This window comes from Anaerotruncus massiliensis (ex Togo et al. 2026), from assembly GCF_030825285.1.
GTDB classification, from domain to species: domain Bacteria; phylum Bacillota; class Clostridia; order Oscillospirales; family Ruminococcaceae; genus Anaerotruncus; species Anaerotruncus massiliensis.
Map to the genome: position 1 here is coordinate 1 of NZ_JAPJQF010000010.1, position 57,671 is coordinate 57,671.

Below are 57,671 nucleotides of genomic sequence, written 5' to 3' on the forward strand. Positions count from 1 at the left end.
ATGACCGCCGACATCACGACCGCCGCGCGCAGGCCCTTCCCCACCCGCCCGGGCTTCGCCGCGCCGATGTTCTGCGCGGTGAAGGAGGAGACGGCGTTGCCGACGTTGAGCATCGGCATGATCGCGATGCTGTCGATCTTGGTCGCGGCGGTGTAGCCCGCGATCACGTCGGAGCCGTAGCCGTTGACGAGCGCCTGCACGAAGAGCGCGCCGAACGAGACGATCGACTGCTGGATGATCGACGGCACCGCCACCCGGCAGATGTGCCGGAGGCGCTCGCATTCAAAGACGCGGGGCTTCCCCTCGCACGGCATCCGCCTGAGGCGGCGCAGCAGCACGAAAAACGCCAGCAGGGAGGCGAGCGCCTGCGCGATGAGGGTCGCCCACGCCACGCCCGGCACCCCCATTCCGAACCGGATGACGAAGAGCAGGTCGAGGAAGATGTTGGTCACCGACGAGAGCATCAGCAGCCAGAGGGGGGTGCGGCTGTCCCCGAGGGCGTTGAAGGCGGCCGTCGAGGTGTTGTAGAGAAATAGGAAGGGCACCGCCGCCACATAGATGCGCAGGTAGGCGTCCGCGTCGGAAAAGATGTCGCCCGGCGTGCGCATGAGCAAAAGCAGCGGGCGCGCGAGCAGCAGCCCGGCGAGCAAAAGCAGGGCGCTCAGCGTCATCATCGAGGTGAGCGCGGTAAAGACAGACGATTTCATCTCGGTGATCCGCTTGGCGCCGTAAAACTGCGAGATCACCACCGAGCAGCCGATCGAGGCGCCGGTGGCGACCGCGATGAACAGGAAGGTGACCGGATAGGAGGCCCCGACCGCCGCGAGCGCGTCGGAGCCCACGAAGTTCCCGACCACCACCGAGTCCACGATGTTGTAGAGCTGCTGGAAGACGTTGCCGAGGATCATGGGCAGCGCGAAGGTCACAAGAATCTTCGACGGGCTGCCGGCCGTCATATCCCTTACCATTTCATCGGTCCTTCCGCGCCAAAAGCCTATTCCATCTCGGTGTACATGCTGTAGAGGCGGTGGTAGAGCCCGCCCTTCGCCATCAGCTCGGCGTGGGTGCCCTGCTCGGCGATCCCCTCCTCGGTCAGCACGAGGATGAGCTGCGCGCCGCGGATGGTCGTCAGGCGGTGGGCGATCGTAAAGGTGGTCCGCCCCTTCGCAAGCGTCTCAAGCGACTGCTGGACGATCCGTTCGCTCTCGTTGTCGAGCGCGGAGGTCGCCTCGTCGAGGATGAGGATGGGCGGGTTCTTGAGGAAGACCCGCGCGATGCTGATCCGCTGCTTCTGCCCGCCCGAGAGGCGCACCCCGCGCTCCCCCACGTAGGTGTCGTACCCGTCGGGGAACTCCATGATGAAGTCGTGCGCGCCCGCGAGCTTCGCCGCCTCGACGACCTCCTCGCGGCTCGCCCCCGGGCGGCCGTAGGAGATATTTTCAAAGACGCTGCCCGCGAAGAGGTAGACCTCCTGCTGCACGACGCCGATATTCTTGCGCAGGGACTCGAGCGTGAGACCGCGGATATCCTGCCCGTCGACGAGGATGCGCCCCTCGGTCACGTCGTAAAAGCGCGGGATGAGGCTGCAAAGCGTCGTCTTGCCGCCGCCCGACGGCCCGACAAGGGCCACGCTGTCCCCCGGGCGCACGTGCAGGTTGATGTCCGAGAGCACGCAGTGGTCGTCGTCCGAATAATGGAAGGCCACATGCTCGAAGGCGATGTCGCCCGCCACGTCCCGAAGCTCCTTCGCGCCGGGCGCGTCGTGGATGTCCACCGGCGCGTCGACCACCTCAAGGAACCGCTCGATGCCCGTCATGCCGCGCTGGAACTGTTCGGTGAACTCGACGATCCTGCGGATGGTGGTGAGCAGCGTCGTCACATAGAGCAGGTAGGCCATCAGGTCGGCCGCGTTGATCTGCCCGTAGATCATGAAGAGCCCGCCCGCGATCATCACGGCGGCGTACATGATGCCGTCGAAGATGCGGGTCACGCTGCCGAAGCCCGCCATGTAGTGGTACTGCTCCCGCTTGATGTCGAGGAATTCCTCGTTGCCCTCGCGGAACTTCTCCCGCTCGATCTGCTCGTTGGCGAACGATTTGACCACCCGGATGCCGAGCAGGCTGTCCTCCACCTGCGCGTTGAGCTCGCCGATCTGGTTGCGCGACTTTTTGAAGGCGCGGCGCATCCGCTGGTTAAAATAGGTGGCGCAGAGGACCATCAGCGGGATGAGCGCGAAGATGATCAGCGTGAGCCAGAGGTTGGTGTTCGTGAGGATGATGAAGGACACGACGATCTTGAGCGCCGCGATAAAGTACTCCTCGGGGCAGTGGTGGGCGAACTCGGTCACGTCGAACAGGTCGCTCGTGATGCGCGCCATCAGCTGGCCGATCTTGGTGCTGTCGAAATAGGTGAAGGAGAGCCGCTGGAGATGCTCGAACAGGTCGCTGCGCATGTCCGTCTCGATGTGCGCGCCCATGATGTGGCCGATGTTCTGCATGTAGTAGTTGGCGGCCATGTCGATCACCCGCAGCAGCAGGTAGAGCAGCCCGATCTTCAGGATGAGCGAAACGGTGAGGCTCGCCAGGTCGTTCATGCCGAGGTCGGTGATATACCGCACCATCAGCGGCAGCACCAGCTCGCACACCGTCGTCAGCGAGGCGCAGAAGAGGTCGAGCGCCAGCACCCCGCGGTATTTCTTAAAATAAGGAGCGAACCGCCGAAGCAGCTCGCTGGTTTTGATTTGCCGGTTCATTCCGTACCCCTCTCTTTCCATCAGTCTATCTTAACACATCTTCTCCCAAAATGCCATTCCCGCAAAATCGACAAATCGCAGGCCCGTCCCCGCCCCCGCCTTTATGGATTTCGGCGCACAAAAAAGAGGCCCGCCGGACGGCGGGCCTCTGGGCTTCCGTTATTGCCGCTCGTGCAGCGGGATGTAGTCGGCGCGGGGCGCCACGCTCTGGTAGGCGGGGCGGATGATCTTGCCCGCGTTGCACAGCTCCTCGATGCGGTGGGCGCTCCAGCCCGCGATGCGCGCGATGGCGAAGATCGGGGTGAACAGCTCGGTCGGCAGGTCGAGCATGCTGTAGACGAAGCCGCTGTAGAAGTCGACGTTGGCGGAGACGCCCTTGTAGATGCGGCGCTCCTCGCCGATGACCTCGGGGGCGAGCCGCTCGACGAGGGAGTAGAGCTCGTATTCCTTGTCGAGCCCCTTCTCCTCCGACAGCGATTTGACGAACGCGCGGAAGATGTCGGCGCGCGGGTCGGAGAGGGAGTAGACCGCGTGGCCCATGCCGTAGATGAGCCCCGCGTGGTCGAACGCCTGCTTGTTGAGCAACGCCTTGAGATAGCCGCGCACGGCGTCCTCGTCGGTCCAGTCGGGCAGGGTCTTCTTCATGTCGTCGAACATCTTGACGACCTTGATGTTCGCGCCGCCGTGCCGCGGGCCCTTGAGGGAGCCGATCGCGGCCGCGATGACCGAATAGGTGTCGGTCGCGGAGGAGGAGACGACATGGGTGGTGAAGGTCGAGTTGTTGCCGCCGCCGTGCTCCGCGTGGAGCACGAGCGCCACGTCGAGCACGCGGGCCTCCAGGGCGGTGTACTTGCTGTCGGGGCGCAGGATGCGCAGGATGTTCTCCGCCGTCGAAAGCTCGGGGTCGGGCGCGTGGATATAGAGGCTCTGTCCCTCGTGGTAGTGGTTGTAGGCTTGGTAGCCGTAAACCGACAGCAACGGGAAGAGAGCGATGAGCTGGAGGCACTGGCGCAGCACGTTGGGGATGCTGATGTCGTCAGCGCGGTCGTCGTAGGAATAGAGGGTGAGCACGCTGCGCGCGAGGGTGTTCATCATGTCGCGGCTCGGCGCCTTCATGATGATGTCGCGCACAAAGCTGGTCGGGAGCGTGCGGTAACGGGCGAGCAGGGCCGAGAAATCCTTCAGCTGCCGTTCGCTGGGCAGCTGCCCGAAGAGCAGCAGGTAGACGGCTTCCTCGAAACCGAACCGCTTTTCGCGGATGAATCCGGAGACGAGGTCCTTGATGTTGATGCCGTGGTAGAAGAGCTTGCCCTCACAGGGGATGGTCGAGCCGCTCTCGTCCACCATGCTGGACTGGATTTCGGAGATCTCGGTGAGCCCCGCGAGCACGCCCTTGCCGTTGATGTCGCGCAGGCCGCGTTTCACGTCCAGTTTCTCATACAGCGCGGGGTCAATGGCGCTGCCCTTCCGGCAGAGCTCGGAAAGGTCCAGTATTTCCTGCGTAATCTCGGAATACGGGTTGTTGGACGACATGTGTCACACTCCCTTTCTGTTCCTCTTTATGTTTTTATTGATTTAATGAATCACCTTATTATACCAAAAAATTATGGACAATTCGTTTCCAAACTTTGAATAACGCAAAGCCGCCTGTCGAATCGAATCTCGGCAGACGGCCATCCGTCATGGCGCACACGGCCGCGGGGCGGGCCCGGCGGTCCCGGTTACAGCTTACAGGGGGACGAAACATTCCCCCAGTTTAGGATGGTGTTATTATAGCACATTTTCCCTGTTTCGGCAACCCCGCTTGAAAAATCTCCCTGACAAAAAGAGACCGCCCAACGGGCGGTCTCCCATCTCCGGTCGCCGGACTTCCATCGGATTTCTCCTGACGTCCGGGCGGCGTCACCCGCCCGCAGCGAGATAGGGCGCGAGGTAGGCCGAAAACGCGGAGGGCAGCGGATAGTCCTCCCGCAGCCCCCTGGGATCGATCCACTCGAGCCCCTCCCCCGCCTGCGCCTCCTCGACGGTGACGCGGTAGCCGGTCATGTGCCACTCGATGTGGGTGAAGATGTGCTTGGCCGGGCCGAGCGGCTCCACCCGCAGCGGGGCCAGCCCCAGCGTCCGCGCCTCCTCGACGGCGCCGGCGCCGTCGAGCGCGCCCGGCAGGTTGGGCAGCTCCCACAGCCCCGCCAGCAGCCCCTTCGCCGGGCGGCGGCGCAGCGCGAGCAGCTCGTCCCGCACGAGCAGGAGCACGGTGCGCTCCTCGACGCGGCGCGCCTTCTTCGCGGCCTTGACGGGATAGGCTGTTTCGTTTCCCGCCGCGTGCGCCGCGCAGAGGCCCGCGAGCGGGCAGCGCCCGCAGGCGGGCGGGCCGTTCGGCGCGCAGACGGTCGCGCCCAGTTCCATGAGCGCCTGGTTGAACGCCCCCGCGCGCCCGGAGGGGATGATCCCGCGCACCGTCCGTTCGGCGGCGCGCTTGACCGCGGGGTCCGCGATGTCGCTGTTATCCGCCGTCAGCCGGGAGAGCACCCGCAGCACGTTGCCGTCCACGGCGGGCTCGGGAAGGCCGAACGCGATCGACGCGACCGCCCCGGCCGTATAGGGGCCGACGCCCGGCAGCGTCAGCAGCGCCTCGTGGGAGGCGGGCAGTTCCCCGCCGTACGTTTCCATGATCACCCGCGCGGCCTTCCGGAGGTTGCGGGCGCGGCTGTAGTAGCCGAGTCCCTCCCACAGCTTCAGCAGCTCCCGCTCGTCGACGGCGGCCAGCTCCGCCGGGCCGGGCAGCGTGCCGATAAACCGCGCGAAATACCCCTTGACCGCCTCCACGCGGGTCTGCTGGAGCATGATCTCGGAGATCCACACGCGGTAGGGGGTGACCTCCCGCCGCCAGGGCAGGTCGCGGGCGTTTTCCGCGTACCAGCCGAGCAGTGGTTCTACGATCTCCTCCAGCCTCACGGCAGCTTTCGCATCCGTTCCACCAGCTTGCGGTAGACGGGGTACATCTCCGGTTCGCTGCTGTAGCTTTCGATCTCGCTGATCGGGATCCACTGCACCCCGCTGTTCTCGTCGCTCTTGACGGCCAGCGGCTGGTCCTCCGGCGCGGACAGCAGGTAGGAGACCGACAGGTGCAGGTGGGTGGGGACGTATTTTCCCCGTTTGACATGCCCCGGCACCGTCAGCACGTCCAGCCCCGCGATCTCCCGGGAGAGGGGCGACACCCGCAGGATGCCCGTCTCCTCGCGCGCCTCCCGCAGCGCGACCGCGAGCAGGTCGGGCACGCCGTCCGCGTGGCCGCCCGTCCACGCCCACGAGCGGTAGATGTTGTGCCACGCCATCAGCGTCTTGTCGCGCGTCTCATTGACGATAAAGCCCGACGAGGTGATGTGCCCCGCGAGGCATTCGCGTGTGAGCACCGTATCGGGAAAATGTTCGATCATCGAGAGAATGAGCGCCTGGTCGGCGGCCTCCTCCTCCCCGCGCGGCCGGTAGGCCGCGATCTCTTCACGGTAGTTCAACTTGCTGTCATTCCTTTCGATAGAGCGGTTCCCCCGCCTTGATGGTCGCCAGCACCCGCAGGTTTTTCAGCTCCTCCGCCGGGACATCCAGCGGATTGCGGTCGAGCACGACCAGATCCGCCCGCTTGCCCGCGCGGATGGTCCCCTTCCGGTCCTCCTCAAAATACTGGTAGGCCGCGTTCGCCGTGACCCCGCGCAGCGCGTCCGTTACGGAGAGCCGCTCCTCCGGGCCGAGCACAACGCCCGCCCTGGTGCGCCGGTTGACCGCGCACCAGACGGTGAAGAGCATATCCGGCTGGATGACCGGCGTGTCCTGGTGGAAGGTGTAGACGACCCCCTCCCGGAGCGCGCTCGCGGCGGGGCTGATCTTTTCGGCGCGGGCCGCGCCGAAATTCTTGAGGTGCACGTCCCCCCAGAACCAGGTGTGCGCCACGAAGAAGGAGGCGATCATGCCGAGCTTCGCCATCTCGGCGAGCTGGTCCTCCCGCACGAGCTGCGCGTGGATCATCACCGGGCGAAGCCCCAGGTCCCCGCCCGCGACCTTTTGGTAAGCGCCGATGAGCTGTCCGCAGGCCGCGTCGCCGTTGCAGTGCACGAGCTGCTGCACCCGTTCGTCCACCGCCTGCCGCACGAAGGCCTCCAGCTGTTCGTCGGTATAGGAGGGGTAGCCCCGGTAGCCGTCCGCCGCGCCCTCATAGGGCTCGCTCATCCACGCGGTGCGTCCCTGCGGCGAGCCGTCGAGGAAAATCTTATACCCGCCGATGCGCAGGTTCCCGCGGTACCGGCCGTACCACTCCGGGTTCTCCCGGAGAAGCCCGGGGCACTGCTTCTGATCGAGGTAGCTCACCACGTCGAGCCGGAGCTTCCCCGCCTCCGACATCCCCTTCAGCAGCTCCCACTCGGCCGGACGGGTCAAGCCGTCCTGCGCCGTCGTGATGCCGTACCGCAGGTAGGCGTCCTGCGCCATCTCCATCTGGCGGAACCGCTCCTCCTCCGAGGGCAGCGGGACCGCGTTGGAACGGGAGATGAACGCCGTCTCCTCGAGATAGCCGTCCGGTTCCCGGGAGCCGTCCACCCTGCCGATCCGCCCGCCGTCCGGATCGGGGGTGTCCGCGGTGATCCCCATCTCCCGGAGCGCCGCCGAATTGACCGCCCCCATATGTCCCGACGCGTGGGAGATCAGCACGGGATTGTCCGGGGCGGCGCGGTCGAGCGCCTCCCGGCCGGGGTGGCGGCGCTCCTTCAGGTCGTTGTGATCATAGCCGAACCCGCAGATCCATTCGCCCGGCTTCACCCGGCCCTTTTCCCGGTGGTCCGCGATCCGTTTGACCACCTCCGCGATCTCCCGGCACCCCTCGAGGGATACGAGCCCGAAGGTCTGCGCGCAGGAGGTGATGTGGCTGTGCGGGTCGATGAAGGAGGGCATCAGCGTGCGTCCCCGCAGGTCCGCGCGCTCCGCGCCCGGGAAGGAGGCCAGCAGCGCCTCCTTCGTCCCCAGCTCCCGGATGACCCCGTCCTCCACAAGCAACGCCTCGGCGCGTCCGCCGCCTTCGAGCGTGAGGATGTCCCCGCCGTAATAAACCGTCCGTTTCATACCGCGCCTCCTTTTTGGTTTCCCCACTATTCTACCACAGCGCGGTGGGAAAATCCAATCGAAAAGCCGCCCGGCGTCAGCCGGGCGGCCCGTCCGCTTTGGGTTATTGGAGCTGCGCCTTTCCGCCCACGGCGGCCGCGCATTTCTGAATCCGGGCGTACGCCTCCCCGTCCGAGTAGTAGTTTTTTCCGCCGAGCGAGAGCAGCGTCAGCGGCTGCGGGTCCTGCCCGTCGCGCAGGCGGTCCGTGTTGGGGTCGAGGTAGAGCTTCACCTCCGAGCCGTCCGCATAGGAGAGGGTAAGGCTCGCGCCGTCCGTCTCGGCCGCGCCGCCCAGCCGCCAGTCGCCGGGCACCGGGCGGAACCGCCCCAGCTCGCTCATCACGTAGGTGACGGGCGAGACCTCCTCATACCGGCCGCGCCGCGTCAGCGTCGCGGCGGTCATCTGCTTGCCGTTGCCGATCATGATGCCGATCTCCATCGGTTTTTCAAGCGCCAGCCGGTCGGCGGGCTCGGTGACCGTGAAGGGCGCGGACACCCGCAGGCTGCGGTTGCCGCAGCGCAGGAGCTTGACGACGCGGTACCGCGCCGGGACGAGCGTCTCCCCCACCTGGGAGAGGTCCACCTCGCAGGAGGCTTCGCTCCCGACGGGCAGGACGCCCGCCCAGTCGTCGAACGCCCCGTCGAAGGGGACCGCGGTCCATTTGTCCTTCAGGTACGCCTCGAGCGCGAACACCGCGTCGAAGCTCGCCTCGTCCCCTGTGTTGTTCCGGATCAAAACAGAGAGCTTCTCGGTCCCTTCAGGGCAGCTCTCCTCCTCCGCCGCCATCTCGATGGGGACGAACCGCGCCACCGTCAGCTTTCCTCCCGACGCGCCGGACAGGCGCAGGTAGGCGGTGCTGCCGCCCGAATCGACGCTGTGCTCCCACTCGATGGCCGCCGAGGCATAGACCCGCTCGGTGATCCCGCGCAGGTCGTCCGCAAGGCTCCCGTCGCGTGTGCGGTCGACCGTGCAGAGGATTTCCTTTCCGTCGTAGGCGAGGTCGTAGACGATCGGCCCGCCCGCTTCCCCGTAGGAAGCGACGCGCACCGAGGCCGGCGTCCTGCTCTCCACCCCCGAAAGGAAGGTGTCGAGCTTTTCGCGGTTGCCCAGCGCGGATGCGCCTTCACGCGAGACGACGTCCCCGTTGGCGAGCGCCGTCTCGGCCGGGTACTCCTCCGGCAGGTCGGAGAGCGCCATGCGGGTGCTGTCCGAAGCGAGGCCGAACTCAAAGGCATAGGAGGCGCTCCCCTGCTCCCACTCGGCCGCGACCTCATAGATATAGGACCCCGTGCCGGGGACCTCGATCCTCAGGTCGCGCAGCGTCTGCGTCTGGGGCTCCGCGCCAAAATTCCCGCGGTCGGAGAGGTCCCAGCGGCTGACGGTGACCCGGTCGGGACGCAGGCCGAAGGACAGGTCGATCCGCCCGACGCTCACGCGCCGCAGCAGGATCGGCATCCGGTAGCCCTCGTCGAGCGGGTGCGGCGCGTCCGCAATCTCCTTCGAGCCGTCCCCATAGTCCCACTCATAACCGCCGGTCGCCGCCGTGGCGCGCTCCGCGCCGTAGGCCAGCGTCAGCTCCGGGAGCTCCTGCCGCGCGGGCGACGATTTGAGCAGCGCCGACGCGGGCAGTCCCGCGGATACAAGCAGGAGCAGCGCAAGCGCTGCTCCTGAAAATTTCCGTAAAAGCTTCATCCTGTTGTCCTCCCCCGGCAAAACGCCGCTCTCTGATGTGGGAAGCCTATTTCGTCTCGTCGTAGCGGATCAGCTCCACCCGGTCGCCGGTATAGTCGTCGATGCCGTAGACGACCGTGACGCCGTCCTGTGTCTCCCTGACCAGCTTCGCGTAGGTGTAGCCGCTGTAGGTGTTCTTTTCCTGGCCCTCGGTACGGGTGTTGTCCTCGTCGCAGTGGACGCGGAAGCCGTCAAAATAGAGGTCGCGGATGATCGGGCCGCCCCGGTCGAAATCCGTCACGCGGATGATGAGCTGCGTCCACCGCGCGGGGCTGGCCTGCTGCGCGTTCAAGAGCGCCTCGAGCGCCTGCACGTTTTCGATCCCGCCGCCGCTGATCACCACGTCCCCGTTCTCCGCAGCCTCCTCGGGCGTGTAGGGGTCGGGAAGCAGCCCCTGGTCGACCGGCAGGTGGGGCGGATGGGGCGCGTCGGGCGGGTAAAGCCGGATCGACGCGGCGATCCGCACCGCCTCGTCGAGGGGCATATCGTTGGTGAGCACCATATAGGAATACTGGTTGTCGTTCCACAGCACGAACTGGCTGCCGCGGTTATCCATTTTATAGGCGGTCTCGCCGCCCAGGTCGAATTCCTCGAGCTGGGAACCCTCGGTGTTGATCGCCATCGTCCCGCTGCCGAGGATCGACTGCTGGAAGGAGATCATGTCCCCCTCCGCGTTGGTGTAGGTCGACCAGTTGATGCTGTCGGCGAGCATCTGCTCGGTGAGGCGGAATCCGTCCGGCAGGTAGGCGGGCTGGTACTCGGCGAGGGTGAACTCCGCCACGCCGGCGGCGCCGTCGACCGGCTCGTAGGTGATGCTCGAGTACTCGGGGAACTTCTCCTCCACCATCTTGAAGAGGCCCTGCTTCCACGCGTCGACGCTCAAAACGCAGGCGGAAAAGCCGACCACGGCCGCCACCACGATCACCGCGGCGCGGCGCGCGAAAGCGGTCATCCGACGCTGCCACGGGCTGTGTTTCCCCGCCCGGATCATCCGCCGCATCCGTTCCTCAAATTCCCCGGAGAACACATGATCGAGCTTTGCGTCGTCCGGAAGCCGCGCGAGCATTCGTTCGCGCGCCTCGCCGAAAGCCTTTTCCAGCAGGTCGTCATGAAGCTCTGTCATATGTTCACCTCCTCCGTCAGGAGCTCCTGCTCCAATTTCTTTTTTGCGCGCTGAAGCCGCTTTTTGACGTTTTCCTCGCTCAGGTTCAGCATCGAGGCGATTTCACCCGTCGAAAAGCCGTTGTCGTATTTCAGCATCAGCACGCTTCTGTAACCCTCCGGCAGCCGGTCGATCAGGTCCATCAGGTGCATGTAGCCCTCGCGCGACTCCACCTCGTCCACCGGGACCGCGGCGGTATCCGCCGTCCAGTTTTCGAGCTCGTCGAACGAGACCACCGCCTTTTTCTTGCGGCTGTTATAGAGGTTGATCGAAATGTTCCTTACAATTATAACCACAAAGCTTTTGGTTTGGGGACACTCCACCTCGCCAATATTTTGCATGTGGTCGAGGATGCGCAGGAAAGCCTGGTGCACCGCGTCCTCGGCGAGCTGCGGGTCGTGCAGGATGCTGTTCGCCGTATAGAACATCACCTGGCGGTAGGTCAGGTAGACCTGTTCAAACTTCGTCCGCTCCCGCTCGCTGTCGAGCGCGGCCAGATACACCAGCATTCCTTCACCGCCCTTTCCTCCCGTGGATTATACCGAAAAAAGTATACCATACCTTTTCCCCGAACAAAAGGCCCTCCGCCGAATTTCCGGGCGGCCCCGCCGCGTTCAGTGCTCCCGGATGTACTTCTTCAGCTCGGAAAGCGGGATCGCGGGGCTGAAGAGGTACCCCTGGTAATATCTGCACCCGAGCGCGCCGAGCGCCTCAAGCTGCGCGGGCGTCTCCACATACTCCGCCACCACGCGGAAGCCGAGCGATTCGGACAGCCGCACGATTGTGGAAATGATCTCCCCGGTGCGGGGATTGTCCGTCATTTCCCGCACGAGCGAGCCGTCGAGCTTGACCATGTCGAACTGGCTGTCCTGCAGGTAGAGCATCGAATTGTGCCCCATGCCGAAATCGTCCATGATGATCCGCGCGCCCGTCTCCCGCAGCGCCGCGAGCCGTTCGGTCATCTGCGGCGCGCCGGACAGCGCGTCCTGTTCGGTCAGCTCCACGCCGAGCCTCCCCGGCGGGATGTGGTAGCGTTCGATCGCCTTTTTCACGAGCTCCGGCGCGCCGGGCGCGGTCAGCTGCCCGGCGGTCAGGTTGCAGGAGATCTCCAGCTCCCGGCAGCTCCATTCGCTGAGCGCCGCCAGGTCGCGGCAGGCCGTGCCCACGACGAACGCGGCCAGCTCGTCCGCGAAGCCGCCCTCCGCCGCCAGCGCGACCGCGAGCGGCGGGTAGACGAACCCGCCCGGCCCATGCTCCCAGCGCAGCAGCGCCTCCGCGCCCCACACGCGCCCCCGCGCGTCGGTCTGGGGCTGGTAGTGGAGCCGCACGCCCCCGCTGCGCAGCGCGTAGCGCAGATCCTCCGCCAGCAGCTTCGCCATCGAGCCGAGCTGGCCGCCGCGCGCCAGCAGCGCCGGGCGTTCGCCCGCCGCCTCGCAGGCCCGGACCTCCCCGGCCAGCCGCTCCATCTGCTTTTCCAGCGACCGCAGCTGGCGGGCCTGCGCGAGGCGCACAAAGGGCAGGTAGATGCCCACGCCGACCGCGAGGTTCACCAGCTGGAGCAGGCTCCCCGCGACCGACCCGGTCGCGGCGTAGCCGCTCAAAAAGATCGGGGTCGTCCATTCGACCGTGTGGATCGCGACAGGCACCAGCCCCGCCAGCGTCGCCAGATAGCTGATGACCGTCAGCACGAGCGGCGTGCAGAGGAAGGGCACCAGGTAGATGGGGTTGAGCACGATGGGAACGCCGAACATTATCAGCTCGTTGATGTTGAAGAGCACCGGCACAAGCGCCATCTTGGAGAGCCCGCGGACGTTTTTGCGCCTGTCGCACAGGAAGATGGCGACGACCAGGCAGAGCAGCGTCCCGCAGCCGCCGAAGAGCACGAAGGTGTCGAAAAAGGTCTTGGTGGCGATCTCGGTGGGGGCCTGCCCGGCTGCAAGCCGGGCAAGGTTCACGTCCATGCCCGCGCGGAAGACCTCGTGCGCGACCCCGTCGAGCACGTTGCTCCCGTGGATGCCGAAGAACCACATCAGATGCATCAGCAGGATGAAGAGCAGCCCGCTGCCCAGCCCCCGCCCCATCCGCAGGAAGAGCCCCTCGAACCAGCCGGAAAACGCCACCGAGTAATCGGCGCCCCCCAGCGCGCGGGTGAGCAGGACGCCCAGCAGGGCGAAGAGGCCGATCACCAGGCAGGCGGGCACGATCGCGGAGATCGACCGCTGGAAGGCGGAGTCCAAGCCGTCGGTGTAGGAGCGCATCCGGATGGAGAACCGCTCGGACAGCAGGGTGAAAAGCGCGCAGCTGGCGATCGTCACCACGATCGCGCCGAACAGCCGCGAGCTTTCAAAGGCCGCGAAGGCAAAGCCCTCCGGCCCGTAGGTGAACGCGAGGTAGGCGCAAAGGCTGACGAAGGGGAGGGTCCCCCGGTGTCCGGCGGGCGTCTCCTCCTCGTAGCTGTAGCTGATCGTCAGCAGCATGATCAGCGAGATGACGCCGAGCGTCGCGTCGCGCACCACCGTCAGCAGCAGCCGGAGAGACCCGCTCCACAGCCCGTCGAGCAGCGTCTGCCAGCCGCCAACCGGGAGGCTCAGAAGCAGCAGCGCAAAGGAGCCCACCAGGATTTCCGGAATGGCGAGCACCATTCCCCGGCGGACCGACGTGAGTATTCGATTGTCCTCGATGCCCCCGTAGAGGCGTTCCAGGACGCTGGGCGACGATTTCACCGCGTTCACCGTCCGATCTCCAACGCCGCCGCTCCGGCGCGCGTCGGCCATTTAATCTGTGTGTCCGGGGGCGCCGTCCCCGGGTCCCCCGTGGTAAAAGACGACCCTTTCCCTTGAGGTTTTCGCCTCGTAGAGCGCCATATCCGCCTTTTTGAACAGCGCGTCAAAATCGGGCGTGTCCGGGGATAAAACGCGGCGCCGGCGCTGCACGAGCAGACGACGCCGTCCAGCTCGAAAACGCAGATCTTCTCAGCCTCCAGGATGATCCGCAGCCGCTGCCTGTACTGTTCCAATTCATCCACGCCGATACCGGTGCCTCCGTTTCATCTGATGGCTTCTTCCATGAAACACGGGTCAGGTCTCCGCTTTTACCAGCAGCACCACCGCCTCCACGTGCGCGGTGCGCGGGAACATGTCGACCGGCCGGCAGCGGACCGTCTCATACCCGAGGCGGGCGAACACGGCGCAGTCGCGGGCCATCGTGGCGCTGTTGCAGGAGACCATGACGACCCGCCCGGGAGCCATCCGCGCGACCGATTCGAGCACCGCCTCCTCGCAGCCCTTGCGCGGCGGGTCGAGGATGACCACACCGGGGCGGATCCCCTCCCGCGAAAGGCGCGCGGCGGCTTCCGCCGCGTCGGCGCAGAAGAAGCGCGCGTTGGAAATGCCCGCGCGGCGCGCGTTGGCGACCGCGTTTTCCACCGCCTGCGGCACGACCTCGACGCCGATCACCTCTTTGCAGCGGCCCGCCAGCGAGAGCCCGATCGTGCCCGCGCCGCAGTAGAGGTCGATCACCGTCTCCTCCCCGGTGAGCGCGGCGAAATCGGCGGCCACGCCGTAAAGCCGTTCGGCGCCGGGGCTGTTCACCTGGTAGAAGGACTGGGGGGAGAGGTCGAACTCCACCCCGCAGAGCACGTCGCTGATCTGCCCCTTCCCATAGAGGACGCGGGTCTCCCGCCCGAGGATGACGTTGGTCGGGCGGTCGTTGACGTTGAGGACGATCGATACGATCCGCGGGTCGCAGGCGCGCAGGCGCTCGACCAGCTCCCGCTCGTGCGGGAGGCGGTCGCCGTTGACGACGAGGCAGACCATCGTCTCGCCCGAACGCTGCCCGGCGCGCAGGTAGACGTGGCGCAGCAGCCCGCCGCCCGCGGCCTCGTCATAGACGGGGACGCGGCAGTCCCGCAGGTAGCCGAGCACCGTCTCCAGAATCCGCGCGAAGCCGGACGGCTGGAGGCGGCAGTCGTGGCAGTCGATCACCTCATGGGTGCGCGGCGCGAAAAAGCCCGCCGCGAGCTTCCCCTTCTGCATCCGGACGGGATACTGCGCCTTGTTGCGGTAGCCCTCCGTCCGGGGCGACGGCAGGATCGGCTCCACTTGCAGTTCGATCCCGCCGATGCGGCGCAGGTTCTGCTGGACGAAGGCCTGCTTGTAGCGCAGCTCCGCCTCGTAGGAGACGTGCCGGAAGACGCAGCCGCCGCACCGGCGGCTCACCGGGCAGTCGGGGGGGACGCGGTCGGGCGAGGGGGTCAAAACCTGCTCGATCTTCCCGAAGCAGTGGGTCTTGTTGACCTTGACCAGCCGCACCAGCAGCCGGTCCCCCACCGCCGAGGCGGGCACGAAAACCGCCATGCCGTCCAAATGCCCGACGCCGCTGCCTTCATGGGTCATATCGGTGACGTCGAGCGTCACCAGGTCGTTCTTCCGCGGCATCCGCCCACCCCTTTGCATTTCGGACAATCTATGCTATACTCATCCTGTATTTTCCGTTGCATTCGCCGGCTCTCCGGATATTGTATCACAGTTTTTGGGCGGGTACAACCGGATTCTCCCGCGCCGATTGTGTTGCCCCGGTGAGGCCGCGTTGACGGCAGTGTGAATTTGTTGCAGTAAATCGCGGAAAAAGCCGCACCTATTGATCGGTATGCCGGAAGGGGGTGGCACTTTGGAAACCGCCGCGCGGGCCAAAAACGGCCCGAAACCCATGATCAGTGTGCGCCATCTGCGCAAGGTCTACCGCATCGGCGATGAAAAAGTCGTCGCCCTCGCGGACATCAACCTGGAAATTTTAAAGGGGCAGGTCGTCTGCATCGTCGGGACCTCCGGTTCCGGTAAATCCACCCTGCTCAACCAGCTCGCGGGGCTTGAAAAGCCCACCCGCGGCTCGGTATATATTGGGAAGACCAACATTTCCCGCCTGTCGGAAAACCAGCTCGCGATCTTCCGGCAGCGGTTTTTGGGCTTTGTCTTCCAGTCCTATAACCTCCTGCCAACCATGACCGCGCTCGAAAACGTCTCCCTGCCGATGATCTTCAAGGGAGTCTCCAAATCGAAGCGCAACAAGGCGTCGATGGCGATGCTCGCCGCGGTGGGACTCAAAAAGCGCGCCCACCACAGGCCCACCCAGATGTCGGGCGGCCAGCAGCAGCGCGTGGGCATCGCGCGCGCGTTCGTCTCGCGGCCGAAGGTGGTTTTCGCGGACGAGCCGACCGGCAACCTCGACACCCGGACGACCATCGACGTCATGCGCATGATGGTCCGGTTCGCTCGCCGGTACCAGCAGACGCTCATCATCGTTACCCACGACCCCGAGATCGCCGACTACGCCGACCGGGTCATCACCCTGATCGACGGCGCGATCACCTCGGACGTCACCCATACGCCGATCTACGACGGGACCGCCGACGCGGATTCCCTGCCGCCCGAATCGGTGCTTCCCGAGGAGCCAAAGCTCCCGGAAGGGCCCATCCCGGCCGAGGAGGAGGAACTCCCCCTGCCGCCCGACGACGAGCCGCTGATCCTTCCAGACGACGGGGACGCGCCCTGTGCTCCGCCGCCCGCCCCGGCGGCCGCTGAAGAAGAAAAAGGAGAACTGCCGATATGAACCATCTTTCCAGCCGCGTGATCTCCCTCGTGCTCGCCGTGATTTTCCTCTTTTCGGCGGCGGGCATCTCCTTTGCCACGCTCTTCCGGGGCACGACCGTCTACGCAGAGGAGGGCGATACCGCCGGCACCACCACGCAGGTGGAATCCCAGGCGCCGAAGGAGGAACCCGACGCGGTGCTGAACGTGACGCCCCGTGACGGCGATGGAAGCAACAGCGACGACAAGACCGACCCCACATCGGATGCTTACAACATCCAGGGCGTGCAGTTTCTCAGGGACGGCAAGCGCCTGACCCAGCTCACCAACGGTGACCATGCCAAGATGGTCATTACCGTGGTCGACACCCGTTTCACCCACGATCAGTATGACGCGTTGGTCGCTGGAAAGGACCCCTATGACTTCTTCGCCTTTTCGATCAACACGGACGTCTTTCGCATCAACAATCTGCCGGGCGACCACCCTGATTTCTTTGTGGGTTCCAGCTCGAACGAGAAGGGCGTCTACTATACCATTACCTATCCGGATATTACATACACTGGCGAGAGCAAGACCCTGCGCCTCTCCGTCTCCTACCCGCCCGCGTGGGGCATCGGCATGACCGATTTCAGCAAGGAACTCAACGAGCTCAAGGTGAAATCCCCCTCGAGCGAGCGGGAACACAACAAGAACGACGACGATGACGACGACTCCTCCAGCCGCCCGGATATCGCGCCGCCCACTCCGACGCTGATCGTGTCGGAGTTCGACTACGGCGGCGCGAGCGTGGCCGCGGCCAGCGACTTCTCCCTCAAGCTGCGTTTTACCAACACGAGCAAAAAGCTCCCGATCGACAACATTGTCATCAAGATCACGGTGCCCGAGGCGTTCACCCTCAAGGGCTCCTCCAACACCATCTACCTTGAAAAGATGTCGCGCGAGTCGTCGATCGAGCGCACGATCGCGCTGTCGGTCAAGCCGGGCGCGGAACCGATCTCCCACGCGATCAAGCTCGACTTTGCCTATGAGGCGGTCATCGACGAGGCGCGCAAGCAGCTGACCTCCGAGCAGGAGATCAGCATCCCCGTCACCCAGCTCGACCGCTTCACCCTCAACCCCGTCGAGGTCCCCTCCGAACTCTATGTCGGGGACGACACGAGCATCGAGGTCTCCTTTGTCAACAAGGGGAAATCCCCCATCTACAACGTCTCCGCCGAAATCGCCGGCAACATCGCCCAGCCCGGCCAGCGCCAGTTCATCGGCAACATCGAGGCCGGCAAGGAGGATTCCGCCGATTTCCAGCTCGGCGCCCTGGAGGGCGGCGAGGTCAAGGGCGAGATCATCATCACCTACGAGGACGCGAACATGCACGTCACCGAGATCCGCGAGCCCTTCACGACGACCGCGATCTCCTTCTCGATGCCCTCCGACGACGGCATGGACGCGATGAACCCGATGGACGAGGTCCCCGAGGAGACGCCCTGGTACCAGACGATTCCCGTCTGGGGCTGGATGGTCGGCGGCGTGGTGCTCATGATCTTCGCGGCCTTCCTGATCAGGCTCATGCTCGCGCGCCGTAAGGAGGACGAGGCCTTCCTGGAGGACGACGATGAAGATATCTGATATGATTTCCATGTGCTTTGGAAATCTCTTCCGCCGAAAGATGCGTTCCATCCTCACCGTGGTCGGCGTGGTGGTCGGCACCTGCGCGATCGTCGTCATGATCTCCCTCGGCCTCGGCATGAACCTCCAGCTCGAAAACACCCTCGCGCAGATGGGCAGTCGCCTCACCACCATCAGCGTCTACAACTACCGCTACAGCGGGATGGGCGAGGGCGACGCCGCCGTCATGGACGACAAGGCGGTCGAGCAGATGCAGAACCTCCCCGGCGTCGAGGTCGCGACCCCCATCTATTCCCCCGGCCTCCAGGCGCGCATCTACACGGGCAAGGACGACCGCTACCAGATGGAGCTGTGGGATATCACCGGCATGTACGCCAAAGCCATGCCCAAAATGGGCTACACGCTGCTCGAGGGGGAATATCCCACGGGGCCGCAGACCGAAAAGAAAAAGCCGATCTATGTGGTGGTCGGCGAATACACCGGCTACAGCTTCCAGGACAGCAAGAAAAAGTTTGACAACTACCGCTGGCCCGAGACGGACGAGAACGGCGAGCTCAAGCAGAAGCCGTTCGTCGACATCATGAACGACGAGCTCATCCTGCGCAGCAACAAGCAGGACGAGGACGATCCCGACAGCACCCAGTTCTCCCGCGAGATCAAGCCGGTCGGGCGGGTCAAGCAGGACTACGACAAGGGTTGGGAGACCTCGCAGGGCATCATCATGGACATCGAGGACATCAAGTGGCTCGAGGCGGAATACAACCGCGTCAACAAGATCAAGACCAGCACCCGCAACAACAAGGGCTACAGCAACGTCACCGTCAAGGTCGCCACGATGGAGGATGTCGAGCCGGTTCAGGAGGCCATCAAGGCGATGGGCTTCGAGACGAACTCGGCCGAGGACGTGCGCAAGCCGATGCAGGAGCAGGCCCGCCAGCAGCAGATGTTCCTGGGCGGACTGGGCGGCATCTCCCTGCTCGTCGCGGCTATCGGCATCACCAATACGATGATCATGTCGATCTATGAGCGGACCCGCGAAATCGGCGTCATGAAGGTGCTCGGCTGCAAGGTCAAGAACATCCGCTCCGTCTTCCTGATGGAAGCCGGGGTCATCGGCTTTGTCGGCGGCATCATCGGCGTCATCCTCAGCTATTTCATCTCCTTTTTGATGAACTACTTCAACTTCTCCTTCGGCGGGGACAACAGCGGCATGTCGATGCGCTATATGGGCTACTACGGGGGCGGCGGCGAGCAGGCCGCCGCGCAGGTCTCCCTCATCCCGCCGTGGCTCGTCGTGGCGGCGATCCTCTTCGCCACCCTCATCGGCCTGATCTCCGGCATCCTGCCCGCCAACCGCGCGATGAAGATTTCCGCCCTCGAGGCGATCAAGCATGAGTAAACCGAAAAAGCGCCGCGCGCTCCCGCTTCTTCTCTTCCTGCTGGCCGCGGCGGTCCTGCTGGCCGCCCGCACACAGGCTGAGAAACAGCAGTACATCGACACGCGCCCCGACACGCCCCTGATGGCCTCCCTGCGCGCACAAAGCCCCAACCACAGCCTTGACCTCGACGAGCTGGTCGCCTCTCCCCTGCCCGCCGAACAGGACGCGGGCCCCATCCTCTATAACGCGACCTTCTATCCCGACGCGCGCACCGTCGTCTGTACGGTCAGCGTCCCCGGGGGCGGAGAGACGGCGCCCTACCTCGTCCGGTACGACCGCAGGCCGATTTCCGGCCGGTACGACCCCGGCGAGGACCGCTACGGGGTGCGCAGGCTCTATTTCGAGGAGGTCTCCGTGCCCCGGTTCGGATGGCTCGACCTTGTGGACGCCGGCTCGCTGAACGGGATGGAGTATAACCCCTATGCCGATCCCCCGCCCGGCCGGGTGCGGTTCCTGCTCGACGAGGAGTATGCTTTCCCCCGTTAGCTTTGCGCCCCGGCGGGCCTCTTCTCTTAGGTCTTCCGCCCAGCGGGCGCAGGGCCTGCCGATAGTCGACCGGCGGCGAGCTCCTTTCTTGTTCGCCCAAGAAAGGAAGCGAAGAAGGCCAGTTCCGATAAATCAATCATCAAAAAATGCGGACCGCGAAGCGGTCCGCATTTTATTTGATTTTTTCTTTTTTGTAAGGTGCGGCTATCTCATAAGAAATTTCGTGGGCCTTGAGGAACGCCTCAATCGCATCATCCATCAGGCGTGATAACGGTATCTTTGTATCGACGCTATAATTGTATATTGCCTTATATAGCCCACTATCAACCGAAGTGGACAGCCTTTTTCGATATTTTAAATCTTCCGAACCCATAAACATCACACCCTTTAACCAGATTATAATGTTTATGTCACAATATTACTATTGACATAAGTTTATTGTTTATGCTAAACTTATGTCACAACAAGTTGCTTTGGTGGGCCGAATTTGCCTCGTTACCGTTTCCCTTGGTAACTCATCGGCAGTTACTCCCTTCTATAACGGCCGCCTTTGCAAAAAGGGCGCGCAGCGATCGCTGCGCGCCCTTTTTATTTGTACCTTCCGTTCCCGGATGTTGGGAGCGTCCGCAACCCGAATTGTGCCCACAGCTGGTGTACCCGTGGGGAGCGGCTGTAACCTGCGGGTACTGGCAAGGTACTCCCGGGGATTCCAAAGGACCCGGCGGAGGGTCCTTTGGCGTCCTTCTTTGGTGACTTTCTTTGACGTAAAGAAAGTCACTCGCTGCCGGTCGACTACCGGCATATCCTCCGGGTGCAGCGCGGCAAATCAAAGCCTGGCTTCAATCGCCGCAATGATCGCCTTGAGCGTCCGAATGCGGGCGTAGCGCTTGTCGTTCGACTCGACGACAATCCACGGAGCATAGGCGGTGTTGGTGCGCAAGAGCATCTCGTCGACCGCCTTCTCGTAGTCGTCCCATTTGTCGCGGTTGCGCCAGTCCTCATCGGTGATCTTGTACTGCTTTTCAGGGGTGTTCTGGCGGTCGGTAAAGCGGGCGAGCTGTTCGTCCTTGTCGATGTGCAGCCAGAACTTGAGGATGATCGCGCCCCATTCGGCAAGCCCCCGCTCAAAGCGGTTAATCTCGTCGTAGGCGCGGCCCCACTCCTCGTCGGTGCAGAACCCCTCGATGTGCTCGACCATGACGCGGCCGTACCAGGTGCGGTCGAAGATCGCCACATGCCCGTCCTTGGGCAGCGCGTTCCAGAACCGCCAGAGGTGCGGATGGTTTTTTTCCAGGGCGGTCGGCGCGGCGATCGGGATGACCTCGTAGCCGCGCGCGTCGAGCGCCGCCGCCACCCGCTTGATGTTGCCGCCCTTGCCCGCCGCGTCCCAGCCCTCGTAGGCGAGGATCATCGGGATGCGGCGGCGGTAGAGCTCGTTGTGCAGCTCGGAGAGGCGCTTCTGGCAGTCCTTGAGCTCTTTGCGGTAGTCGTCCTCCGCGATGGTGACGCTCAGGTCGATCTCCCGCAGGCGCGGCGCGGGCAGCGTCTTGATGTCGTCCGACACGCGGATGCCGGTGAACGGCTTTTCATAGCCGTTCTCCTTGCGCTCGATCGCCTGCTCCATCGCGCCGATCACAGTGGTAAAGACCTTCCAGGTCGCATAGCGGCGGTCGGTCGACGCCACCACCGTCCAGGGGGCGTTGTGCCGGTCGGTGCGGGAGATCATCTCATCGAAAATTTCCAGATATTCGCCATACCGGCGGTTGTGGTCCCAATCGGCCTTTGTCACGCGCCAGCGGGTCGATTTCTGATCGTCCAGCAATTTGAGCCGCTTCTTCTGCTCCTTCTTGGAGATGTGGAAGAAGAATTTCACCAGCACGTACCCGTCGTCGGTAATCTGCTGCTCAAAGTCCACGATCTCGTCGAACCGGTGGTTGAGATCGCGGCGGGTGAGGCGTTCCTCATCCCGCGCCACCGAAACCGCGCGGTACCAGCTCCGGTCGAAGATCGCCGTGTCCCCGTAGGTGGGCAGCGCCTGCCAGAAGGGCCGCATCCATGGGAACCGCCGCTCGTCCGCCGTCGGCGCGAGGATGCTGTGCACCGAAAAACCGCGCGGGTCGAGGTTGGTAATCAGGCGGGAGATTTTGTCCCCCTTGCCGGAGGCGCCCCACCCTTCAAAGACAAGCACCATCGGGATCTTCAGCGCGCGGATGCGCTGCTGAAGCACGCCGAGCTTCTGTTTCAGGCCGTCGGACACCGCGTCCCACTCCTCTTTTTCCATCCGAACATCCAAATCCAGATTTTCCAGCATCGTTCATTCCTCGCTTTTCATTCCGAGCTTCCTCCTATTGTGCCCGGTGCGGAGAGGTTTTTCCGCGGGCACATGAGCGGAGGGTTGTTACTCTCGATTATACAATATTTTTCCACTTTCTTCAACCAGAATCGTGCAGGATTACAAAAACGGTCCGCCAATGGCGGACCGTTTCCTGTCAGAGCGTGGTTTCGATGAGGGAAAAGGCGGCGGGCTCGCCGCAGAAGGAGACCACATAGTCCCCGACGCGCCGGGTCACGAGGTCGTCCCGGCCGGCCGTTTCGACCTCCCGCAGCGGCAGGGTGATCCCCCGCCCATCCCGTTTGAGAAGCGCCTCCTTGCGGGTCCACACCGCGATCACCTCCTCCGGGCAGTCCGCGAGGGAACGCTCGGCGCCGGTAAAGAACCGCGCGGGGAACCAGTCGTGCAGCGTGCGGGAGGCCGGTTCCACGTCCACGCCGGCGGGGCGTTCCGAGAGTGCGACCGCCACCGCGCCGCGCGTGTGGGAGATGCTGATTTGAATTCCCGGGAAATCCGGCAGAAAGGGCTTTCCCCGCGCGTCCTTTTCGACGCGCGGGGGCTCGGGCAGGCCAAGCGCGCGCGCAAGCAGCGCGCGGGCCGCCGCCGAGAGGTCCCGCGCGCCGGTGCGCGCGACCCAGACGGCGTTTTCCATCACGCCTCCCCCTTCCCGTAGGCGACCACCCAGAAATCCGCCTCGGTCGTGAGGGTTTCCAGCGCCGCGAGCCGGGCCGCCCCCTCCGCCGGGGTCTTATAGTAATAGGGAGTCATCGAAAAGAGGCTCTCGATGAGGGCGCTCCCCTCCAGCGTAAAGGAATAGCGCACGCGGCGGCGGTCCGTGATATGGAACCCCTCCAGCTCGAAGGACTTGTCCGCGTTTTCATAGGGCGCGTCGTAGAGGACGCTTTTGAGCCCCCACAGGTGCCGGGCCGCCGGATAGGCGGCGACGAAATGCCCGCCCGGGGCGAGCACGCGGGAAAATTCCCGCGGGCAGAGGGGGGAAAAGACGTTGTAGACGAGGTCGGCGCTCCCGTCCGCGAGCGGCAGCGCGAAGAGGCTTGCGACCGCGAAGCGGCCCCCGCGGCAGCGGCGGGCCGCGTGCCGGACGGCGGGCTTCGACAGGTCGACGCCGAAGAGGGCGGGAGCCCTCCCCGCCCCTTCCAGCGCTTCAAAGAGGCGGGCGGCGTAATAGCCCTCTCCGCAGCCCGCGTCGAGGATGCGGGGCGCGTCCCCGCAGAGAGCGAGAACCGTCCCGTTCAGCGCGTCGGAGAGCGGGGCGTAGCTGCCGCTGTCGAGGAACCGGGTGCGCCCCGCGACCATCTCCGCGTTGTCCCCCGGGTTGGGGCTGCTCTTTTGGTTGGCGAGCAGAAGGTTGACATAGCCCTGCGCGGCGATGTCGAAGGAGTGCCCCTCCGGGCACCGGCAGGCGTGCTCCCCCCACGCGAGTCTCCCGCCGCATACCGGACAACTGTACAAATCCATGTCCCTCCCGGTCAAGCTGTTTTATTCATTGTACCAGCCTTGCGCCGCCCCGTCAATTTCCGGTTGTGTCCGGCTTCCCATGCGTGTATAATGATAGCTGGAATAGAATTGGAAGGGAAGAACCGCATGAAGATCAAACTCCTCGCCCTGGATATGGACGGCACGACGCTCAAAAGCGACCATGTGACCGTCTCCCCCGCAAACCGCGCGGCCATCGAGGCCGCCAACGCGCGCGGCGTGTTCGTTGTGACCGCCACCGGCCGGATGCGCCACCGCCTGCCCGAGGCCATCGAGCAGACGCCGGGGCTCCATTACGCCGTCACCTGCAACGGCGCCTCCGTCTTCGACCTGCGCAGGGAGGCCCCCCTCTACGCCAACCCCATCCCCATGGACACGGCGCTGCGCGTCTTCGACACGCTCGCGCCCTTTCCCGTCTTTATCGAAATCTACAGCGGCGGCTTCGACTACGTCGAACGGGGCCGCATCCCCTATATCGAAGCCTCCGGCTTTTCCGAGAGCCGGATGAAAAACCTCCTGCGCGGCCGCCGCACCGTCGAGGACCAGCGGGAATACCTGCTGCATCCCGCCGCGCCGGTCGAGAAATTCAACGTCCCCTACCTGCCGCCCGAACACCAGCGGGCGGTTTGGGAAGCGATGCGCGGGGTGGAGGGGGTCGCCCTCACCTCGTCGGTCGCGCAGAACATCGAAATCAACGCCGCCGGCACAGACAAGGGGGACGGCCTGCGCTTCCTCTGCGAATACCTGGGCGTCGCGCCCGACGAGGTCATGGCCGTCGGGGACAGCCGCAACGACCTGGAGATGCTCACCTTCGCCGGGCTGGCCGCCGCCCCCGCCAACGCCGACGACGACATCAAGGCGGTCGCGGACTGGGTCGGCCCCTCCAACGACGACGACTGCGTCGCCCGGGCGATCGAACGGTTCCTGCTCTGAGCTTCGCCCGCAAAAGAAAAATGCCCGCGCCGCGGGTATTTTTGCGCGCCGAAGGCGCGCGGCCCTTTTGCGGGCGGGCGGCGGGGAGTCCAAAAAGACGAAACGGCGCCCCGCCGGCGCCGGGAACAAAATACGGCGCGGCGTCCGGCCGCGGCGGGAGGAAGGTTATGGCACCAAAAATCAAGAAGTTCCTGCTGATCACCGTCAGCACCCTGATTATTGTGGCGGGCACCTATTTCTTTAAATTCCCCAATAACTTCTCCTTCGGCGGCGTGACCGGCATCGCGGTCGTGCTCGCGCGCGTCATGCCCTTTTCCGCCGCGTCGATCAACTTCGTCATCAGCATGGCGCTGCTTGCCGTCGGCTTCTGCTTCCTCGGCAGGGGGTTCGGCCTCATGACCGCCTACTCGAGCGTGCTCCTGTCGGTCGGGCTGTCGCTGCTCCAGCGGTTCTGCCCCATGTCCGCCCCGCTCACCGACCAGCCGCTGCTCGAGCTCTGCTACGCGATCGCGCTGCCCGCCTTCGGGTCGGCCATCCTCTTCAACATCGGCGCGTCGAGCGGCGGCACCGACATCGTCGCCATGATCTTAAAAAAGCACACGAGCACCGACATCGGCGCCGCTCTTTTCTTTACCGACCTGATCGTGGCGCTCTCCGCCTGCTTCGTCTTCGACATCAAGACCGGCCTCTTCTCCTTCGTCGGCCTCATGGTCAAATCCCTCGTCATCGACAACGTCATCGAGTCGATCAACCTCTGCAAATACTTCAACATCATCTGCGACAACCCCGAGCCCATCTGCGATTTCATCGTGCATGTGCTCAAGCGCAGCGCGACCGTCTGCGAGGCGCAGGGCGCCTTCACCCACGGCAAAAAGGCGATCGTCTTCACCGCGCTCAAGCGTCCCCAGGCCATGGCGCTGCGCCAGTTCGTCCGCGCCACCGAGCCGAACGCCTTCATCCTGATCTCCAACACGTCGGAGATCATCGGCAAGGGCTTCCTCAACAGCTGACCCATTACGCCCGACAAGGAGTGTCCGACCATGAAACCAGCCTATCCGGCGCGCGAATTCATCCTGCGGGTCCTCTACTTCTGCCTCGGCACCGCCGTTTGCGCGCTCGGCTGCTCGGCGTTCGTCCTGTCCGGCATCGGGACCGACCCGTTCAGCATGCTCATGCAGGGGGTGGCGCGCACCGCCCACATCTCCAACGGCGCCGCCCACATCGCCATCAACTTCACCCTGCTGGTCCTCTATTTCTTCATCGACCGCAAATATATCCGCGCGGGCACCTTCGCCGCCCTCTTTATCACCGGGCCGATGATCGACGCCGCAAGCCGCCTGCTCCGCGGCGTCATCCACGAGGGCCTGCCCTTCCCGGTGCGCGTCGTCATCGTGCTGGCGAGCTGCGCGCTCATCGCGCTTGGGCTTTCCGCCTCCATCAACGCGAGCGTCGGCGTCGGCGCGAACGACTCGCTGGCGATCCTCCTGAGCGACAAGCTGCACCTCCAGTTCCGCTGGATGCGCGTCGCGGTCGACCTCACCTTCGTCGTCAGCGGGCTCCTGCTCGGCGGCGTCATCGGGGTGGGCACCGTGATTACCGCCCTGCTCACCGGGCCGATCGTCCAGTTTTTCATGCCGCGCACCGCGCGGCTGCTCTATTCCATCCTGCGCCGCCTGACGCCGCAGGCCGAATCCGCGTGATAACGAAACCAAAAAGCCGCCTCCCGGGCCTTCCGGGAGGCGGCTTTTTTACGCGCCCGCTACTTCACAAAGGCGGGGAGCTTGGGATTTTCATTCTTGACGAGATTCGCCGTCTCGTGGTAGCCCTCCCCCTCCCGTACAAGCCGTCCCATCACGACGAAGCGCTGGTCGGGGTTCTGGGTATAGGTGCCGTATTTGTAGCTGCAGGTCGAAAGGGAGAGGATCCGGTCCTCCGGCGTCACCTCGACGTCGTAGGCATATTCCGACCGCGCCTTCACGTCGCCGATGAGGGCATTGAAACGCTCGTCGGAATACTCGGCCATGTGGTAGGGCACGGGCGAGGTCTCCGCCTCGCAGTAAAAGACCGCGAAGATTTCAAAGACGTGGGCCGCGCCCTCGGTGGTCAGGTAGACATAGGGGGTCTTTTTAGCGAGCTCGATGTCCTCGAGCTTCAAAAGCTGCGCGAATTTGGCGCCCTCGGGGTCGTCCTTCACCCCCATCGGACTGCCAAGGTTGTGACCATAAATGATCGTGTTCTGCGCCAGGTCCGCGCCGTTGTCGAACATCACGCTCTCGTAGTCCATATAGTAGCAGCCCTCGTAGGCATAGTTCTTTTTGACGTCCCGCCGCAGGTAATAGTCATTGTTGGTCGTCTGCACGACCGCCTCGTTGATCGTGGTGTTGGGCAGGGTGAGCCAGCCGACCACGTCGGAATTCTGCCTGACCGCGTCCGCCAGCTCTGCGGAGACGTTCGGAAGCGCCGGGCGGTAGTTCCCCGACTGGTCGTATTCGCCGTCCTGGGTCGTGCCCTGGCCGCCGGATTTTTTGCAGCCCGCGCAGGAGACGAGCAGCGCGGCCGCAAGCAGCAGGGCGGTCCATCGCATGGTAGTTTTCATGGGAACGCTCCTTTTCTCGCAGTTGATACCGCTAGTTTGTGCAAAAAAAGGGCGTTCTAAAAAGGGAAAGGTTGGGTTGGGCTTTTTGCCGCGGTTTTTTCATATACCTTATTATCAAACAAGTCCGTGGTGAAACTATGAAAAAAATACAGCGTTTTTTCCTCAACGCCATGATCATGACCGCGACCTCGCTGCTCATGAACGCCGTGGGCGTCTGGTTCAACCTCTATATCTCCGGTAAGATCGGCGCGGAGGGGATGGGCGTCTTCCAGCTCATCATGTCGGTCTATTCCTTCACCGTCACCTTCGCGGCGTCGGGCATCAACCTCGCGTCGACGCGGCTCGTCGCGGAGGAGGCCGCCAGCCCCAACGGCAACGTCAAGGGCGCGATGCGCCGCTGCTTCGGCTACGCGCTGCTCTTCGGCGGCGCGGCGTCCCTCTTCCTCTTTTTCGCCGCGCCCTTCATCGGGGAGACCTGCCTCGGCAGCGTCCAGACCGTCCGCCCCCTCAAGACCATGGCGCTCTCGATGCCCTTCATCGCGATGTCCTGCGCGCTGAACGGTTACTTTACCGCCGTCGGACGGGTGGCCAAATCCGCCGCCTCGCAGATCTTCGAGCAGTTTTTGAAGATCAGCCTCTCGATCGTCGGCCTCACCTTCCTGATGCCGCCCGGCCTTGAATACGCCTGCCTCGCCATCACCGGCTCGGGCGTGATCGCCGAGGGGCTCTCCTTCGTGAGTTCTCTGGTCCTCTACCTCGGGGACAGCCGGGGCTTCCGCCGGAAGGGCGCGCCCAAAAACCGCCTGACCGGACGGCTGTTCGGCATCGCGCTGCCCATGGCGATGAGCTCCTACCTGCGCTCGGGGCTCGCCACCGTCAAAAACCTGCTCGTCCCCGTCCGGCTTCAGGCGGGCGGGCTCGCGGCGGGCGCCTCCTTCGCCGTCTTCGGCGCGGTGCACGGCATCGCCCTGCCGGTCATCCTCTTCCCCGCCGCCTTCCTCAACTCCTTTTCCAGCCTCATCGTCCCCGAGATCGCCCAGCGCCACAGCCGCGGGCAGAGCATCTCCCACCTCATCCAGCGGATGTTCGCCCTTAACCTGTGCTGCTCGATCGGGGTGTGCGGCGTGCTCTTCGCCTTCTCCCATGAAATCGGCGCGGCGGTGTCGCAGAACCCCGACGTGGGCGTCTACATCCGCCTGCTCGCACCCGTCATCCCCGTCATGTACCTCGACACCGCCGTCGACTGTATGCTCAAGGGGATGGACGAACAGCTCTCGGTCATGCGCTACAACGTCGCCGACGCCGCCATCAGCATGGTGCTCGTCTACCTGCTGCTGCCCGTCCTCGGCATCAAGGGCTATATCCTCGTCATCGTTTTGAGCGAGGTCTTCAACTTCTCCCTCAGCCTCGGGAGACTCATTCGTGTCGCAAAGTTCGAGGTCGACATCACCGAGCGGGTCGTGAAGCCCCTGCTCTGCGCCGCCATCTCGGTGCTCGCCGCGCGCATCCTCTCCCGCGCGGGGCTGCCGCTGCCCGGCTCCCCCATCGGGTTCGCACTCCTGCTTGCCCTGGTTTCCACCGGGTGTTATCTCCTCCTCCTGCACCTGGCGGGCTGCGACCCGCGCCGCGTGTAAAATCGCGCATAGGGACAGGCAAGCCCGTCATATCCATGATACCGGGCGGGCTTTTCGCCCGCAGTGAAATGTGAAAACGGAAGGAGGGCTTTCCATGCCGCTGACGGACCGGGAACTGTTTGCCCGGCTGATCCAGTGCGAGGCGGGCGGAGAGGGGGACACCGGGATGAAGGCGGTGGCCAGCGTCGTGATGAACCGCGTGAACGCGCCGGGCGGGGAATACAAGCGCATCGGGCAGGGCAGCATCCGCAAAATCCTCTACCAGACGGGGCAGTTCGTCTGCATGTCCGAGACCGAACGGGGCTCCTACAACGCCCAGAACGTCTACAACATGCGGCCCGAACAGATCCACTACGACATTGCCGATTGGGCGATCGCCGGCAACCGCCTGATGGACCTGGGGCAGGCGCTCTGGTTTTTCAACCCCTTCTCCGCCAGCTGCCGGCAGAATTTCCCCAGCAGCATCGGCTATCTGGTCACGCGGATCGGCGACCACTGTTTTTACAATCCCACCGACGCTTATTACGAAACATAGAAAGAGGGGTATCATATGGCAAACGGCGACAACAACCTGAACTTCGGGCCATTCGAAAGCCAGCAGGCGGAGGAGAACCCGCAGAATAACGAGGAGGTTTTTCTCGGCTCCTTTTCCTCCATCCTGCAGGCGAACCTCGGCGCCTATGTGATCTGCGAATTCCTGATCGGCACCAACGGCCTGGAACGCAAGGAGGGCTACCTCTATTCTGGCGGCATCAACTACATCACCCTTTACCAGCCGAGCGAGGAGCAGTATACCGTCTGCGACCTCTACTCCCTCAAGTTCGTCACCTTTGTCGACACCCGTCTCAGGCCGCGGCAGGACCTGCCCGGCGCGGCCGGACAGCGCTACCTGCCCCCGCAGGCGGTCCCCGGCACCATGACCAATCCCGTCCCCGGCGGTTCGGGCGCCCCGGGCGGCGGATTCCCCGGCCCCGGCATGGGCGGCAGGGGCTATCCCCGCATGAGCCGGTAAACCAGCAAAAAAAGCGTGCGGCTTTCGCCGCACGCTTTTTACGTGTTCAGATCAGCTGGTGGTTCATCCATCTGCCGCGCAACAGGCGGGCCATAAACATGGCCGCGCGGAAGACCCAGTCGATGATCATCGCGACCCACACCCCGAGCAGCCCCATCCCGAGATAGCGGCCGAGGATATAGCTGAAGATCACCCGGAACACCCACATCGATACGACCGACGTGATCATCGTGTACTTCACGTCGTTGGCGGCGCGCAGGCCGTTCGGCAGGGCGAAGGACATCGGCCAGAAGAGGATGTTGCCGAGCGCGCAAACGAGGCAGATCTGCCAGGCCGCCTCCGCCGTCGCCGCCGAAAGCCCGAACAGCCCGATGATCGGGTGCAGCGCAAAAATCAGGATCAGGTTGAGCAGCAGGTTCATCCCGTGCGCCGCGCCGACCAGCCCCAGCATGTATTTTTTGGCCTGTGGGAACTCCCCCGCGCCCACGCACTGCCCCACGACCGTCACCATCGCCAGGCTGACCGCCGCACCCGGCATCTGGGACATCGTCATGACGCTGTTGCCCACCGCGTTCGCCGCGATCGCCACCGTTCCGAAGGTCGTAATCAGCCCCGCCACCATCAGCTTGCCGATGTGGAACATGCTGTTCTCCAGCCCGTTGGGCACCCCGATGCGCAGGATGCTTTTGATCATTGCCGGGCGCCACTCGAGCTTTTTGAGTTCGTCGAGGTAGATGCGGTTATTGTGGTGGCAGAGCACCGCCAGCAGGAACGCCGCCGACACCCCGCGCGCGATCAGCGAGCCGAGCGCCGCGCCCGCCGCGCCCAGCCGCAGCCCGTAAATGAAGAGCGCGTTGAAGGAGATGTTGACGATGTTCATGACGAGCGCCGCCATCATCGAGATCTTTGAGTTTCCCTGCGCGCGGAAGAGCGCGGCGCAGGCGTTATAGACCGCCATGAAGGGATAGGAGAGCGCCGAAAGCAGGAAATACACCTCGGCGTTCCCCATGACCGCGGCGTCCGCGCTGCCGAAGAGGGCGTGCAGGATGAATTTGCTGCCCGGCATGCAGACGGCGACCAGCCCGAAGGAGACGAGCGTCGTCACGGTCAAAAGCTGCTTGGCCGCCGCGTTCGCGCTGGGCTGGTCCTCCCGCCCGAGATACTGGGACGCCACGATCGACCCGCCCGTCGAGAGCGCCGCGAAGACGTTGAGCAGCAGCAGGTTGATCGAATCGACCAGCGAGACGCCCGAGACCGCCGCCTCCCCCACGCTCGACACCATGAAGGTATCCGCGATGCCGACCGTCGCCGCGAGCACCTGCTCGATGATCAGCGGGATGATCAGCCGCACCAAATCTCTTCTCGTAAACATCAGCAAACCGCACCTTCTCATAATCTGCAATCATTCTGCACCTTGTGCATAAAAATTGCAAGCCAATTTTTACATTTTGGCAGTTTGCCGGGGAGCGGACCGTGCCGCAATGTAAAATCTGTGTGAAATCCCGGTGGGGCGCCCGCGCCGCCTTCCAGCAAAAGGAAGGGCGGCCCTTTCCGTCGCCGGAAAGAGCCGCCCAACCCCGATTTCTGTAAGTTTGCAGAGAAATGGAGCAAAATCTCACAGACTTCTGATGGTTTTTAGAGGTCCGCATTCAGATCCTTGGTAGCCACGGTCTCGTATTCTTCCTCGTTAAAGATATAGTCGTTTCCGGGAAGAATCGCATTCAGCAGGATACCGAGGATTGCCGCGATCGCAAGGCCGCTGAGCGTGAAGCCCGCCCCGCCGATCTGGAAGGAGATGCCGCCGATGTTGTTGAAGCCGAGGCCGCTGACGAGGATGATCGCCGCAATCAGAACGTTGCGGGACTCGGTCAGGTCGACCTGGTTCTCAACCAGGTTGCGTACGCCGATGGCGGAGATCATGCCGTAGAGGATGAAGGAAACGCCGCCGATCGTCGCAGTCGGGATGGTATGGACGAACTCACCGAACTTCGGGATGAAGGAGAGCAGGATCGCCACAACGGCGGCGATTTCCATGACGATCGGGTCGTAGACCTTGGTCAGCGCCAGAACGCCGGTGTTCTCACTGTAGGTGGTATTCGCCGGGCCGCCGATGAGGCCGGCAAGGCTCGTGGCAAGACCGTCGCCGATGAGGGTGCGGTGCAGGCCGGGGTTCGCTAGGAAGTTGCGCTCGCAGGTCGCGCTGACCGCCGCGATGTCGCCGACATGCTCCATCATGGAGGCCAGCGAGATCGGGACCATGATCAGAATGGCGCTTACGTCAAACTTCGCAAGGGTGAACGGCGCGATACCGACAAAGTTCGCCGCCGCCAAGGCGGAGAAGTCAACATGCCCGGTGACCAGCGCCACAAGATAGGAAGCGATGATACCAAGCAGGATCGGGATGATTTTGACCATGCCGCGGCCAAAGACGTTTGCCACAAGGATCACGATGATCGCGACGACTGCCAGCAGCCAGTTGCCGCTCGCGTCGTTGATCGCGTTCGGAGCGAGGATCAGGCCGATGAGGATGATGATCGGGCCGGTAACGACCGGCGGGAAGAAGTGCATGATCCGCTTGATGCCGCACGCGCGGATCAGCGCCGCCAGAATAACATAGACCAGACCGGCGCAGACGATACCGCCGCAGGCGTACGGGAGCTTTTCAGCCTCCGTCAGCGCAACGCCGGCGGAATTGGTCAGCGGCAGTGCCTTGACAGCCGCGAAACCGCCGAGGAACGCGAAGGAAGAGCCCAGGAACACAGGCGCTTTCCGCTTGGTGATAAAGTGGAAAAGCAGCGTGCCGATACCGGCGCAGAAGAGCGTTACCTGTACATTCAATCCTGTGATGATCGGGACGATAACCGTTGCGCCAAACATCGCAAAGACGTGCTGCAGACCCAAAACAACCGTTTTCGGCCAGCCGAGTTCCTGCGGGGCATTATAGATTCCTCGATTGGTATTGGCCATTGACTTACCTCCTCAACATAGTATTAGCCTTGTCTCCATTTCTCTATGTATTTCAGGGCCGGGGCCCTTTATACCGTCATGCTGTCCAAAAACACACCTCCGGGCGGCCGGGCCGCATGGCTGCGGCCGCCCGGTCCTTATTTTCTTTAAGCCTACTGGGCTTTCTTCTCCTTGAGCGCCTTGAGCACGTCGTCGGCCCTGATCGGCATCCGGAAGAACCGGCACCCGATCGCGTTGGCCACCGCGTTGGCGATCGCCGGCGCGCCCGGTACCATGACCGGCTCGCCGATGCCGCGCGCTCCGTACGGGCCCGTCGGCTCCTCGTGCTCCGCGACGCGCACCGTCAGTTCGGGCATGTCGTCCGCGGTCGGGATCTTGTAGTCGACGAAGTTGCGGTTGAGGATCCGCCCGTCCTTGAGCATCAGCTCCTCAAAGAGCGCCGTGCCCAGGGCCTGCACCATCGCGCCCTCCACCTGCGCGTCGTAGAGCGCCGGGTTGATGACCTTTCCGGGGTCGAAGCAGGAGATCATCTTGAGCACGCGGATCTCGCCCGTGTCGGTGTTGACCTCGACCTCGGCGCCGTTGACGCCGACCGTCCAGAAGGCCACCGGCTTGGGGCTCTGGCCGGTCTCCTGGTCGTAGCCCACGTTGTTCGGGACCACGAAGGAGCCCTTGCCGATCAGCGGGCCGTGGATGCCCGACGCGTCGGGCAGGGTGAGCCCGAGCGCGAAGGTGCTCAGCGGGACCTTTTTGTCCTTGTGGATCTTATGCACCACATAGCCGTCCTTGAGCTCGAGGTCGCGCTTGCTGCATCCGAACTTGATCTGCGCCAGCTCGAGGATCTCGTTCTTCGCGTCCTCGGCGGCCAGTTTGACCGCGTTGCCCGCGCAGTAGGTGGTGCGGCTCGCGACCGTCTGCCACTCGTAAGGGGTGTGGTCGGTGTCGCCGGTGCGGATGGTGATCTTGCTCGGGTCGATGTCGAGCACCTCGGCGGCGATCTGGGTGAGCACCGTGTCGGAGCCCTGGCCGATGTCCTGGCCGCTCGTCATGAGCATAAAGGTGCCGTCCTCGTTCATGCGGATGATCGCGGCCGAGGCCACGTCGGTGGGCTGAGACGGCGATTTCCAGCCGCCCGCGATGCCCTTGGCACGAATGAGGTTGGGCGCGACCTGCTCGCAGGGCTTGTCGTACTCGAGTTCCTTGACAACCGTCTCGAGGCAGTCCTGATAGCCGCAGTCCTCGAGGATCTGGCCGGTCGCGGTGGCGCCGCCCGCCCGCAGTCCGTTGACCCGGCGGATGTCGACCTCCGACATGCCGATCTCGTGCGCGATCATATCGAGGTTCTGCTCGATGGCGAAGTGGATCTCACACATGCCGAAGCCCCTGTACGGGCCGCCGACCGGATGGTTGGTGTAGACGCAGTAGCTGTCGCACCAGATGTTGTCGATGTCGTAGGGGCCGGGGCAGGCGATGCCAGCCGCCTTGACGATGTTGACGCCGTACTCGGTGTAAGCGCCGCCGTCCCAGACATACTCGATCTTCTGGGCGAGGATCTTGCCGTCCGACTTGCGCACGCCGGTCTTGAGGGTCGCATAGACGCCCTGGCGGACATACGCGTCCTCGAACTCCTCCTCACGGGTGTAGGTCATCTTGACCGGGCGCCCGCAGTTGAGCATCGAGAGCGGGATGACGATGCCTTCGAGGGTGGTGCCCGCCTTGGAGCCGAAGCCGCCGCCGACGTACGGGGAGATGACCCGCACCTTGTTGAGCGGGATGTCGAAGGAGGTCGCCAGCGCCTGGCGCACCGCGAAGGGGGACTGGCAACTCGCCCACACGGTGAGCTTTCCGTCCGCCTCGTACTGCGCGACGGCCACATGCGGCTCGATGGGCACGTGCTGGACGTGCGGGATATAGAAGGTGTGCTCCGCGACGTAATCCGCCTCGGCAAAGCCCTTGTCGACGTCGCCCTTGCGGAGTTTGTAGTGGTGGGAGATGTTGGTACCCGGCACCGGGTGGAAGATCGGGGCGACCTTATAGGTGCCCAGGTCGGGATGGATGAGCGGCGCGTCCGGCTTCATGCCCTCGACCGGGTTGGTGACCGCCGGCAGCTCCTCGTACTCCACCTTGATCAGCTCGACCGCCGCCTTCGCGATGTCCAGCGTCTCCGCCGCCACCGCCGCGACGGCTTCGCCGCGGTATTTCGCGGTGCCCACCGCGAGGAAGTTTTTGTCCTCGAGGTAGAGGCCGCCGCGTTTCTTATAATAGTCGCCCGTGATGACGCTCTTCACGCCCGGCAGCTTCTCCGCCTCCGACGTGTCGATGCTCAGGATTTTCGCGTGCGCGTAGGGGCTGCGCTTCACCTGGGCGTAGAGCATCCGGGACATCCTGATGTCGTCCACGTATTTCGCCTGGCCGGTGACCTTCTTGACGCCGTCAACCCTGTCGATCGTTGTTCCGACTGTCCTCATTTGCGCTCGCCTCCTTCCGTATGTGCCGCAACGTCCTCGATGGCCTCGATGATCCGTTTGTAGCCGGTGCAGCGGCAGAGGTTGCCGCTGATGCCCGCCTTGATCTCGTCGCGGGTCGGGTGCGGATTCTCCTTCAGGAGCGCCGTGGCGGTCATCAGGAAGCCCGGCGTGCAGAAGCCGCACTGGAGCGCGGCATGCTTGATGAACGCTTCCTGCAGCGGGGAGAGGTTGCCCTTGCGGTCGGCCAGCCCCTCGACGGTGGTGATGTGCTTGCCGTCCAGCTCGGGCGCCAGCACGAGGCAGGCGTTGACCGGCTTGCCGTCCATGATGACGGTGCACGCGCCGCACTCGCCGGCGCCGCAGCCTTCCTTGGCGCCCGTGAGGTCGAGCTCCTCGCGCAGCACGGTGAGCATCGTTTTATTGGCGTCGACGTAGAGCTCGACCGGCTCCTCGTTGACGAAGAAATTGACCTGGTATTTCATATGTATCCCCTCCTTATTTCGCCAGGGCTTCGAGGCTTCTCTTGACGATCAGCCCCACGATGGTGACGCGGTATTCCTTGGAGGCGCGCACGTCGTCGATCGGCGCGACCTCGGTCTTGGCCAGCTCGGCCGCCTGCTCGATCAACGCGCCGTCCAGCTTTTTGCCGCGGAGCAGCTCCTCGGTCTTGACGAGCCGCAGAGGGGTGGGCGCGACGGAGCCGAACGCGATGCGCCAGTCGTCCCCGTCCCGCACCACGGTAGCGCAGACGGTGGAGAGGTCGACCTCGCGGCGGCGGGAGATCTTGGTGTACACGCCCTCCGAGCCCGCATGGTAGGGCACCCGGATGGCGGTGACGATCTCATCCTTTTTCAGCGCGGTCTTGCGCACGAAGATGAAGAATTCACGGATGGGAATCTCCCGCTTGCCCTCCGGGCCCTCGGCCAGGATCACCGCGTCGTTGGCGAGCAGCGGGGTGCCGGTATCGGCCAGCGGGGAGGCGTTGACGATGTTGCCGATGCAGGTCGCGCGGTTGCGCACCTGCTTGGAGCCGACCGACAGCGCCGCCTTGCCGAGGTAGGGATAGTACTTCTGGACGTACTCGTTGGCGCCGATCTCGTTCATCGTGACGCAGGCGCCGATGGTGAGGCCGGTCTTTTCGTCGAACGTGATCGTGTCCAGGCCGGGGATCTTCTTGATGTCGATCACGTACTCAGGGGCGATCAGGTTGTCGCGAAGCCGCACGACGACGTCGGTGCCGCCGTTAAAAACCACGGCGGAGTCCCCGTGCTCCGCCAGGAATGCAAGTGCTTCGGGCAAGGATTTTGGTGCTAAATAATTAAATTGTTTCACGATAAGCACTCCTTTTTAGGCATAATGTCACTACCACTAACCTTATTATACTGAGATGGGCAAATCATATCAATCGATTTTTTCCAAATTTTCTGTAATGAATAGATTTCGCAAGAGAATTTAGGCATTTTCGATCATATCGATTTATAAAAACTTCACAACATTTCATGGCGGACCGTCAGGTTTTTTGGGAATCGCACATTTGGCTTGGTCATACTTATGATTTTTGAAGGCCGCGTTTGTTTACGCACCTTATTAAAAAATCCCCGATATGCTGAAAAAATCACAATGCAGTTTGCCCGAAAAAAATTACGTTTTTTGTAATATTAGGCGTATTGCATAAATATTATTAACATTTTCTGTGATCAAAAGGCATTTTCTCCAGTTTACAAGTTGGGAATTATCCACTATAATGTAGATAACCTACAAATCGGATTTCCTCTTGAAAACGGCCGCGGTCACATCGAAAAGAAAGAATTTCCTTCTTTACCATGCAAAATCGTCCGGCCGGCGGCGGAAGGCTCCTTTCCGCCCCCTTTTCGTGACCCTGCGGGGTGGATGGGACGGATGCGCGGCATTTTGGGAAGAATCCACAAGATTCCCATGGATTTATTGCTGTAAGTATAGCACATGATATGGAGTTATTACAACAGGTAATTGATTTCGTCTCAAAAACCGCCGGCGGGGCCGGCTTTCTCATAGGGCCGGCGCGGCAAACGGCGGCCGGCCGTGGAAGATTGTATACATTATATGAAACGGGAGGAATCACACTATGACAACCAAACCACTGAGCGGCATCAAGGTGCTGGATATGACCAAGGTCCTCGCGGGCCCCTATTGCGGCATGATGCTGCGCAACCTCGGCGCCGAGGTCATCCACTGCGAGATGCCCGGTTCGGGCGACGACGCCCGCGCCTACGGCCCCTATGTGGAAGGGCAGAGCATCTACTTTTTGAGCATCAACCGCGGCAAGAAGAGCCTCGAAGTCAACGCCAAGACCCCCGAGGGCAAAAAGGTGCTGACCGACCTGGTCAAGAACGTGGACGTGTTCGTTCAGAACTTCAAGCCCGGCGCGCTCGACAAGATGGGCTTCGGCTATGAGGACGTCAAGAAGATCAATCCCCGCTGCGTGTATGTTGCGATCTCCGGCTTCGGCCAGACCGGCCCCTATTCCGGCAGGCCCGCCTACGATATGATCGTCCAGGCGATGGGCGGCGTCATGAGCATCACCGGCGAGCCGAACGGAAACCCCGTGCGCGTCGGCACCTCGATCGGCGACATCATCGCCGGCATGATGGGCGCCTACGGCGCGCTGGCCGCCCTCTATGAGCGCGAAAAGACCGGCGAGGGCCAGCTTGTCGACATCTCGATGCTCGACTGCCAGGTCGCCATCCTCGAGAACGCCATCGCCAAGTACTCCGCGACCGGCCAGGTCGCGCGGCCGCTCGGACTCAAGCACCCGTCCATCACCCCCTTCGAGGCCTACCGCACCAAGGACAGCTGGGTCATCGTCGCCGCCGGCAACAACAAGCTCTTCGCCAAGTTCTGCGAGGTCACCGGCCGCCAGGAGCTCATCAACGATCCCAAGTTCTCCACCAACCCCGAGCGCAACAAGCATATGCAGGAGCTCAGCGACCTGATGCAGGAGCGGATCAAGGACAAAACCACCGACGAGTGGCTCAAGATCTTCGTCGACAACGGCATCCCCTGCGGCCCGATCAACTCGATCGACCGGCTGTTCGAGGACCCGCAGATCAACTACCGCAACATGCTCGTCGAAGTCGAGCAGACCCACATGGGCAAGGTCAAGGTCGCGGGCAACCCGGTCAAGCTGAGCACCGTCCCGCCCGAGGATGAGCTCCCCAGCGAGCCCGCCCCGCAGGTCGGCGAACACAACGTCGAGGTCCTGCGCGACATCCTCGGCTATTCGGAGGACGACATCAAGGCCTACATCGACACGCTGCCGAAGAAGGAGTGAGCGCCATGACCGACGAGAGATGCGAGAACCACAACGGGAAACCCTTCGTGCTCGAGGAGGCGACCGTCGCCTCCGTCCATGAGGCGATGCTCGACGGGCGCCTCACCTGCCGCCGGCTCATCGAGGGCTGCCTCGCCCGCGTCGAGGCCTATGACAAAAAGGGCCCCGAGCTCAACGCGGTCATCCTCGTGAACCCCCACGCGCTCGAGGAGGCCGACCGCCTCGACGAGCGGTTCCAGGCCGACGGGCTGACCGGCCCGCTCCACGGCATCCCCGTCCTGCTCAAGGACAACTGCGAAACCTTCGACATGCCGACCACCGCGGGCTCCCTCTCCCTCGAGGGGTTCGAGACCCACAAGGACGCCTATATCACCAAAAAGCTCCGCGAGGCGGGGGCGGTCATCATCGCCAAGACGAACCTGCATGAGTTCGCCGTCTGGGGTGAGACGATCAGCTCGATCCTCGGCCAGAGCTACAACCCCTACGACCACACCCGCACCCCCGGCGGCTCGTCGGGCGGCACGGGCGCGGGGCTGGCGGCCAACTATGGCATCGTCGGCATCGGTACCGACACGATCAACTCGATCCGCTCCCCCTCCTCCGCCTGCTCCCTCGTGGGCATCCGCCCCACCATCGGGCTGGTGAGCCGGGACGGCATCGTCCCCTATTCGCTGACGCAGGACACCGCGGGCCCGCTCGCGCGCACCGTGGCGGATGCCGCCGCCGTGCTCGACGTGATCGCCGGCAGCGACCCGAAGGACCCCGTCACCGAGGCCTGCCTCGGCAAGATCCCGGCGAGCTACCTCGACTACCTCGACGACGAGGGTCTGCGCGGCAGGCGTATCGGCGTGCTGCGCAGCTTCTTCGGCCCCGACGACGACCTGCACCGCGAGGTCAACGCCTGCATGGAAAAGAGCCTTCAGATTATGCGGGACGCCGGCGCGGAGCTTGTCGACATCGCCGAAAAGATCGACTCGGGCTACCTCGTCAAGAACGTCAGCGTACATATTCACGACCTCAAGACCCACCTCGGCCAGTACCTCGAGGGCTTCGGCGACGCGGCCCCCATCCACTCGCTGGCCGACGTGCTCGCCAGCGGCAAGTACCACCCCGGCCTCAAGAGCAACCTCGACGAGGCGATGGGCTACGACGTGGGAACCCCCGCCTACAACGAGCGCCTCAAAAAGCGCGCCGAGCTCCAGAAGCAGGTGCTCGCGATCATGGACGAATACGCGATCGACGCGATCGTCTACCCGCACCAGCAGCAGCTCGTCTGCAAGACGGGCGGCAGCCAGCAGGAGCGCAACGGCGTCATCGGCTCGGTGACCGGCTATCCCGCAGTCGTCGTGCCCGCCGGCTTCTCCACCCCCTCGGACGACGCCCCCATCGGCGTGCCGGTCGGCATGGAGATTCTCGGGCGCCCCTTCGCGGAGCCGCAGCTCATTTCGATCGCCTACGGGTTCGAGCAGCACAGCCACCTGCGCCGCCCGCCCCTTTCCACGCCGCCGCTCGCGTGACGACCCCCGCCGGGCTTCCCGGCGAAACTCCCGGCCGCCGCGCCGGTACCAGACTATGAAGGGATGGAACCAAAATGAATAAGATCGAAGACCTTGTTGCCCGCAAAACAGCGATCTACCAGGGCAACGCCAAGGCGATCGAAAAGCAGCACGCCGGCGGAAAGCTGACCGCCCGCGAGCGGCTCGGGCTGCTCTTTGACCCGGGCACCTTCGTCGAGATGGACACCTTTGTCACCCACCGCTGCACCTACTTCGACATGCCCCAGAAGCACCAGCCGACCGACGGCGTCGTCTGCGGCTACGGCAAGGTCGACGGCCGCGTCGTCTTCGCCTACGCGCAGGACTTCACGATCATGGGCGGCTCGCTCGGCGAGATGCAGGCCAACAAGATCTGCCACGTGCTCGAGGCCGCCCGCAAGGTCGGCGCGCCCGTCGTCGGCATGAACGACTCGGGCGGCGCGCGCATCCAGGAGGGCATCGACGGCCTCTCCGGCTACGGCAAGATCTTCTTCCGCAACACCGCCGCCTCGGGCGTCGTCCCCCAGATCACCGCGATCATGGGGCCCTGCGCCGGCGGCGCGGTCTACTCCCCCGCGCTCACCGACTTCATCTTCATGGTCGACAAGACCAGCAAGATGTTCATCACCGGCCCCGACGTCATCAAGACGGTCACCGGCGAGGTCGTCACCGGCGAGGACCTCGGCGGCGCGACCACCCACAACAAGAAGAGCGGCGTCGCCCACTTCATGACCCAGAACGACCAGGACTGCATCGCGCAGATCAAGCGCCTGCTCTCCTTCCTGCCCTCCAACTGGAAGGCAAAGGCCCCTGAGATCGACTTCGGCGACGATCCCTACCGCCTCGTGCCCGAGCTGGCCACCATCCTGCCCGACAACGCCAACCGCGCCTACAACATGTACGACGTGATCCGCGGCATCGTCGACCGGGGCGACTACATGGACTACCAGCCGCTCTACGCAACCAACATGATCACCTGCTTCGCGCACATCAACAAGCAGGCGGTCGGCATCATCGCCAACCAGCCGAAGGTCGGCGCGGGCTGTCTCGACATCAACGCCTCCGACAAGGCCGCGCGGTTCATCCGCACCTGCGACGCGTTCGGCCTGCCGCTGCTCACCATCGTCGACGTGCCCGGCTTCCTGCCCGGCACCCACCAGGAGTACGGCGGCATCATCCGCCACGGCGCCAAGATGCTCTACGCCTACAGCGAGGCCACCGTGCCCAAGGTCACCCTCATCCTGAGGAAGGCCTACGGCGGCGCCTACCTCGCGATGTGCTGCCGGGAGCTCGGCGCGGACGTTTCCTTCGCGTGGCCTGACGCGGAGATCGCCGTCATGGGCCCCGAGGGCGCGGCCAACATCATCTTCCGCAAGGAGGGCCCCGAGCAGCGCGCCCAGTCGATCGAGCAGTACAAGGCCGAGTTCGCCACCCCCTACAAGGCGGCCGAGCACGCCTTTGTCGACGACGTCATCCACCCCGCCGAGAGCCGCCAGAAGATCGTCGCGGCGTTCGAGATGCTGCGCGGCAAGGAACAGTCGATCCCCGAGAAGAAGCACGGCAACATTCCGCTCTGATTTGCGTGTCCCTCCCCCTGTGCCGCCGTCCCGCCCGTCAGGCGGGCGGGACGGCGGCCCCTCCTGAGAAGGTTTTGTGAGGTTGTAAAAGTTCCACAGCGTTTTGCGCTCTAAAAATTGGCATTCCTTTAACAATTCGTTTATTTTTCCGACTTCTTTGGCTATTTTCACAATTTTTTGGGCCATTTATATTGAAAAACTCCTATGTCAAAGTCGATCAAAACAAAGCGAATTTTTCTACATTGTATATTTTACACAACAAATGTTGACTTCGCTTTTTTTAATAGTATGATGAAAGTAATGACAGGGTAAGCCGGTCCGTTAGGAGGTTCCCCCATGGATAAAACATACGGCATTTCTGTCAGGTCGGTGCTCGAGATGGAGGTTCTCCAGGGCGCCAAGCTGATCGCGGGCAGGGGCGGCCTCGACCGCGTCGTCACCTCGATGAACGTCATGGAGGTGCCCGACATCATCGACTGGGTGAGCGGCGGGGAGCTGATCGTCACCACCGCCTATTCGATCAAGGACGATGTGGAAAAGCTCGTCGAGCTGGTCCCCGCCCTCAACAGTCGCGGCGTCGTGGGGCTGGGCATCAAGCCCAAGCGGTATATCCGCGAAACCCCGCAGGCGGTCATCAACGCCGCCAACGCGCTTTCCTTCCCCATCTTTGAGATCCCGCCGGAGGTTTCCTTCTCCAAGATCATCACCCCCGTGCTGACCACCATCGTCAACAACCAGGCGCAGGTGCTCATGGACATCTACGACCTGCAGAAGTCGCTCACCGCGACGATGCTCAGCGGCGGGAACCTCCAGGCGATCACCCAGACGCTGCACAACCGCTACGGCAACAGCGTCGCCATCTACAACGAGTTCTTCTCCTCCTACGTCATCTCCGCCACCTACAGTCGCCGCGACGCGATCTACCGCCAGATGGAAAACTGCGTGCGGGACAATTCCGGCGAGCGGCACGGCAGCGACAACGCCCTGAGCTGGCGGGAGCTGTGCAAGGTGGACGGGCGGGAGTGCAGCAAGATCACCGTCCCCATCTACAGCGACAAGAAGCTCTACGGCTACATCTTCATGTGGGAGGACAACCGCGAGGTCACCAGCGTGGACCTGGCCGTCATCGAAGCCTCCACCTCGCTGATCGCGCTGGAGATGCTCAAAAAGATCTCCCTCTTCGAGATGGAGAACAACCACAAGGTCTCCTTCCTCGACGACCTGCTCGTCAACGACGAGCTCAGCCAGCGCAAGGCGCTGGCCAACGCCGAATACTTCGATTTCGACATCGAGGCCATCCACCAGGTGGCGGTGGTCCAGGTGATTAATTCGCACAACTCCCTCTCCCTTTCCAACGGCGCGCTCTACAAGATGAACAACAACATCGTGCGCGTCCTGCGCCGCCTGTCGCGCAGCGCCTCCTACAAGCTGCTCTTCGTCAACAAGTGCGACAACATCGTGCTCGTCTTTGAGCAGAGCTCCCGTTCTCCCGCGCTCTGCAAGCAGGAGGTCTCCCAGTTCATGGAAGTCTTCGGCAAGGCGCTCGCGGACGACGGGCTGCTCGAGTTCATCAGCATCGGGATCGGCAGGGCCTACCCCGACACCGCGGACCTGTGGAAAAGCTGCTCCGAAGCCAAGCGCGCCGCCGGGTGCGGTTCGGTGGGCGGGGTGCGGGTCCACTATTTCGAGGATATGGGCGTCTACCGCTTCCTCTCCTGCGACACCCTCCAGAACGAGCTGCAGTCCTTCTACACCGAGACCCTCAAGGTCCTCGTCGACTACGACCGCGACCACGACTCCGAGCTCGTGCGGACGCTCCAGACCTACTTCAAGTGCGGGGGCAATCTCAAAAAACTCGCGGAGGAGCTGGGCGTCCACTACAACACCGTCGCCTACCGCATCCAGCGGATCAAGGAACTTGCCGGCGTGAGCTTCGACAACGCCGACCAGCTTCTCAATCTGCAGATCGCGCTGAAGATTTATGATGTGCAGAGAGACAGATGAAGGCGCGGTCCCGGCACTGGAGGTCTGCCACAGCCTGCGCAGATCGATCCCCGCCGGGGGCTGTCCCGCAACCGTTCACTCCGTTTTTGACCGGGCGGTCAACCTTGTCACCCCCCTCGGGCTCGTGACGCTGCTTCCCAAATGCCGCCCGCTCTATCCCTTTTCGGTGCGCATCGACACCGACATCCCCTTCCCCGCCCTCGGGCTGCGGCCCGATATGAGCGCGATGCTCCTGCCGGGGGAGGCGTCCGCCGGGACGCTGCGCGTGGATCTGACGAACGCCTTGGACACCGACCTTTCGGTGCTCGAACGCAAGGAGCTGATCGTCCCGCCCGACCTGTCCGACAGGCTCGAACGCCTCGCGGGGGTCATCGGCGAGGAGGGCAAGCCGGAGGGCATGGCGCCGCTCGTCTTCCACCTGGAGGAGGGGTCTTCCGCGGATTATGCGGAGCGCTTCCCCCACAACCACTACACCGCTTTTCTGCTTCCCCGCGTCCGGCGCCTCTTCGACGCGCTGCACACGGGGCAGATCGTGGAAATCTCCGCGGCGGCCGGCGCGATGGCCGGCTGCGGGCCGGGCCTCACCCCCTCCTCCGACGACTTTCTGTGCGGGATGATGGCGGCGATGCTCGCCCGGGGCGGCGCGCGGGGCCGCGTGCTCCGCACGATGGACATCACCCAGCGCATGGGCTGCGCCGCGCGCGTCAAAACCAACGTCATCAGCGGCAGCTTCCTCATCCGCTCATCGCAGGGCCTGCTCTCCGCGGACGTGCTCGACACGGTCGGGCAGCTCTTTTCAAACGGACCCACGCAGTCGCTCGAAAGCGCTGCTTCCAGAGTCATAACCTTTGGGGAAACGTCCGGGACGGACATCCTCAGCGGTATCTATTTCGGCGCAAAAATCTAACATATTGGAGGAATCGGCATTGGTTAAGCTGGATATCAAGCAGAATACCTATTACGACTCGGTAACCCTCATGCTCATCTCCAAGGACCTCAAGAAACTCGACGGCGTCGAGGAGGCCCTCGTCGGCATGGGCACCGACCTCAACCGGGACATCGCCCACAACCTCGGCCTTGTGACGCCCGAGTTCGAGACGATCACCGCCAACGACTTCTTCGTCGCCATCAGGTGCGAAAACGACGACGTCATGTCTGCCGCCCTTGCGAAGGTCGACGAACTGCTGACCAAGAAGAAGGAGAACAGCAGCGCCAACTACTATCCGCCGACCCTCTCCTCCGCCATCAAGATGGATGACCAGCTCAACCTGGCGATCATCTCCGTCCCCGGCAAGTATGCCGCCGGCGTCGCGGACGAGTGCCTCGACCACGACATCAACGTCATGCTCTTCAGCGACAACGTCACGATCGAGGAGGAGAAGCGCCTCAAGGAGAAAGCCGTCTCCAAGGAGCTGCTCATGATGGGCCCCGACTGCGGCACCGCGATCATCAACAACGTCCCGCTCGCCTTCGCGAACGTCATCCGCCCGGGCGACATCGGCATCGTCGGCGCCTCCGGCACCGGCACCCAGGAGCTCTCCTCGCTGATCGGCCAGTTCGGCGGCGGCGTCTCGCAGGTCATCGGCACTGGCGGCCGCGACCTCAAGATCGAGATCGGCGGCCTCATGATGACCTTCGCGCTCGACGCCCTCATCCAGGACCCCAAGACCAAGGTCATCGCGCTGACCTCCAAGCCTCCGGCCGAGGAGATCGCGGATAAGATCCTCAAGCAGGCCGCCGCTTCCGGCAAGCCGGTCGTCGTCTGCTTCGTCGGCGGCGATCCCGAGCAGGTCAAAAAATACGGCCTCATCCCCGCCCTCTCCCTCGAGGACGCGGCCCGCAAGGCGGTCGCCCTCTCCAAGGGCGAGCCGGTCGTCGACTTCACCGGCTTCTCGGCCCCCGACGCCGAGATCGACGCGATCGTCAAGGCGGAGACCGCCAAGTTCGCTCCCACGCAGAAGTACGTCCGCGGCCTCTACACCGGCGGCACCCTCTGCGACGAGGCGATGAAGATGCTCACCAAGGCGTTCGGCGGCGTCTATTCCAACATCCCGCTGAAGCCCGAATTCAAGCTCGAGGACGTCAACGTGGGCGTCGAGAACACCTGCCTCGACTACGGCGACGACGACTTCACCCGCGGCCGCCCGCATCCGATGATCGACCCGTCCCTGCGCGCCGAGCGCGTGGTCAAGGAGTCGCTCGACCCGACGGTCGCCGTCATCCTCGCGGACTGTGTCATCGGCTACGGCTCCCATCCCAACCCGGCCGAGGACCTTGCCGACGCCATCCGCACCGCCAAGGCGAACGCCGAGAAGGACGGCCGCTACCTGAGCGTCATCACCTCCGTCTGCGGCACCGAGGAGGACCCGCAGTCCCTCTCCAAGACGCAGCAGCAGCTGCGCGACGCGGGCGCGGTCGTGATGCCCACCAACTCGCAGGCGACCCGCCTTGTTGAGCGGATCATCTCGAACATCAAGTAAGGGGGTCAGGAACATGAGCAAACTCAACGAACTCTTCAATAAAAAGCTGCACATCGTCAACCTTGGCATCGAGTCCTTCTACGAGGACCTCAAGACCCAGAAGCAGGAAGCGATCCACGTCGACTGGAAGCCGGTCGCCGGCGGAAACAAGAAGATGGCGTCCCTGCTCGGAATGCTCAAATAAATCTTCGCGGTTCTATTCACAAATTTCAGATAACAGGAGGAATTTACAATGACGTTGGGCGAAAAGATCAACCAAGCCAACGCGGAGGCGTTAAAACGCATCCTCGGCGCACAGCCGACGCTCGTCGGGATGGGCACTGCCGGTGAGGACATCCCCGGTATGACCAAGAAGACCATCCTTCACGCCGGCCCGCCGGTCACCTGGGATAAAATGTGCGGCCCGGTCCGCGGCGCTGTCATCGGCGGCCTCATCTACGAGGGCCTCGCCGCCAACAAGGAGGAGGCCGAAAAGCTGGCCGCCTCGGGCGAGATCACCTTTGACTCCTGCCACCACCACAACGCGGTCGGCCCGATGGCCGGTATCGTAACCTATTCGATGCCTGTCTGGAAGGTCGTCAACAAGACCTCCGGCAACTACGCGTACTGCACCGTGAATGAGGGCCTCGGCAAGGTTCTCCGCTTCGGCGCTTTCGGCGACGAGGTCATCGACCGCCTGAAATGGATCCAGAACGAGTTCTACCCGATCGTCAAGGAAGCCATCGCCATCCACGGCGAGATCAACCTCAAGACGATGATCGCGCAGGTCCTGCAGATGGGCGACGAGGGCCACAACCGCAACAAGGCCGGCACCTCCCTGCTGATCCGTGAGCTCGCTCCCGCGATCGCGCAGACCCACTTCCCGCTGGAGAAGATCGTCAAGGTCCTCGAGTTCCTCAACTCCAACGACCACACCTTCCTGAACCTCACGATGCCCGCCTGCAAATCCACCATGGACCCCGTGGGCAACATCCCCTACTGCACCATCGTCTACACGATGGCCCGCAACGGAACGGAATTCGGCATCCGCGTCTCCGGCTTCGGCAACCGCTGGTTCACCGCTCCCGCGGAGATCATCGACGGCCTCTACTTCCCCGGCTACACCCAGGCGGACGCCAACCCGGATGTCGGCGACAGCTGCATCACCGAGACCACCGGCATCGGCGGCTTCTGCATGGCGGCGGCCCCCGCGATCGTCCAGTTCGTCGGCGGCACCGTGGCCGATTCCATCAAGTACTCCACCCAGATGTATGAGATCACCGAGGGCGAGGGCAACACCTACCAGATCCCGGCCCTCAACTTCCGCGGCAGCGCCACCGGCATCGACATCCGCAAGGTCATCGAGACTGGCATCCGCCCGATCATCAACACCGGTATCGCCCACAAGGACATGGGCGTCGGCCAGGTCGGCGCCGGTATCGTCAGCCCGCCGATGAAGTGCTTCGAGGATGCGCTTGAGGCGTGCGGCGAGTGGATGGAATAATTCCTTCCCCTCTCCCGTATCCTGTCCCCATGGGGACCTGAAAACAGTCGTTTGTATACCTACATACAATTCAATCTTAAGGAGGCAATTTTATGAGCAAGTGGAGCGACGTGAAAATCTATGACCTGAGCATCCCGATTGGTATCCTCACCCCGCCGTGGCCGACCTATGAGCCCATGCAGATGAAATTCTTCAAACGCCTGGCGCCGAACGGTGCGAACGGCCAGCTGGTGACCCATTCCAACCATGTCGGCACCCATCTCGACGGCCCCCTGCATTTTGATACCGCCGGCCGCGACATCGCGTCCCTCGAGCTGACCAAGCTGTGCGCCCCCGGCGTCGTGGTCGACCTGTCCGATATGGCGCAGGATTTCGGCATCTACACCCCGAAGGACATCACCGACCGCGCCGACGTCCACAAGGGCGATATCCTGATCATCAACACCGGCTACCACAAATACGGCTTCGATCAGCCGACCGCGGATGAGAAGCGCTACATGCTGCGTCACCCCGGCCCGTCAATGGACTTCATCCAGTGGGTCCGCGACATGGAAATCAAGTGGATCGGCGTCGACTGCGGTTCCGCCGACCATCCGATGAACACCAAGATCCGTGACTGGGAGCCTATGGAGGCCGAGGCCTGCGACAAGATCTTCATGGAGCGCTATGGCAAACACCTCAACGAGATCTACGAGTGGCCGAAGAACTACCAGGCCATGCACATCCAGCTCTTCTGCCAGCCCTACGAGGCGATCCACGCCGAGTGCCTGGGCGGCCAGATCGACGAGCTGAGCAACAAGCGCTGCGTCATCGGCTGCTTCCCCTGGAAGTTCACCGAGGGCGAGAGCTGCATCAGCCGTATCGTTGCCTTCACCGGCTTCGACGATGTCTGATTGATCTCTCCGTAAATTACGGTTCGTGTCTTCCTCACGGCTGCGGCCGCCCCGCTTACGCGGGGCGGCCGCAGCTATTTTTCGTTTCCCCCGCGGATGCTCAGAGAAAGAGGGACACCGCGCAGCAGACGAGCAGGAGCGCCATCACGAGGTTGACCACGCGGGCATGTTCGGAGAAGAGGCGGTGGAAGAGGCTGCCGAAGAGCGCCCAGCAAACCGTCCCAAGGAAGCCGACAAAGGCCAGCAGGAGTGCAAAGCCGGCCACAACAAGCGGCTGGCGGAAATAAGGGAGGACATAGGCGGACAGGGAGGTGACGCCGTAGATGATCACCTTCACGTTCACGAACTGCAGCAGCATACCGTCCAGGAAGCCCGCGCCCCCCTTCCTTTCCTCGAGGCGGGAGGAGCTGCACAGCGTCCGCCACGCGAGCCAGAGCATGTAGGCCGCGCCGAGCACCAGCATGAACGGCCTGATCCGCGGGAGAAAGGTGTAGAGCGCGCCGCAGAACACCCCACAGAGCAGCATCAGCACCGAAAACCCCGCCCAGATTCCGAGATTGAAGGGGAAGCTGCGGCGAAAGCCGAGCCGTCCCGCGTTGGACATCGACAGGATCGTGTTGGGGCCGGGCGTAAAGGCGGTGACGAAGATATAGGCCAGAAAAGATGCAGGATGGAACATGGCGGTTGACCTCCTCGGCAAACAGATGTATAATATAGTCATCTTTTTGTGCAGGATATGATATGCACTATATTGTATATCATGTGCATTATATTGTCAAGCTCGGACTGGGAGGACGCCATGGATGTAAAAGAAACCGTCGCCTGCAACCTCAGGCGGCTCCGGGACGACCGGAAGCTGAGTCTGGACGCCGCCGCGCAGCTCACCGGCGTCTCAAAAAGCATGCTCGGGCAGATCGAGCGCGGGGATGTCAACCCCACCATCTCGGTTCTGTGGAAGATCGCGAACGGCCTGAAAATTTCCTTCTCCGCCCTGCTCGAGCGCGCGGAGGGGGGCACCTCCGTCGTGCGCGCGGCGGAGGCCTCCCCGCTTCTGGAGGACGCGGGCAACTACCGCAAATACCCCGTTTTCCCCTTCGACGAAACGCATCCCTTCGAGCTCTATCGCATCGAAATCGAACCGGGCGGACATCTTGAGGCGGCTCCCCACCTGCCCGGCACCGAGGAGAGCATCACCGTCTTTTCCGGGGATGCGGCCGTTTCGGTCGACGGCACGGACTACCCGCTCGGCCCCAGGGACTCCATCCGCTTCGCCGCGGACCGTCCCCACGGCTACCGCAACGCCGGAACCGGAACCGTGGAGTTGAGCATGGTCATCTTTTACGGAAGATAACAAAGGCGGGACCCATAAATGGGTCCCGCCTTTTGCAGTTCTTACCGGACGACATTTTCCGGCGCGCCGTCCAGCCACGCCGCGAGGTTCTCGAAGACGATCACCGCGCGCTTTTCAAGCGCCTCCTTCGTGGCGAACGCGACGTGCGGCGTCGCGACCAGGTTGGGGGCGGAAAAGAGCGGATGGTCCCGCGGGATGGGCGGCTCGGTCTCGAAGACGTCGATCCCCGCGCCCGCGATCACCCCATCGGACAGCGCCTTCGCGAGCGCCGCGCTGTCCACCACCGGGCCGCGCGCCGTGTTGATGAGGAAGGCGGTTTTCTTCATGAGGCCCAGCTCCCGCGCGCCGATGAGCCCGCGCGTCCCGTCGTTGAGCGGCACATGCAGCGACACGACGTCGCAGCCGGAGAGCAACTCGTCGAGGCCGACATAGCGCAGCCCCGTCTCCGGCTTTTGGGTACGGCTGTAGGCGACCACCTCGCATCCGAACGCCTCGGCGATGCGCGCGACGCGCAGGCCGATCGCCCCGGCGCCGACGATCCCGAACTTCTTGCCCTCCAGCTCGGTTCCGATAAGCCCCGCCTTGGTGCCGCCCTCCCGCACCGCCCGGTCGCAGGGAAGGATGCTGCGGCAGAGGGCGATCAGCAGCCCGAACACGAGATCGGCCACCGCGACGGTGGAATAGCCCGCGCAGTTGCAGACGGTGACGCCGCGTTCCCGGCAGGCGTCCATCGCGACATGGTCGACGCCGGTAAACGCCACCAGGATCAGCTTGAGGGCGGGGCACCGCTCGATCACCTCGCGCGGATAGGGCAGGTTGGAGAGCACGACCGCGTCCGCGTCCCGGCTGCGCTCGATGAGCGTGGGCACGTCCTCGGCGCGGGTGTCATAAGAAACGATTTCGATCCGCCCGGCGGCGGCCTTCTCCGCCATCGCCAGCAGTTTTTCCTTTTCCACGCCCAGCGGCTCCAGAATCACCAGTTTCATGGGAATCCTCCTTGCAGCGGCCCGGGGGCCGGTATTCTCATGGATATCATAGCATGTCCCGGCGTGTATTGCATCCCCGGGAAGAAAATTTTACCGGTCGGGCAGCGTCACCGTGCAGGTCGTCCCCGCGCCCGGCGCGCTCTCGTATTTGATCGCGCCGCCGTGCAGGTCGAGGATCCGTTTGACGATCGAAAGCCCGAGGCCGTTGCCCTCGCGGGAGTGGGAGCCGTCCCCCTGGTAAAACTTCTCAAAGATGCGCTGCTGCGTCTCGGGGGACATGCCGATCCCGTCGTCGGCGATCTCCACCCGCAGCCCGCCGACGACCCGGCGCAGCTTGACCGAGATATTGCCCCCCTCGCCGGTAAACTTGATCGCGTTGGAGAGCAGGTTCAGCCAGAGCTGCTGCACGAGCTCCTCGTCCCCCCGGTAGTCCGCCCGGTCGAGCTGGATGTCGAGGTCGATGTGCCTGGCGTGCCACTGGTTTTCCAGCAGCAGGATGCAGCGCCTGATCTGTTCGTCGAGGGAAAAGACGGTGGGGTTTTCCGCGGTCGACTGGTTTTCCAGCCTGGACAGGCGCAGCAGATTGGAGGAGAGGCTCGCCATGCGGTCGGTCTCGTCGGAGATCAGGCGGGTGTATTTCTGGAATTTCTCCTCGCTGAGCTTCCCATAGGGGGCCGAGGTCAGCAGCTTGACGCTCCCCTGGATTGCGGCGATCGGGGTCTTGAACTCGTGGGAGACGCTGCTCACAAAGTCCTTGCGGAGATATTCGATGTTGCGCAGCTCCCCGACCATCCAGTTGAAGTTGCGCACCACGACCCCCATTTCGTCGCGGCTCTCAAAGTCGACGTGCACGTCGAAGTTGCCGCGCGCCACCTGCCGGATGGCCTGGTTGAGCTTTTGCAACGGGCGGATGGCGCGGTGGATGGCGACCACCGCGCCGAGGCTCGCGATCGCCGCGCAGAGGAAGAGGGTCTGTAGCACCAGCTTCCGGATCCCCGTGAACTGGCCCGGCGGGGGCGTGACCGAAAGGTACAGGTAGCCGTCCGGCATCCGCACCGCCCCTTCAAAACGGCCCTCCACCGTGCGCATCTCGAGCTTTCCCGGCTCGAGCGCGGCGCCGGAAAAGGGTCCGGGCAGCTCATCCGCGCGCTCGTAGACCTCCACGACGTCGAGGCGCTTTCTCAGCTCGTCGACGATGTCCCGCGTCGTCAGGCCGGAGCGGTCCATGAACCCCGCGAAGATGTCCACGACCGATTGGATCTGCAGTTCGGCCGACTGCTGCATCCTGCCCCAGATGTTGATGAAGGTGACCAGATAGGTGATCCCGCACGCCAGGAAGATGACCACGAAGAGGGTCACCAGGTATTTGAAGCGCACCGAGTGAATCCGCAGGATGTCGGCCGTCTCGCGGCCGTCCCTTTTACCCGCGTTCATACCAGCTTCTCCGCGCGGTAGCCCAGCCCGCGCACCGTCACGAGCTTGAACTGCCGCAGGCCGCCGAATTTTTCCCGCAGGCGCTTGATGTGCACGTCCACCGTGCGCTCGTCCGCGTCGGAGTCAAGCCCCCAGATGTCGTCCATCAGCTGCTGGCGGGTAAAGGTCTTGCCGGGGGCGTTCAGGAGCTTGAAGAGGAGCTGGAACTCCTTTTTGGGCAGCACCGCGGTGCCGTGCTCGTCCGTCACCGAGAGCGCGTCGTAATCGAGCTCGATGTCCCCGATGCGCAGCTTGTGGCCGCTGGCCATCTGCGCCCGCCGCAGCAGCGCCGACACCCGCCAGAGCAGCTCCTCGAAATCGACCGGCTTGACCATATAGTCGTCGGTTCCCGCCAGAAAGCCCTGGTGCTTGTCCTCCAGCGTCTCCCGGGCGGTCACCATGATGACCGGCAGCGTGTACCCCGCCTGCCGCAGCTCCTGCGTCAGCCGGTAGCCGTCCAGCTCCGCCATCATGATGTCGCAGATCAGCAGGTCGATGTGCGCGTCCTCCATGACCGCGAGCGCCTCCGCGCCGTTTTTCGCCTGATAGACCTGGTATCCGTTTTCCGCCAGGTAGTCGCTCATCAATTCCCGCAGACTGTAATCGTCCTCCGCCACCAGGATATGGAACATCCGCATCACGCCCCTAAGAAAGTTTCACAAGTCCATGTTGAGTATATCGGATTTTTATGAACAAAAGGTTAAATTTCCGCCAAAGTCCGCTCTACGGGTTCGGGAGTTCAAAAAAAGTTCATACAGAAGGACTATGATTAAGCCTGTTGTATTTTTGTTATATTATTTGGAGGGATATCCGCATGAACCAAAACCGCACGCGCTTCGCAGCCTGCCTGACGGCGGTCTGTCTGATGGCCGGAACCGCCGGCTGTGCCCCCAAGGCCGCGGAGACGGCCGCCCAGGAAAAAAGCATCTATGTGGAAACCGTGACCGCCGAAACGGGGGACCTCTCCCTCAGCACCGAGTTCATCGGCACCGTGGAACCGGATGAGCTCGTCAGCGTCTTCCCGAAGGTCGCCGGCACCGTGCTGGCCGTCCATAAGAACGTCGGGGACGAGGTCAAAAAGGGCGAGCTCCTCTTTGAAGTCGACCCCTCCGACATCCAGCTGTCGGTGAACATCGCGCAGGCGCAGCTCATGAGCGCGCAGGCCCAGATGGACCAGGCGCTCGGCAGCTCCTTCGACATGCAGATGATCCAGCTCGAAAGCCAGCTCAAGCAGGCGCAGAACGCCTATTCGAACGCCCGCCAGAGCCTGCGGGACTACAACGACGGCACCGAGGACTCGATGGACGACATCTCGAACGGCATGGCCGCCTTCCAGCAGTCGATGCAGAGCCTGAAGCAGCAGATCGCCGAAAAAGACGCGGCGATCAAGCAGGCGCAGGAGGCCGGGGACCCGGATGAAGTCGCACGTCTGCTGGCGCAGAAGCAGGGGCTCGAGGCCTCCTACGACCAGGCGGAAGCCCAGTACCTGATGATGCGCGCCAACTACAACGACCTCGACGACGGCGACGACGCGCAGCACAAGCAGCTCCGCACCGCCGTGCGCAACGCGCAGACCGCCTACGAGTCGGCCGAGCAGATCTACGAGCTGACCAAGGACGCGGTACATAACGACGCGATCAAGGTCGCCAAGGCCTCCCTCGGGCAGGCGACCGCCGCCTTTGAGGCGCAGGCCAAGCAGCTCGAATACACCCGCGTCACCTCCCCGATCGACGGCGTGATCGAGCAGAAAAACGTCTCCGAGCAGGGGCTGGTCTCCCAGTCGAGCCCCGCCTACACCGTCTCCAACAAATCAACCCTCATGGTCACCTTCTACGTCCCCGCCGACGCGGTCGACCAGATGGCGGCCGGCGACAAGGTCACGATCGAAAACGGCCGCAGGACCTATGAGGGCACCATCGCCGAGGTCGGCACGATGGTCGACCCCGCCACCGGACTCTTCAAGGTGAAAGCCTCCGCCGACGAGGACGACGGCGCCCTTCTGACCGGGCTTTCGGTCAAGGTCACCGCCGACACCGCCAAGGCGCGCGGCAGCCTGCTCATCCCGCAGAGCGTCGTCTACTATGAGGACGGCGCGGCGTATGTCTACCTGCTCGAGAACGGCCGCGCGGTCAAAACCTTTATCGAGACGGGCATCTCCAACGAGGAGTCGGTCGAGGTCACGTCCGGCCTGACCGCCGCCTCCCGGATCATCTCCACCTGGCACCCCAACCTCACCGACGGCGCCGCCGTCGTCCCGGCGGCCGAGGCCGCGGCCGCCTCTTCCGGCGCCGCCTCCGAAGAGGCCTCCTCCGGAGAGGACGCCGCGGAGGAGGCGTCCTCCGCAAAAGCCGCTTCCGAAGGCCAGCAGGCCGAGCCGGACGACGCCGCTTCCGACGCCGCTTTCGGCGGCGCACAGGAGGACTGACGCCCTATGAATTTAACGAAACTTGCGATCAGGCGCCCTGTGTCGATGTTCATCGTCGTGCTGGCGCTGGTGGTCTTCGGCTTTTCGGCCATGCTCGGGGCTCCGCTCGAGCTCATGCCCGACATGGAGATGCCCGCCATGATCATCCTCACCATCTATCCGGGCGCGGGGCCTGAGGAGGTCAACGACCTCGTCACCTCGGTCATCGAGGACTCGGCCGCGAGCCTCAGCGGCGTCAAGAACGTCACCTCGCAGTCCAAGGAGAACATGTCGCTCGTCATGCTCGAGATGGACTACGGCGCCAACATGGACGTGGCGCACATGGATCTGCAGGAGAAGCTCGACATGTATAAGAGCACCCTGCCGGACGACGCCCAGACCCCGACCATCATCGAGGTCAGCATGGACATGATGCCGAGCATCGTCCTCTCCGCCAACGCCACGGGCGACGTCGACCTGCTCCGTCTCATCGACGACGACGTCAAGCCCGAGTTTGAAAAGCTCTCGGGCGTGGCCACCGCCGACGTGATGGGCGGACAGAAGGACTACATCAGCGTCACCCTCAACGAGGAGCGCCTCAAGCAGTATAAGCTCGACATGAACACGATCATCGGGTTCGTGGGCGCCGCCGACTTCTCCATCCCGGCCGGCAGCGTCGACCGCGGCGACCAGGAGCTCTCCCTGCGCGGCGGCGTCAGCTACAACACCGTCGAATCGCTCAAAAACATCCCCATCACCCTCCCCACCGGCCAGGTCATCCACCTGTCCGACGTGGCGAACGTCTACCAGGGCACCGAGGAGGCCGGCTCGATCAGCCGCTATAACGGCCATGAGACGGTCATGATCTCGATCACCAAGCGGCAGAGCGCCGGCACCGTCGACGTCTCCCGCGCGGTCATCGACACGATGAACAAAATCAACGACAGCAACATCGGCGTCGAGATGTCGGTCATCAACGACTCGAGCGAGCAGATCCTCGCTTCGATCAAGACGGTCATCCAGACGCTGATCGGCGCGGTCATCCTCTGCATGATCGTGCTCTTCCTCTTCTTCCGGGACTGGCGCGCCTCCCTCATCGTCGGAAGCTCGATCCCCGTCTCGGTGCTCACCACCCTCATCCTTATGAACATGATGGGCTTCTCCTTCAACGTCGTCTCCCTCGGAGGGCTCATCATCGGCGTCGGCATGATGGTCGACAACTCGATCGTCGTGCTCGAAAGCTGCTTCCAGCGGCAGGAGCGCCAGCTCACCCACCGGGAGGCCGCGCTCGAGGGCGCGAAGTTCGTCACCAGCTCGATCATCGCCTCGACGATCACCACCATCGTCGTCTTCCTGCCCATCAGCATCCTGAAGGGCCTGTCCGGGCAGATGTTCCGCCAGCTGGGCTTCACGATCATCTTCTCGCTGACCGCGTCGCTCATCTCCGCGCTGACCATCGTCCCGCTCATGTTCTGCCGCCTCAAGCCGGTCGAGCGGGAGGGCAGGTTCGGCCTCTGGCTCAAAAAGGTGGAGGTCTCCTACGGCGGCTTCCTCAAAAAGACCTTCCGCCACAAGGCGCTGGTCGTCATCGTCTCCGTCGTGCTGCTCGTCGTTTCGGTCGGGATGGTCTTCTTCATCCCGATGCAGCTGATGCCCGACATCGACCAGGGCTCCATCTCGATCTCGGTCGACACCAAGCCGGGGCTCAAGCTCGCGGAGGTCGACAGGATCCTCACCGGCCTCGAAACGATGGTCGCCGAATGCCCCGACGTGGAACGCTATTCCCTGTCGAGCGGCGGCAGCTCGATGCTCTCGTCGGGCGGGGGCGGTTCGATCTCCGTCTATCTCCGGGGCGACCGCGAGAAGAGCACCAAGGAATGGGTCGACATCTGGCGCGCCCAGACCGCCAACACGGTCGGCTACGACGTCGACGTGAGCGCCTCGAGCATGATGTCGATGATGGGCGGCGGCTCGAGCGTCGACGTGAATATCCAGGGCAACGACCTCGACACCCTGCGCGGCGTCTCCAGGCAGATCGAAGAGCAGCTGCGCGGGCGCGGCGAAGTCGTGCGCGTCACCTCGACCGTCTCCTCCGGCGACCCGCAGGCGGAGATCAAGGTCGACCCGATCAAGGCGACCGCCGTCGGGCTCACCCCGAAGCAGGTCATCGGCACCGTCTACAACATCATGGAGGGCAACTCCCCCGACACGCTGCGCGTCAACGGGCAGGAGTACGACATCCGCATCGAGTACCCCAAGGACCGCTACCAGACGGTCGCGGACCTGTCCGGGCTGATGCTCACCGCCCCCGGCGGGCGGCAGGTCCCGCTCCTGGACATCGCGACGATTGAGTACTCCAACGCGCCCCTCCAGATCGACCGCCAGAACAACCAGTACATCGTGACCGTCTCCGGCCAGCTCACCACCGCCGCCGAGAGGAACGCCGCGAAGATCACGCAGGAGGTCACCAAGTCGGTCGAGGGCATCCTGCCCACCGGCGTTTCGATCGCCACGAGCGACATGATGGAGAGCATGAACGAGGAGTTCTCCGCCCTCGGCGGGGCCATCCTCACCGCAATCCTGCTCGTCTTCATGGTCATGGCGATGCAGTTTGAATCCGCGCGCTTCTCGATCATCGTCATGATCTGCGTCCCCTTCTCCCTCATCGGCTCCTTCGGGCTGATGCTGCTGTCGGGCGTGACGATGAGCATGCCCTCGCTGATGGGCTTCCTGATGCTCGTCGGCACCGTCGTCAACAACGGTATCCTCTTCATCGATACCGCCAACAGCTACCGGGGCAGCATGGACG

At 63.5% G+C, this 57,671-nt stretch carries 47 protein-coding genes (1 of these 47 running past the window's edge); 22 read left to right on the forward strand and 25 right to left on the reverse strand.

The genetic code is table 11. The features are described from left to right. The 11 genes from RCI06_RS05125 to rlmD form a co-directional block, all read right to left on the reverse strand. On the reverse strand, positions 1-968 hold a 968-nt coding region (locus RCI06_RS05125), incomplete at its 3' end, for an MATE family efflux transporter (protein WP_306574751.1). Positions 969-994: 26 nt separating this feature from the next. Then, entirely contained in the window at positions 995-2,752 is a 1,758-nt protein-coding gene (locus RCI06_RS05130) for an ABC transporter ATP-binding protein (protein WP_306574754.1), read from the reverse strand. A gap of 159 nt (positions 2,753-2,911) precedes the next feature. Continuing rightward, positions 2,912-4,285: a citrate/2-methylcitrate synthase gene (locus tag RCI06_RS05135; RefSeq protein ID WP_101550010.1), complete on the reverse strand. Its 1,374-nt coding sequence runs from the start codon at positions 4,283-4,285 to the stop codon at positions 2,912-2,914. A 369-nt stretch (positions 4,286-4,654) separates the two neighbouring features. After that, a complete protein-coding gene (gene mutY / locus RCI06_RS05140) occupies positions 4,655-5,707 on the reverse strand; it encodes an A/G-specific adenine glycosylase (protein ID WP_306574757.1) in 1,053 nt (350 codons plus the stop codon). Beyond that, the gene (locus RCI06_RS05145) at positions 5,704-6,267 is read right to left on the reverse strand and encodes an NUDIX hydrolase (RefSeq protein ID WP_306574760.1); all 564 of its coding nucleotides are present in this window, start codon (positions 6,265-6,267) and stop codon (positions 5,704-5,706) included. The genes mutY and RCI06_RS05145 overlap by 4 nt, the downstream gene beginning before the upstream one ends. A gap of 7 nt (positions 6,268-6,274) precedes the next feature. After that, positions 6,275-7,861: an amidohydrolase gene (locus RCI06_RS05150; RefSeq protein WP_306574764.1), complete on the reverse strand. Its 1,587-nt coding sequence runs from the start codon at positions 7,859-7,861 to the stop codon at positions 6,275-6,277. A gap of 103 nt (positions 7,862-7,964) precedes the next feature. Next, on the reverse strand, positions 7,965-9,593 hold the full coding sequence (locus tag RCI06_RS05155) for an immunoglobulin-like domain-containing protein (protein WP_306574767.1): 1,629 nt from the start codon (positions 9,591-9,593) through the stop codon (positions 7,965-7,967). A 46-nt stretch (positions 9,594-9,639) separates the two neighbouring features. Further along, positions 9,640-10,755 (reverse strand): DUF4367 domain-containing protein, encoded by a 1,116-nt coding sequence (locus RCI06_RS05160; protein WP_288233822.1) that lies wholly within the window; start codon positions 10,753-10,755, stop codon positions 9,640-9,642. Next, the gene (locus RCI06_RS05165) at positions 10,752-11,303 is read right to left on the reverse strand and encodes an RNA polymerase sigma factor (protein WP_276870137.1); all 552 of its coding nucleotides are present in this window, start codon (positions 11,301-11,303) and stop codon (positions 10,752-10,754) included. Before RCI06_RS05165 ends, RCI06_RS05160 begins: the two co-directional genes overlap by 4 nt. A gap of 105 nt (positions 11,304-11,408) precedes the next feature. Continuing rightward, complete coding sequence (locus RCI06_RS05170) at positions 11,409-13,526, reverse strand: PTS sugar transporter subunit IIC/EAL domain-containing protein (RefSeq protein WP_306574770.1); 2,118 nt, start codon at positions 13,524-13,526, stop codon at positions 11,409-11,411. Between the two features lie 345 nt (positions 13,527-13,871). Then, positions 13,872-15,230 (reverse strand): 23S rRNA (uracil(1939)-C(5))-methyltransferase RlmD, encoded by a 1,359-nt coding sequence (gene rlmD / locus RCI06_RS05175; protein WP_306574772.1) that lies wholly within the window; start codon positions 15,228-15,230, stop codon positions 13,872-13,874. A 232-nt stretch (positions 15,231-15,462) separates the two neighbouring features. Between rlmD and RCI06_RS05180 the strand changes: the two genes are divergently transcribed. Genes RCI06_RS05180 through RCI06_RS05195 form a run of 4 tightly spaced genes read left to right on the forward strand, consistent with a single transcriptional unit; the run spans position 15,463 to position 19,927 of the window. Then, complete coding sequence (locus RCI06_RS05180) at positions 15,463-16,401, forward strand: ABC transporter ATP-binding protein (RefSeq protein ID WP_353960864.1); 939 nt, start codon at positions 15,463-15,465, stop codon at positions 16,399-16,401. Beyond that, on the forward strand, positions 16,398-18,002 hold the full coding sequence (locus RCI06_RS05185) for a hypothetical protein (protein WP_306574774.1): 1,605 nt from the start codon (positions 16,398-16,400) through the stop codon (positions 18,000-18,002). The genes RCI06_RS05180 and RCI06_RS05185 overlap by 4 nt, the downstream gene beginning before the upstream one ends. Next, entirely contained in the window at positions 17,989-19,401 is a 1,413-nt protein-coding gene (locus RCI06_RS05190; RefSeq protein WP_121586774.1) for an ABC transporter permease, read from the forward strand. Before RCI06_RS05185 ends, RCI06_RS05190 begins: the two co-directional genes overlap by 14 nt. Continuing rightward, the gene (locus tag RCI06_RS05195) at positions 19,394-19,927 is read left to right on the forward strand and encodes a hypothetical protein (RefSeq protein ID WP_306574777.1); all 534 of its coding nucleotides are present in this window, start codon (positions 19,394-19,396) and stop codon (positions 19,925-19,927) included. Before RCI06_RS05190 ends, RCI06_RS05195 begins: the two co-directional genes overlap by 8 nt. Before the next feature lie 172 nt (positions 19,928-20,099). Here the strand turns inward: RCI06_RS05195 and RCI06_RS05200 are convergent, their stop codons facing one another. From RCI06_RS05200 to RCI06_RS05215, 4 genes are all read right to left on the reverse strand, one after another. Then, a complete protein-coding gene (locus tag RCI06_RS05200; RefSeq protein ID WP_306574780.1) occupies positions 20,100-20,300 on the reverse strand; it encodes a ribbon-helix-helix domain-containing protein in 201 nt (66 codons plus the stop codon). A 453-nt stretch (positions 20,301-20,753) separates the two neighbouring features. Further along, on the reverse strand, positions 20,754-22,238 hold the full coding sequence (gene pap, locus RCI06_RS05205; RefSeq protein WP_121586772.1) for a polyphosphate:AMP phosphotransferase: 1,485 nt from the start codon (positions 22,236-22,238) through the stop codon (positions 20,754-20,756). Between the two features lie 178 nt (positions 22,239-22,416). Further along, complete coding sequence (locus tag RCI06_RS05210; RefSeq protein WP_101549985.1) at positions 22,417-22,911, reverse strand: 4'-phosphopantetheinyl transferase superfamily protein; 495 nt, start codon at positions 22,909-22,911, stop codon at positions 22,417-22,419. Further along, the gene (locus tag RCI06_RS05215; RefSeq protein ID WP_101549983.1) at positions 22,911-23,738 is read right to left on the reverse strand and encodes a putative RNA methyltransferase; all 828 of its coding nucleotides are present in this window, start codon (positions 23,736-23,738) and stop codon (positions 22,911-22,913) included. The genes RCI06_RS05210 and RCI06_RS05215 overlap by 1 nt, the downstream gene beginning before the upstream one ends. 126 nt (positions 23,739-23,864) lie before the next feature. Between RCI06_RS05215 and RCI06_RS05220 the strand changes: the two genes are divergently transcribed. The 3 genes from RCI06_RS05220 to RCI06_RS05230 all read left to right on the forward strand — a co-directional run bounded on the left by RCI06_RS05220 (position 23,865) and on the right by RCI06_RS05230 (position 26,389). Then, complete coding sequence (locus RCI06_RS05220) at positions 23,865-24,689, forward strand: Cof-type HAD-IIB family hydrolase (protein WP_306574783.1); 825 nt, start codon at positions 23,865-23,867, stop codon at positions 24,687-24,689. 167 nt (positions 24,690-24,856) lie between these two features. Beyond that, positions 24,857-25,699: a YitT family protein gene (locus RCI06_RS05225; protein WP_121586768.1), complete on the forward strand. Its 843-nt coding sequence runs from the start codon at positions 24,857-24,859 to the stop codon at positions 25,697-25,699. 30 nt (positions 25,700-25,729) lie between these two features. Then, positions 25,730-26,389: a YitT family protein gene (locus RCI06_RS05230; RefSeq protein ID WP_101549976.1), complete on the forward strand. Its 660-nt coding sequence runs from the start codon at positions 25,730-25,732 to the stop codon at positions 26,387-26,389. Positions 26,390-26,448: 59 nt separating this feature from the next. Here RCI06_RS05230 and RCI06_RS05235 read toward each other — a convergent pair whose 3' ends face one another. Then, entirely contained in the window at positions 26,449-27,285 is an 837-nt protein-coding gene (locus tag RCI06_RS05235; protein ID WP_277138547.1) for a class B sortase, read from the reverse strand. 137 nt (positions 27,286-27,422) lie between these two features. On the opposite strand from RCI06_RS05235, the gene RCI06_RS05240 reads away from it, so the two are divergent. The 3 genes from RCI06_RS05240 to RCI06_RS05250 all read left to right on the forward strand — a co-directional run bounded on the left by RCI06_RS05240 (position 27,423) and on the right by RCI06_RS05250 (position 29,931). Continuing rightward, positions 27,423-28,919, forward strand: coding sequence for a polysaccharide biosynthesis C-terminal domain-containing protein (locus RCI06_RS05240; protein ID WP_276870164.1), 1,497 nt, complete (start codon positions 27,423-27,425; stop codon positions 28,917-28,919). 94 nt (positions 28,920-29,013) lie between these two features. Further along, positions 29,014-29,454, forward strand: a complete 441-nt coding sequence (locus tag RCI06_RS05245) for a cell wall hydrolase (RefSeq protein WP_101549970.1) — start codon at positions 29,014-29,016, stop codon at positions 29,452-29,454. A gap of 15 nt (positions 29,455-29,469) precedes the next feature. Then, entirely contained in the window at positions 29,470-29,931 is a 462-nt protein-coding gene (locus RCI06_RS05250) for a hypothetical protein (protein WP_306574787.1), read from the forward strand. 46 nt (positions 29,932-29,977) lie between these two features. Here RCI06_RS05250 and RCI06_RS05255 read toward each other — a convergent pair whose 3' ends face one another. The 5 genes from RCI06_RS05255 to RCI06_RS05275 form a co-directional block, all read right to left on the reverse strand. After that, positions 29,978-31,303 carry an MATE family efflux transporter gene (locus RCI06_RS05255; RefSeq protein ID WP_306574790.1) on the reverse strand — a complete coding sequence of 442 codons (1,326 nt, stop codon included), beginning with the start codon at positions 31,301-31,303 and terminating at the stop codon, positions 29,978-29,980. A 263-nt stretch (positions 31,304-31,566) separates the two neighbouring features. Next, positions 31,567-32,898: a uracil-xanthine permease family protein gene (locus RCI06_RS05260; RefSeq protein WP_101549966.1), complete on the reverse strand. Its 1,332-nt coding sequence runs from the start codon at positions 32,896-32,898 to the stop codon at positions 31,567-31,569. A 152-nt stretch (positions 32,899-33,050) separates the two neighbouring features. Beyond that, positions 33,051-35,366, reverse strand: coding sequence for a xanthine dehydrogenase family protein molybdopterin-binding subunit (locus RCI06_RS05265; RefSeq protein ID WP_101549964.1), 2,316 nt, complete (start codon positions 35,364-35,366; stop codon positions 33,051-33,053). Then, entirely contained in the window at positions 35,363-35,848 is a 486-nt protein-coding gene (locus RCI06_RS05270) for a (2Fe-2S)-binding protein (RefSeq protein WP_101549961.1), read from the reverse strand. Before RCI06_RS05270 ends, RCI06_RS05265 begins: the two co-directional genes overlap by 4 nt. Before the next feature lie 13 nt (positions 35,849-35,861). Further along, on the reverse strand, positions 35,862-36,707 hold the full coding sequence (locus tag RCI06_RS05275; RefSeq protein WP_306574794.1) for a xanthine dehydrogenase family protein subunit M: 846 nt from the start codon (positions 36,705-36,707) through the stop codon (positions 35,862-35,864). A gap of 763 nt (positions 36,708-37,470) precedes the next feature. Between RCI06_RS05275 and RCI06_RS05280 the strand changes: the two genes are divergently transcribed. From RCI06_RS05280 to RCI06_RS05320, 9 genes are all read left to right on the forward strand, one after another. After that, positions 37,471-38,676, forward strand: coding sequence for a CaiB/BaiF CoA-transferase family protein (locus tag RCI06_RS05280; protein ID WP_101549957.1), 1,206 nt, complete (start codon positions 37,471-37,473; stop codon positions 38,674-38,676). Positions 38,677-38,681: 5 nt separating this feature from the next. Beyond that, positions 38,682-40,193 (forward strand): amidase family protein, encoded by a 1,512-nt coding sequence (locus tag RCI06_RS05285; RefSeq protein WP_306574797.1) that lies wholly within the window; start codon positions 38,682-38,684, stop codon positions 40,191-40,193. Between the two features lie 74 nt (positions 40,194-40,267). After that, positions 40,268-41,788 (forward strand): acyl-CoA carboxylase subunit beta, encoded by a 1,521-nt coding sequence (locus RCI06_RS05290; protein WP_101549953.1) that lies wholly within the window; start codon positions 40,268-40,270, stop codon positions 41,786-41,788. Between the two features lie 336 nt (positions 41,789-42,124). Further along, entirely contained in the window at positions 42,125-43,792 is a 1,668-nt protein-coding gene (locus RCI06_RS05295; protein ID WP_101549951.1) for a PucR family transcriptional regulator, read from the forward strand. After that, complete coding sequence (locus tag RCI06_RS05300; protein ID WP_276870179.1) at positions 43,773-44,699, forward strand: DUF2877 domain-containing protein; 927 nt, start codon at positions 43,773-43,775, stop codon at positions 44,697-44,699. The genes RCI06_RS05295 and RCI06_RS05300 overlap by 20 nt, the downstream gene beginning before the upstream one ends. Before the next feature lie 19 nt (positions 44,700-44,718). Then, positions 44,719-46,272, forward strand: coding sequence for an acyl-CoA synthetase FdrA (gene fdrA, locus RCI06_RS05305; protein WP_276870182.1), 1,554 nt, complete (start codon positions 44,719-44,721; stop codon positions 46,270-46,272). 13 nt (positions 46,273-46,285) lie between these two features. After that, positions 46,286-46,456 carry a fdrA domain protein gene (locus RCI06_RS05310; protein WP_101549944.1) on the forward strand — a complete coding sequence of 57 codons (171 nt, stop codon included), beginning with the start codon at positions 46,286-46,288 and terminating at the stop codon, positions 46,454-46,456. Positions 46,457-46,504: 48 nt separating this feature from the next. Next, on the forward strand, positions 46,505-47,755 hold the full coding sequence (locus tag RCI06_RS05315; protein ID WP_101549942.1) for a DUF1116 domain-containing protein: 1,251 nt from the start codon (positions 46,505-46,507) through the stop codon (positions 47,753-47,755). A gap of 92 nt (positions 47,756-47,847) precedes the next feature. Beyond that, entirely contained in the window at positions 47,848-48,648 is an 801-nt protein-coding gene (locus tag RCI06_RS05320) for a cyclase family protein (protein WP_101549940.1), read from the forward strand. 100 nt (positions 48,649-48,748) lie between these two features. On the opposite strand, the gene RCI06_RS05325 is transcribed toward RCI06_RS05320, so the two are convergent. Beyond that, entirely contained in the window at positions 48,749-49,327 is a 579-nt protein-coding gene (locus RCI06_RS05325; RefSeq protein ID WP_101549938.1) for a LysE family transporter, read from the reverse strand. Between the two features lie 120 nt (positions 49,328-49,447). On the opposite strand from RCI06_RS05325, the gene RCI06_RS05330 reads away from it, so the two are divergent. Next, a complete protein-coding gene (locus tag RCI06_RS05330; RefSeq protein WP_306574801.1) occupies positions 49,448-49,999 on the forward strand; it encodes a helix-turn-helix domain-containing protein in 552 nt (183 codons plus the stop codon). A 41-nt stretch (positions 50,000-50,040) separates the two neighbouring features. Here the strand turns inward: RCI06_RS05330 and RCI06_RS05335 are convergent, their stop codons facing one another. The 3 genes from RCI06_RS05335 to RCI06_RS05345 all read right to left on the reverse strand — a co-directional run bounded on the left by RCI06_RS05335 (position 50,041) and on the right by RCI06_RS05345 (position 53,090). After that, positions 50,041-50,985 carry a 2-hydroxyacid dehydrogenase gene (locus tag RCI06_RS05335; RefSeq protein ID WP_121587401.1) on the reverse strand — a complete coding sequence of 315 codons (945 nt, stop codon included), beginning with the start codon at positions 50,983-50,985 and terminating at the stop codon, positions 50,041-50,043. Between the two features lie 90 nt (positions 50,986-51,075). Continuing rightward, positions 51,076-52,419, reverse strand: a complete 1,344-nt coding sequence (locus RCI06_RS05340) for a cell wall metabolism sensor histidine kinase WalK (RefSeq protein WP_101549932.1) — start codon at positions 52,417-52,419, stop codon at positions 51,076-51,078. Beyond that, positions 52,416-53,090 carry a response regulator transcription factor gene (locus tag RCI06_RS05345; RefSeq protein WP_101549930.1) on the reverse strand — a complete coding sequence of 225 codons (675 nt, stop codon included), beginning with the start codon at positions 53,088-53,090 and terminating at the stop codon, positions 52,416-52,418. Before RCI06_RS05345 ends, RCI06_RS05340 begins: the two co-directional genes overlap by 4 nt. A 182-nt stretch (positions 53,091-53,272) precedes the next feature. On the opposite strand from RCI06_RS05345, the gene RCI06_RS05350 reads away from it, so the two are divergent. Both RCI06_RS05350 and RCI06_RS05355 read left to right on the forward strand, forming a co-directional pair. Continuing rightward, entirely contained in the window at positions 53,273-54,883 is a 1,611-nt protein-coding gene (locus tag RCI06_RS05350; protein WP_306574804.1) for an efflux RND transporter periplasmic adaptor subunit, read from the forward strand. 6 nt (positions 54,884-54,889) lie between these two features. After that, a protein-coding gene (locus tag RCI06_RS05355) for an efflux RND transporter permease subunit (protein WP_277138618.1) crosses the window boundary here: on the forward strand, positions 54,890-57,671 show its 5' portion. Its footprint extends 305 nt past the window's final position; 2,782 of the gene's 3,087 nt are visible here — the first part of the coding sequence; its start codon is at positions 54,890-54,892; its stop codon lies off the right edge, out of view.

Bases quoted from the DNA above. Each gene is read 5' to 3' on its own strand.
- RCI06_RS05130 (WP_306574754.1), bottom strand. From the start codon at position 2,752: ATGAACCGGCAAATCAAAACCAGCGAGCTGCTTCGGCGGTTCGCTCCT.
- RCI06_RS05135 (WP_101550010.1), bottom strand. From the start codon at position 4,285: ATGTCGTCCAACAACCCGTATTCCGAGATTACGCAGGAAATACTGGAC.
- RCI06_RS05150 (WP_306574764.1), bottom strand. From the start codon at position 7,861: ATGAAACGGACGGTTTATTACGGCGGGGACATCCTCACGCTCGAAGGC.
- RCI06_RS05155 (WP_306574767.1), bottom strand. From the start codon at position 9,593: ATGAAGCTTTTACGGAAATTTTCAGGAGCAGCGCTTGCGCTGCTCCTG.
- RCI06_RS05160 (WP_288233822.1), bottom strand. From the start codon at position 10,755: ATGACAGAGCTTCATGACGACCTGCTGGAAAAGGCTTTCGGCGAGGCG.
- RCI06_RS05165 (WP_276870137.1), bottom strand. From the start codon at position 11,303: ATGCTGGTGTATCTGGCCGCGCTCGACAGCGAGCGGGAGCGGACGAAG.
- rlmD (WP_306574772.1), bottom strand. From the start codon at position 15,230: ATGCCGCGGAAGAACGACCTGGTGACGCTCGACGTCACCGATATGACC.
- RCI06_RS05185 (WP_306574774.1), top strand. From the start codon at position 16,398: ATGAACCATCTTTCCAGCCGCGTGATCTCCCTCGTGCTCGCCGTGATT.
- RCI06_RS05190 (WP_121586774.1), top strand. From the start codon at position 17,989: ATGAAGATATCTGATATGATTTCCATGTGCTTTGGAAATCTCTTCCGC.
- RCI06_RS05195 (WP_306574777.1), top strand. From the start codon at position 19,394: ATGAGTAAACCGAAAAAGCGCCGCGCGCTCCCGCTTCTTCTCTTCCTG.
- RCI06_RS05200 (WP_306574780.1), bottom strand. From the start codon at position 20,300: ATGGGTTCGGAAGATTTAAAATATCGAAAAAGGCTGTCCACTTCGGTT.
- pap (WP_121586772.1), bottom strand. From the start codon at position 22,238: ATGCTGGAAAATCTGGATTTGGATGTTCGGATGGAAAAAGAGGAGTGG.
- RCI06_RS05210 (WP_101549985.1), bottom strand. From the start codon at position 22,911: ATGGAAAACGCCGTCTGGGTCGCGCGCACCGGCGCGCGGGACCTCTCG.
- RCI06_RS05215 (WP_101549983.1), bottom strand. From the start codon at position 23,738: ATGGATTTGTACAGTTGTCCGGTATGCGGCGGGAGACTCGCGTGGGGG.
- RCI06_RS05220 (WP_306574783.1), top strand. From the start codon at position 23,865: ATGAAGATCAAACTCCTCGCCCTGGATATGGACGGCACGACGCTCAAA.
- RCI06_RS05225 (WP_121586768.1), top strand. From the start codon at position 24,857: ATGGCACCAAAAATCAAGAAGTTCCTGCTGATCACCGTCAGCACCCTG.
- RCI06_RS05230 (WP_101549976.1), top strand. From the start codon at position 25,730: ATGAAACCAGCCTATCCGGCGCGCGAATTCATCCTGCGGGTCCTCTAC.
- RCI06_RS05235 (WP_277138547.1), bottom strand. From the start codon at position 27,285: ATGAAAACTACCATGCGATGGACCGCCCTGCTGCTTGCGGCCGCGCTG.
- RCI06_RS05240 (WP_276870164.1), top strand. From the start codon at position 27,423: ATGAAAAAAATACAGCGTTTTTTCCTCAACGCCATGATCATGACCGCG.
- RCI06_RS05245 (WP_101549970.1), top strand. From the start codon at position 29,014: ATGCCGCTGACGGACCGGGAACTGTTTGCCCGGCTGATCCAGTGCGAG.
- RCI06_RS05250 (WP_306574787.1), top strand. From the start codon at position 29,470: ATGGCAAACGGCGACAACAACCTGAACTTCGGGCCATTCGAAAGCCAG.
- RCI06_RS05255 (WP_306574790.1), bottom strand. From the start codon at position 31,303: ATGTTTACGAGAAGAGATTTGGTGCGGCTGATCATCCCGCTGATCATC.
- RCI06_RS05260 (WP_101549966.1), bottom strand. From the start codon at position 32,898: ATGGCCAATACCAATCGAGGAATCTATAATGCCCCGCAGGAACTCGGC.
- RCI06_RS05265 (WP_101549964.1), bottom strand. From the start codon at position 35,366: ATGAGGACAGTCGGAACAACGATCGACAGGGTTGACGGCGTCAAGAAG.
- RCI06_RS05270 (WP_101549961.1), bottom strand. From the start codon at position 35,848: ATGAAATACCAGGTCAATTTCTTCGTCAACGAGGAGCCGGTCGAGCTC.
- RCI06_RS05280 (WP_101549957.1), top strand. From the start codon at position 37,471: ATGACAACCAAACCACTGAGCGGCATCAAGGTGCTGGATATGACCAAG.
- RCI06_RS05285 (WP_306574797.1), top strand. From the start codon at position 38,682: ATGACCGACGAGAGATGCGAGAACCACAACGGGAAACCCTTCGTGCTC.
- RCI06_RS05290 (WP_101549953.1), top strand. From the start codon at position 40,268: ATGAATAAGATCGAAGACCTTGTTGCCCGCAAAACAGCGATCTACCAG.
- RCI06_RS05295 (WP_101549951.1), top strand. From the start codon at position 42,125: ATGGATAAAACATACGGCATTTCTGTCAGGTCGGTGCTCGAGATGGAG.
- RCI06_RS05300 (WP_276870179.1), top strand. From the start codon at position 43,773: ATGTGCAGAGAGACAGATGAAGGCGCGGTCCCGGCACTGGAGGTCTGC.
- RCI06_RS05310 (WP_101549944.1), top strand. From the start codon at position 46,286: ATGAGCAAACTCAACGAACTCTTCAATAAAAAGCTGCACATCGTCAAC.
- RCI06_RS05315 (WP_101549942.1), top strand. From the start codon at position 46,505: ATGACGTTGGGCGAAAAGATCAACCAAGCCAACGCGGAGGCGTTAAAA.
- RCI06_RS05320 (WP_101549940.1), top strand. From the start codon at position 47,848: ATGAGCAAGTGGAGCGACGTGAAAATCTATGACCTGAGCATCCCGATT.
- RCI06_RS05325 (WP_101549938.1), bottom strand. From the start codon at position 49,327: ATGTTCCATCCTGCATCTTTTCTGGCCTATATCTTCGTCACCGCCTTT.
- RCI06_RS05330 (WP_306574801.1), top strand. From the start codon at position 49,448: ATGGATGTAAAAGAAACCGTCGCCTGCAACCTCAGGCGGCTCCGGGAC.
- RCI06_RS05335 (WP_121587401.1), bottom strand. From the start codon at position 50,985: ATGAAACTGGTGATTCTGGAGCCGCTGGGCGTGGAAAAGGAAAAACTG.
- RCI06_RS05340 (WP_101549932.1), bottom strand. From the start codon at position 52,419: ATGAACGCGGGTAAAAGGGACGGCCGCGAGACGGCCGACATCCTGCGG.
- RCI06_RS05345 (WP_101549930.1), bottom strand. From the start codon at position 53,090: ATGTTCCATATCCTGGTGGCGGAGGACGATTACAGTCTGCGGGAATTG.
- RCI06_RS05350 (WP_306574804.1), top strand. From the start codon at position 53,273: ATGAACCAAAACCGCACGCGCTTCGCAGCCTGCCTGACGGCGGTCTGT.